The following is a 54,824-nucleotide window of genomic DNA, read 5'->3' on the forward strand; positions in this document are numbered from 1 at the left end:
TCATGCCTGCCACCCTACGAGCGTCCGGCGAGGCGCTGCACCGCGGCGACCGGGATCGACAGCCACTCCGGCCGGTTGCGCGCCTCGTAGATCGCCTCGTAGACGGCCTTGTCGAGCTCGAACGCGTCGAGCACCGCCCGGTGCGCGGTGACCGCGTCGCCCGCTTGCTCGGCGTAGCCCTCGAGGAACGCGGCACGGCTCGCCGCCGCCCACGCCGCCCTCGAGGCGCCCGGCTCGGCCTGCTCGTGCGCACCCGCCGCGTAGTCGAAGGAGCGCAGCATCCCCGCCACGTCGCGCAGCGCCACGTCGGGAAGACGGCGCTCGTGCATGGGCCGCAGCGGCTCGCCCTCGAAGTCGAGGAGCACCCAGCCGCGATCGGGCACGGACAGGACCTGCCCGAGGTGGTAGTCGCCGTGGATGCGCTGGAGCCTCGGCCACGGCGCGGTCTCGGCGGCGCGGAACACGGCCTCGATCGCCTCCGAGTCCTCGGCGATCACGGGGACCTCGGCCGAGGCGATGCGCAGGCGACGGCGCATGGCCGCGACCATCCGCTCGACGACCTCGGACGTGGTGTCCTCGGTCGGCATGACCTCCGCCAGCGTCGCGTGCACCTCGGCGGTGGCGCGGCCCAGCTCGCGGGCGGGTCCGGTGAAGTCGGAGTCGGCGGCGACCGCCTCGAGGGCGACGCGCCACGCGTCCTGGACCCCGGGGAGGAACTCCTGTGCGAAGGCGAGGTGCCCGAAGGCGCGGCCCGTCTCCTCGCCCTCGTCGTCCCACTCGCCGGTCACGTTGCCGAGCACGGGCGGGACGAGGGCGCTCCCGGCGGCGTTGAGCGCCGACTGCACCGTCACGTCCGGGTTGTCGCCGTGGTGGAGGGCGCGGAAGACCTTGACGATCACCGGGGTCGCGTCGGATCCGTCGTCGGCGGTGGTGCGGACGATCACCGAGGTGTTCGACTGCTCGCCGCTGAGCACCTTCGAGGACGCGAACGCCCCGATCGCGGCACCCGGCTGCCGGTGGCCCTCGGCGCGGGCGCCGCCCTGGGCGCCGTCCTCGTCGGAGCGGCCGCCGTCGGCGATCATGCCGAGCAGGGCGCGGGCGAACACCGGGTCCCGTGGAGCGTCGTACACGAAGTGCACGTCGTCGGAGTAGACGAGGGCGTCCTCGAGCCCGGGCACCGGAGCCGCGTGGACGGTCACCGGCACCTGGTACAGCACCGGGCTCGTGCCTGCCCGGTCGATGAAGAGGTGGTCCACCACCTCCGCCTCGCCGGGGTGCAGCGACCAGGCGCCGCGGACCTCCAGCTCGGGGCGCCGCCCCTTGCTCGCGTACCACCTCTGGTCCGCCACCCATGCGGCGATGCGTTCGATCGACAGGCCTGCGCTCATGCTCTTCCCTCCGTCGGCACCCCGAACCCTACTGGCCGCGGACGACGGGCGGAGGGGCTTGCGGCGGGGCGCTCAGGCCAGCTCGAGCACGTCCAGCGTCCAGGCGTACTCGAACGCGATCTCGCGCCAGCGCTCGTAGCGTCCGCTCACCCCGCCGTGTCCCGCGGTCATCTCGGTGCGCAGCAGCGCGGGAGCGCCGACCTCGCGGAGCCTGGCCACCCACTTCGCCGGCTCCACGTAGAGCACCCGGGTGTCGTTGAGGCTCGTCGTCGCGAGGATCCGGGGGTACTGCACGTCCTCGCGGACGTTCTCGTAGGGCGAGTACGACTTCATGTAGGCGTAGACCTCGGCGTCGTGCAGCGGGTCGCCCCACTCGTCCCACTCGATCACCGTGAGCGGGAGCGACGGGTCGAGGATCGAGGTGAGCGCGTCGACGAACGGGACCTGCGCGAGGACGCCGGCGAACGCCTCCGGGGCGAGGTTCGCGACCGCGCCCATCAGCAGGCCGCCGGCCGACCCTCCCTGCGCGACCAGGCGGTCCGGAGTGGTGAAGCCCGCGTCGACCAGGTGCCGCGCCGCGGAGACGAAGTCGGTGAAGGTGGTCCGCTTCGCCAGCGTCTTCCCGTTCTCGTACCAGGAGCGGCCCATCTCCCCGCCGCCGCGGACGTGCGCGACGGCGAAGACGACGCCGCGGTCGAGCAGCGAGAGGCGCGCGATCGAGAAGCCAGGGTCGATGCTCGCCTCGTACGAGCCGTAGCCGTAGAGGAGGAGCGGCGCGGGGGCCGAGTCCGGATCGGCGGCGTCGCGGCGCCAGACGAGCGAGAGCGGCACCCGCGTGCCGTCCTCCGCCACGGCCCACTCCCTCCTCTGCACGTACAGCGCGGGGTCGTAGTCGCCGAGCACCGGCTGCTGCTTGAGCACCGTGCGCTCGCCCGTCGCGACGTCGAGCGCGAGCACGGTCGAGGGGGTGACGAACGAGGTGTAGGCGAGGCGGAGGGAGGGCTGCTCCCACTCCGGGTTCCCCGCCAGGCCCGCGTCGTAGAGCGGCTCGTCGAAGACGATCTCCTCGAGCCGCGCTCCGGCGCCGTCCTCGCGGAGCAGCCCGAGCCGGGTGGCTCCGTCGGCGCGGTACGAGACGACGACGTGCCCGGCGAAGGCGTCGACGCCCTCGATCCGGCGACCCTCGCGGTGCGGCACCACCACGCGGCGCTCGCGGGCCCGGGCGTCGGCGTCGAGCGACAGGTCGGCCGGCTCCTCGACGATCTCGAAGTCGAGGGCGCCGTCGTTGTGCACGATCAGCAGGCGGTCGCGCCCGTCGACGACGGCGTGCTCGACCTCGTACTCCACGCCCTCGCGGCGCGGCCACACCGAGCGGAAGGAGCCGGTCGGGTCGGACGCGTCCAGCAGCAGGCACTCGCTCGTGATCTTGCTCCCGATCTCGATGACGAGGAAGCGGCGGCTGCGGGTGAGGCCCACGCCGATCCAGTAGCGCTCGTCGGGCTCGGCGAAGACGACCTCGTCCGGGGTCCCGGCGCCGACCTCGTGCCGCCAGATCGTGTCGGGGCGCCAGGACTCGTCGACGGTCGGGTAGAAGACGAAGCGCGCGTCGGCGCCGAAGGTCGCTCCGCCGCCGGTGCCCTCGATGACGTCCGGCAGGTCCTCGCCGGTCTCGAGGTCGCGGATGCGGAGGGTGTAGCGCTCGTCGCCCTCGACGTCGGTGCCGAAGAGCAGCCGTCGGCCGTCCGCCGAGACGTCGAAGCTGCCGAGCGAGAAGAAGTCGTGTCCCTCCGCCTCCGCGTTGCCGTCCAGGACGACCTGCTCGCCCTCGAGTGGACCGCCCTCGGCGATCGACGGCGGCGTCCAGTCGTCCGGCCCGCTGATCGGCGCCCGGCAGTGCACGGCGTACTGGCGGCCCTCGTAGGAGCGCGAGAAGTACCACCAGGAGCCCTCCCGGACGGGGACCGAGAGGTCGGTCTCCTTCGTCCGCGAGCGGATCTCCTCGAACAGGCGCTCGCGCAGCGGAGCGAGAGGAGCCAGCACCGCCTCGGTGTACGCGTTCTCGGCCTCGAGGTGCGCGATCACCTCGGGGCTCTCCTTCTCGCGCAGCCACTCGTAGTGGTCGACCACCACGTCGCCGTGGTGGCGGCGCTCGAGGGGGACGCGGCGGGCGACGGGCGGAACGGGCGCGGTCATCGCTCCAGCCTAGGGCGAGGGCGCCCCTGGCCGCCCCGGGGTGCCGCAGCGGCGCCGGGCGTGATCACAATGGAGCATGGCCAGCGGTGCGGAGAACGAGTCGGCGACGTCCCGGGCGGGCGGTGCGCGGAGAGTGCAGACCGAGGTCGAGCGCAAGTACGACGTCGACGCGGGCACCCGGCTGCCCGACCTGTCCGGCACCGGGAGCGTCGCGAGCGTCCGCACGGAGGAGCCGGTGACCCTCCGCGCCGAGTACTTCGACACCGCCGAGCGCGCTCTGTCCCGGGCGCGGATCACGCTGCGCCGCCGCGAGGGCGGATCCGACCAGGGCTGGCACGTCAAGCTGCCCGGCTCCTCCGGCCGCACCGAGATCCACGCGGAGCTCACGGCCTCGCGCACGGTCCCGTCCGCCGTCCGCGAGCCGGTGCTCGGGCAGGTGGGGCGCGCGCCGCTCGAGCCGCTGGCGCTGCTCGAGACGGTCCGCTCGATCACCCGCGCCCTCGACTCCCACGGGCGGGAGCTCGCCGAGATCGCCGACGACCTGGTGACCGCTCGCGACCAGCGCACCGGCCGCGAGCGGCGCTGGAGGGAGTGGGAGGTCGAGCTCGTCGACGTCCCGGGGGACGAGGGCGAGCGGGTCCTCGACGCGATCGAGCAGCGCCTCCTCGCCGCGGGCGCCCGTCCGGCCGCCAGCGCCTCCAAGCTCGCCCGGGCCACCGGCGGCCCGATCGAGGAGACGGTCCCGGATCCCCGCAACGGCGGGGAGGCGGCGCTCGCCGCGGTCCGCTCGCTCCTGCGCGAGCTGCGCGCCGTCGACCCGCGGGTGCGCCTCGAGGCCGACGACGCCCTGCACCGGATGCGCGTGCTCGCGCGCCGGCTCCGGTCCGTCCTCGCCGCTTCCCGCTCCGTGCTCGACCGTGCGGCGACCGACCCCGTGCGGGACGAGCTGCGCTGGCTGGGAGGGGTCCTCGGCGCGGCCCGCGACCAGGAGGTGCTCGCCGAGCGGTTCCGCGCCTCCCTGGCGGCCGTCGAGGGCGCCCCGAGCACCCCCACCGCCCTGCTGGAGGAGATCGAGCACCGGCACGCCTCGGCGCTGCGCCGCGTCGACCGCACTCTGCGCGGCGGCCGCTACCTCGCGCTCCTCGCCTCGCTCGACGCCCTGCTCGCGGATCCGCCCCGCACCGCGCGGGCGGGCTCGAGCGCGACGGCGCTGGTGCGCCGCTCCGTCGCGAAGGACCTCGCGCGCATCTCCGCGGCGGGCTCCGCGGCGGCCGGCGGCTCGCTCGAGGCTCGTCACGACCTGCGGAAGGCGGCGAAGCGGCTCCGCTACACCGTGGAGGCGTGGCGGGCGGTCGTCCCCGAGGCCGTCGGCGCCCGGCGCCGCTCGCTCGCCGAGGCGGGCGAGGACCTCGCCGACGCCCTGGGGGAGGAGCGCGACGCGCTCGCCGCCCGTGCGCTGATCCTGGAGGAGGCCGATCGCAGCGAGGAGGGAGCCTTCGCGCTGGGGGTCGTCGCCGCCGAGGAGCGGCACCGCGCCAGGCGGGCCGCGAAGGCCGCGGAGAAGGCGGGGGACCGTCTGGGGTCGCTCTCGCGCTGACCGTGCGGCCCCGCGGTCGCTGTCAAGCCGACGGCCCGGTCACACGGACGAAATCCACGGCGGATAATGTGAATCATGCCTTCCGTCCGTGCTCTTCCGTCACCGCTCCTGCGCCCGCGCCACTTCGACCGCGACGACGTCGTGGTCCATGCCGGCCTGTTCTCGCTGGTGAACTCGAGTACGACGCCCCGCGCGGCCTGGACCGAGGACCTGATCGCCATCGGCGAGGTCCTCGACGCCGCCGAATTCCCCTACCGCCTCATCCGCGGCACCGACGGCTCGCCCTTCCTCGCGGTGGACCGCGTGCTCGGCGCCGAGCTGGCGACGCTGCTGGCGCGCGCCTTCGCGACCGAGCCCTTCTACGCCAAGACGGTCGACAAGCGGGGCACCCCGCCGCAGCTCCTGGCCGAGGGCGTGCTCGCGCCGTATCCGCGCGCCTCCGTCTTCAAGCTCTTCCGCCCGCGCGTCTCCTCGACGGGATCGCTGCGCTACGGCGCCCGCAGCGGCGTCCGCCTTGAGCTGTGGAAGGTGGGCGAGGAGGAGATCATCACTCCCGCCGAGAACGCGCTCATGCGCAACAGCCTCCCCGTCGCCGAAGCCATCGACGCCCACGTCGAGGCGTACGGCCGCACCTGGCCGACGTTCGAGGGCATGTTCGAGCCGCTCGTCAGCGACATCCGCTTCGAGGTCGACATCGTCTTCTCGTGGGTCGACGGCACCGACCTGGAGTTCCAGCGCGCCCGTGCGGCCCGCATGGCGAGCTACGTGGTGGGCGAGGGCGACGACGCTCCGGCGCGCTTCCGCCAGATCGACGAGCTCAAGTACGCCCTGCGCAGCGTCTACATGTACGCGCCGTGGATCCGGCACATCTACATCGTCACTGACTCCCCGCGCCCGCGCTGGCTGGACGAGCACCCGGACGTCACCCTCGTGCGCAGCGAGGACCACTTCCGCGACCTCTCGGTGCTGCCGACGCACAACTCCCACGCGGTCGAGAGCCAGCTGCACCGCATCCCGGGGCTGGCGGAGCACTTCCTCTACTCCAACGACGACATGTTCTTCGGGCGCCCGGTCGACCCGTCGATCTTCTTCTCGCCCGGGGGCATCACGAAGTTCATCGAGGCGACGACGCGCATCGGCATGGGCGACTCCAACGCCTCCCGCAGCGGCTTCGAGAACGCGGCCCGCGTCAACCGGCGCCTGCTCCGCGAGCGCTTCGGCGCGATGACGACCCGTCACCTCGAGCACGCCGCCACGCCGCTCCGCAAGACCGTGATGGCCGAGCTCGAGGCCGAGTTCGAGCCGGAGTTCACCGCGACCGCCGCGAGCCGCTTCCGCTCCGCGAGCGACGTCTCCGTCACCAACTCGCTCTACCACTACTACGCGCTGATGACCGGCCGCGCGGTCGTGCAGGAGAACGCCTCGGTGAAGTACGTCGACACGACGATGCACCAGGGGCTGAAGGACATGCGCAAGCTCCTCAAGAACCGCGGAGTCGACTTCTTCTGCCTCAACGACGGCAGCTTCCCCGAGATCTCGGCGGAGGCGCGCACCAAGGCCGTCATCGGGTTCCTCGAGGAGTACTACCCGATCCCGGCTCCGTGGGAGCGCGAGGACTGACCGTGGGCTGGGCCGTCGGGGGAGCGGTTGCCGGGCTGCTTCTCGGCCTGGCGAGCTCGCTCGTGTTCCCGGGCATCGGAGTGGGAGCGGGCGTCGGCGTGGGCGTCGCGCTGGCCGCGGCGCTGGCGTTCGCCGGATGGCTGTTCGCGCGGGACCGCGCCGGCGGGCGCTGATACCGCCGGCCGTGTCCGAGGACGCGGTCGACGCGGCGCCCGGAGGCGTCGGGGCGACCCCGACGCCCCGTCGCGTCGCTACGCGCTGACGCCCACCCGCTCCACGAGCGGCGGGTAGAGCTCCTCGTCCCGGGCGACGGGGGCCGCCGTCGCCGCGGCGATCTCGACGCCGTGGTCCGCGAGGATCCGCTGCGTCTCGTTCGCCGAGACGTAGGACACCTCGGTCGAGGCGCCGATCGGCACCACCGAGTGCAGCACCGTGCCGTCGTAGACGTGGATCAGGTTGAACGCCTGGGCGCCGTTGCGGGCGCGTGTCGCGCCGACCGGCACGTTGAGGTCCTGGGTGTAGCAGGTGGCCGACGCGACCGAGACCGGGATGCCGGCGAACATCGCCGTCGACGAGTAGTGCAGGTGGCCCGCGATGATGCTGCGGACGTCGGAGCCCTCGAGCACCTCCGCGAGGGCGGGCTGGTCGCGCAGCTCCACGAGGACCGAGAGGTCGAGCACGCTCGGCACCGGCGGGTGGTGCAGCGCGAGGATCGTGCCGTGCGGGGCCGGGCTGGAGAGCTCCTCCGCCAGCCAGTCGAGCTGCGCGTCCGAGATCTCGCCGTAGTGGGCGCCGGGCACGGTGGAGTCCAGCGCGATGATCCGGAGCCCGTTGACGTCGTGCACGCGGTCGACCGGCTGCGTGGTCGGGAGCTGGTCGAGCAGCCCCGAGCGGAACGCGCCGCGGTCGTCGTGGTTGCCCATCACCCAGATCACCTCGGCGCCGAGGCGTGCGGCCGCGGGCTCGACGACGGCGCGCAGCTTCGCGTACGCCTCCGGCTCGCCCTTGTCGGCGAGATCACCCGTGATGACGACGGCCTCCGGACGTCCGCCGGACGCCTCCAGCTCGTCGAACAGGAGCCGCAGCTGGGCCTCGCTGTCGACGTCGGAGCCGTACAGGCCGCCGTCTCCGGCGATGAAGTGGGTGTCGCTCAGGTGAAGGATGAAGTGGTTGGGCCGGGGGTACTCGGCCTGGCGGAGGGACATGATCCTCGGGTTCCACGATCGGCGGGAGCCGGATCACGCGACCCGGCGTCGGCACTTGCGCACTGCTCCAGCGGAGGCGACCCCGCTGCGATCAGTCCATCATCGCGGGGTGAACTCCGGGCCAACACCGGTCGGCGCGTCATCGAACGGTTCTCCCAGGTTGTGCCAGGGACGCCGCTCCGATGTCCTCCTCCGACCCGGCGGTCCCGACGCCGGGCTCAGAGCCGCGCGAGCAGGCGCGCGTAGAAGGCGATCGCGCGCTCGAACTGGTCGGCCTCGACCGACTCGTCGACCCCGTGGATCCCGAGCTGCTGCCGCGGGCTGATCTCGAACGGGATGAAGCGGTAGACGTGGTCGCTGATCGCGTGGAAGTGCCGCGCGTCGCTGCCGCCGGTCTGCACGTACGGAGCGACGACCGCCTCCGGGAACGACTCCTGCACGACCGCGCGGAGCAGGTCGTACGGCCCGCCGTCGCCGCGCTCGCCGGTGGGGGAGACGGGGGAGGGCTCGTGGGCGACCTTCACCTCGACCTCGACCTCCGGGTCGTCGATGACGGCGCGGATGCGCTCGACCACGCCCGCCACGGTGCCGCCCGGGTTGATCCGCACGTTCGCGGTGGCGCTGGCGCTGGAGGCGAGGACGTTCGCTCCGGTGCTGCCGCGCAGCTCGGTGATCGCGACCGTCGTCCGCAGCATCGCGGCCGAGCGGTTGGAGTGGGCGGCGAGCGCGCCGACGACGGCGTCCGGGTGCTCGTGCGGGCGGGCGTACCAGACGGCGTGGGCCGCGTCCGCGTGGTCGGCCGCCGCGCGCACCAGCTGGGCGATCGGCTCCGGGAGGGTCGAGGGGAACGGGTTCTCGGTCAGGCGGTGGATCGCCCTCGCGAGCCGCTGGGTGGCGAGCAGCCCGGGCGGGGGCGGCGGAGCGGAGGCGTGGCCGCCGACGTCGCGGCAGGTCAGCTCGAGGTTCATGATCCCGCGCTCGGTGACCCCGATCACGGCGAGGGGGGTCGTGACTCCGGGCAGGATGCCGCGCCGCACGTTCCCGCCCTCGTCGAGCACGAGGCGCGGGCGGACCCCGCGCGCGCCGAGCAGGGCGACGACCGAGGGGGCGCCGTCGCCCGCCGTCTCCTCGTTGTGCGTGGAGAGGAGGTACACGTCGTGCCGGGGCCGCTCGCCCCGCAGGACGGCCGCCTCGACCGCCTCGAGGAGGGCGACGAGGGAGCCCTTGTCGTCGAGGGCGCCGCGCGCCACGACGGAGGTGCGGCCGTCCGCGGCGACGACCGTCTCGGCCGCGAACGGGTCGTGCGACCATTCCGCCGCCGTCACGCTGACCACGTCGTAGTGGGCCATCAGCACGGCCGGCTCGCCCGGCTCCTCACCGCGCCAGCGCCAGAGGAGGGAGTGGCCGGCGACGGTCTCGGACTCCAGCGCCGCGTGCAGCGCCGGGTAGAGCTCGGCGACGAGCTCCCGGAAGGCGTGGAAGCGGCTCCAGTCGGTCGCCGACTCGTCCGAGTGGGACACGGTGTCGACGCGCAGCAGGGCCTGGAAGCGCTCGAGCGCGGTCGTCGTCACCGGGCTAGCCTACGACGGCGGTGCCGGGCTCCCGGCCCGTCGGAGCGGAGGTGCGCGGTGGGGCTGCCCGAGGTCTGCGTCGTCTACGTCCTCCGCGACGGCCCGCGGGGCGCGGAGGTGCTCCTCGGCTGCAAGCGCAGGGGCCTCGGCGAGGGCCGCGTGGTCGCCCCCGGCGGCAAGCTCGAGCCCGGGGAGTCGCCCGTCGACGCGGCCGTCCGCGAGCTGGAGGAGGAGGCGGGGCTGGTCGCCCTCCCGGCCGACCTGGAGCCGCGCGGCGTGCTCGACTACTCCTTCCCCCACCGGCCGGCGTGGAGTCAGCGCTCGCACGTCTTCCTCTGCCGCCGGGTCGCCGGCGAGGTCACCGAGTCGAGCGAGCTAGCCGCCGCGTTCGTCCCGGTCGAGGAGGTGCCGTTCGAGCGGATGTGGGATGACGCCCGCCTCTGGCTGCCGGGCGTGCTGCGCGGGGGCGCGCCCGTGCGCCTCCGGGTCGAGTTCGGCGCCGACCTCGCGAGCGTGGCCTCGTGGGGGCCGGCCGACGCTCAGACGAACGTTCCCGCCACCAGCAGCGCCAGCAGCGAGATCACCGAGGCGATCGAGAGCGTCAGCGAGTAGGCGGTGAACGTGCCCCGCACGGTGAGGCCGAGCACGGACTTGAAGAGCCAGAACGCGTTGGCGTTGACCATCCCGAGGAAGAGCGCGCCGGAGCCGGCGGCCAGGGCGATCAGCGCCGGGTTCACGTCGAGCACGGGGATCAGCGGGGCGACGATGCCGACCGCGGTGATCGCGGCCGTCGAGACCGAGCCGATCGCCGCGTGCAGCACGGCCGCGACGACCCAGGTGAGCAGGATCGGCGAGAGGGCCCGCCCGTCGAAGGCGCCGGCGAGCGCGTCGCCGACCCCGGTTCCTCCGACCACGGCGGCGAGGCTGCCGCTGACCCCGGTCAGGACGACGATCGGGCCGCTGCGGGTCAGTGCTCCGCCCAGTGCCGTGGCCACGGCGCCCTTCGGGAGCGTCCGCAGTGCCGTCGCGTAGGCCAGCACCAAGCCGGCCAGCAGCGCGATGTGCGCGTCGCCGAGGAACCGCAGGAGGGGGACGTCGAGCTCGGCCAGCTGGGTGAGCGAGTTCGCGGCGATCAGCACGATGGTGAGGGCGATCGGAGCGACGGCCAGCGCGAGCGGCACCCGCCGCGTCGCGAGCGCCGTGCCTCCCGTGGCCGCGCCCGCCTCGGGCTCGAGAGCGGGCCCCGGGACCGCCCCGCCCTCGAGGTCGCGCTCGTCCCGCCAGCCGCCGCGCTTCACCAGGGCGCTGTACACCAGCACGGTCAGCACGATGGTGACGATGCCCAGCGGGGCGCCGATGGCGACCATCGACGGCAGGGGAGCGCCCGCGATGCCTGCCGTGGCCAGCGCGGCGGCTCCGGGGACGACGAAGACCACGCCCACGATCATCCCGACGATGGAGGAGCCGGCCAGCAGCCCGTAGCCACCGGCACCGAGCCCCCGCGAGGCCAGACGAGTCAGCGGTGCGCTCATCACGACCAGCACGTCGGAGTAGATCGAGGGGAAGGCGACGCCCAGGGTCAGCGCGTAGGCGACCGGGAGCGCGCGCCGACCGAAGCGCTTCACGAGCCAGCGGGCGAGCAGCGGGGCCACGCCCAGCGCCTCCAGGAGCGATCCGAGCAGCAGGCCGAGCGCGATCAGCAGGCCGATGTCGCCGAGGACCGCGCCGAATCCGGACGTCATCGCGGTCACCGTCCCCTCGCCGCCCTGCCCCGAGACGAGGCCGAGCCCGAGGGCCGAGACGAGGAGGGCGATCACCGGCTCGACCTTCAGCACGACGATCAGGACCACGACGGCCACGATCGTGAGCAGGATGAGGAGCGCGGGCCAGTAGTCGGTCATGGGCGGTCCTTCTGTCGAGGAGCGGGAGGGCCCGGAGACCGGGTCGCCGCGAGCCGTCCAGCCCCGGCCGTGGTGCGCCGCCAGACGGACGATCGCGCGGATCCGCGGAGCCGGGAGAACGCCGCGGAGATGCGGCGCGTCAGCGGAACATACCGATCCCCGACCCTGCTCCCCGACGTCGACGACTTCTTTCGTCATGCAGCGTCGCGAACACGAAGGGGCCGGATGCGCACCGTGCTACTTTCACCGGGCAGACGTCCTCGGGGGGAGGACGCAGCCGCATCTCTCCTCCGTGGTCACCCGCATCCGGACGGCCTCCGCCGTCCGACCCGCCAGGCGCCCTCCGTGGGGCGCCGCCGTCAGCGGGCCACACGACAGCGACGCGATCCGGCCCCGCCCGGACGCGCCCGAGCGCAGCAGGAGCACTACCCATGACGGCACAGATCATCGACGCGACCGATCTCGACGAGCTCCGGCGCGTCGGGCAGGAGCTCCGCGAGGGCGCGACCGTCATCGCGCAGACCGACACGAACTACGGCGTGTTCGCCAGCCCCTTCTCGCGCAGCGCCTGCTTCCGCCTCTACGACATGAAGAAGCGGGACGGCGCGAAGCCGCTCACCCTCTTCGTCTCCGCGCCCCGCGACTGGGCGACCTGGGCCTTCGCCCCGGAGACGGCCGACATGGACGCGCTCGTCGCAGCGTTCTGGCCGGGGCCGCTGAACGTCATCCTGCGCCGCAAGCCCGTCGTCCCGGACTGGGTCACCTCGGGCCAGGACACGGTGTCGGTCGTGCACAACCTCAGCGCCCCGATCAACCTGCTCTCGATATTCGCGGGCCTGCCGCTCGCGGCCACCTCCGCCAACATCAGCGGCACGGTGTCGACCGGACTCGTCGACTTCGACCTCGCCGCGGAGCACCTCGGCGGCGACAGCGACTACCTGATCCGCAGCACCACCGCCCCCGACTCCACGATGAGCAGCACGATCGTCTCCCTCGTGGGCGGCGCGTCGATCGTCCGTCAGGGCGACGTGGGCGCCGACGCACTGCGCGTCGTCGTGCCCTCCCTTGTCTGACCTCGGGCGCGGGGACGCCCCGCGCGGCCGCAGCGCCGCCGGGCTGATCACGGTCTACCGGATCGTCTCGCGCGCCTACTTCCACCTGCCCGTGGTCGCGGTGTTCCTGCTGGCGCGGGGCTACCCGATCCTGGCCGTGGCGCTGCTGCTGGCGCTCTACGGAGTGGTGGCGGCGCTCGCCGACGGCCCGCTCTCGCCGCTCACACGCCGCCTGTCCTCGGCGGGCGCGCTCGTCGTCGGCGAGGGCGTGAAGGCACTGGGCCTCGTCGTGATCGTGCTGGACGCGGATCCGGTCGCCGTCGTGATCAGCCAGCTGCTCGCCGGCTGCGGCTTCTCGCTGACGGCCGGGCGGGACGCCGCGCTGGCCTCCTCGCTGCGCGCCGGAGCCGATGCTCGCCGCCAGGAGACGCGGGTGCAGAGCGGAATGTTCCTCGCCTCCTTCGGCGCGGGAGTGCTCGGGGCCGCCTCGCTCGCGCTCTGGGACCGGCTGCCGTTCCTCCTCAGCGCGCTCGTGTCGTGCGCCGCGCTGGCCGTGGTGCTCCTTGCCCGCCTGCCGCTCGGCGCGAGCGCCGCCTCGGGAGTGGCGGCGCGCGCCGTGCGGCCGGCCGTCCTGCCCGCCGCGGTGCGCTTCTGGTCCCTCTACTACTCCGTGAACCGCGCCGTCCTGCTCGCCGCTTACACCTTCGTGATCCCGCTGCTGCTGTTCCAGGAGCTGCGTCTGACGCTGCCCGCGTTCGGCCTGGTGCTCGGCCTCTACACGCTCGCCGGCCTGGCCGCCGCCCGGCTCTCGCCGCTCATCGCCGGCACGCCCCTGGTCTTCCGGCTGACGGCGCTCACCCAGGTGCTGGGCCTCGCCCTGACCACCCTCGGGGTGCTCGGCGCCGCGATCGCCGGCCTGGCCCTGCTCGGGATCGCGGGCGGCTTCGTGCGGCCCGCGACGATGATCGCCCTGGCGCCGGCGATGAACGGGCTCGAGGACGGCGCCCGGGTCGCGGTGATGCGCGGACTGGAGCGCAACCAGGGGATCCTCCAGGCCGTCCTGCTCGTCGGCGCCGGGATACTCGTCCCCCTCACGGGAGGGACCGCGCCGACCCTCATCGTCCTCGTCGTCCTCGCGGTCCTCGCGCAGACGATCGGGGCCGTCTCGATGCGACGACAGGAGAGGAGGGCCGTCACCGCGGAAGCGGAGTGACAGAGGAAGTCCGGGACGAGCCCGGCGGCGGCGTCCCTCATCCACGTGCAAGGAGTGAAGCAATGCAGCCCATCTACACGTTCTCCGATTCCGACAGATCGACCCTCCAGCAGTCGCTGCTGGCGGTCGCCATCGACCCCTACAAGGACTACGACCGCTTCCGCGACGCGATCGCCGCGCTGATCGACAGCGGCGACGTCCCGCAGGGCTTCGTCGACGCGCTCGCCCGCATCCGGCGCGAGCGCGACGAGAAGATCACCTACGCGCACCTGATCTCGAACAACCCGGTCGACGACGAGATCCCCTGGCTCGACCAGGACGACGCGCTCGAGGACAAGTACCGCAAGAAGCTGACGTTCGTCGGCGAGGGCCTGCTCGAGCTGCAGTCGCAGTACCTCGGCTCGCCGCTGCTCGCGTACGCCACCCGCAACAACGGCGACTTCTTCCAGGACGTCTACGCCGACAACCGCTTCTCGAACACCCAGACGCAGAAGACCGACGGCGAGCTGTACTGGCACAACGAGCGGACCGCGCACCCGGTGCGCGCCGACTTCATCTCGCTCCTGGGACTGCGCACGCCCGAGACCGACCTCGTCTACACGAAGTACGTCGACGGCCGCGAGATCCTGCGCTTCATCTCACCCGAGAACCAGGCGCTCCTGCGCGAGGCGGTCTACATCACCCCGTTCGACGAGCTCTCGCGCGCCCAGAACAAGAACCAGATCGTGTCGGACCAGCACGCTCTGCTCGAGAACGAGCACAGCTTCCGCTACTACGACACCCGGACGGTGCCGGCCGACCCGGACGACCTGCCGCACCTGTGGGCGCTCTGGCAGTTCCGCGATGCGCTCTCGAAGGTCAGCGAGCAGTACCACCGGATCCGCGACGCGGACCTGCTGATCATCGCGAACCAGGACGGCCTGCACAGCCGTCAGCTCGTCGACGTCCAGGACCGCGACAAGACCCGCTTCCGCTGGCTGCTGAAGACGTACTCGTTCCGCGACGCGGCGACCGCGGACCGCCACTCCGACTACTGGCTCGACGGCGTCCGCGGCCGAGTCACCGACTGAGAGAGAAGGAGAACGACATGACCGATCTGACCAGGAGCACGCCCCCGCACCCGCTCGACTTCCTGCCCGCGACGGCGCCCCTGGAGGTGTCCAGCGACGACGTGACCGACGGCGAGCGGCTCGCCGAGGCCCAGGGGAGCGGCGACACCAGCCCGTCCCTGCGCTGGAGCGCCGGCCCCGAGGGCACGCAGTCGTACGCCGTGACCGTGTTCGACCCCGATGCGCCGACCCTCGGCGGCATCCACCACTGGGTCCTGGTCGACATCCCGAAGGAGGTCACCGAGCTGGCCGCCGGCTCGACGGAAGTGGGGCGCCCGGCGCTCAACGACCTCGGGTCGCTCGCCTACGCCGGTGCGGCCCCGCCGCCCGGTGACCGCCCGCACCGCTACCTCTTCACGGTGCACGCGCTCGGAGTGCCGACGCTGCCGGTCGACGAGTCGACTCCGGCCTCGCTGGTCGGCTTCCATCTGACCGTCAACACGCTCGCGCGAGGCTCGCTCACGGCCCTCGCCTGAGCCGTCCCGTCGGCGCGCGCGGCGCGGACGGGCGCGCACCGGGCACCGGAGTCGATCCGGAGCCCGGTGCGCGTCCGTTCGCGGCATCACCGCCGCGGACGACGGGAGGCGATCCGCTAGGCTTCCGCTCGGCCGGGGCCCCGCCCATGGCGTCTCTGGACACCACGAAAGGGAAAGAATGACCAGCACGACGGTGATCGAATGGCGTGAGCAGGCTCCTGCGGAAGCGGTGGACGCGCTCTACGCCCCCGGTGGACTGGTCGTCTGCGCGACCAAGGTCGGCTACATCCTGATGACGACCGACGGAGCGGGCCTCGAGCGCAAGTTCTCGGCCAAGCAGCGCAACCGCAACAAGCCGGGCGTCGTGCTCTGCTCCAGCATCGAGCAGCTCACCGAGCTCGCCGAGCTCAACGAGGAGGTCCTCGCCTTCTACCAGAAGCACTGGGACCAGGACGTCCTGCTCGGCTGCATCCTCCCGTGGAAGGCCGAGGCCGTCGACCTGATCGACGAGGACGCCCGCGAGCTGGTCCGCGACGGACGGGGCACCAGCTGCTTCGTCATCCGCTTCGGCCGCCCGGCCGAGCAGCTGGTCGCCACCATGTGGGAGCGCGACCGCACCCTCACCTTCGCCAGCTCGGCCAACCCCTCGGGCGTGGGCAACCGCGGCCGCGTCGCGAACATCGGCGAGCGGATCGAGAACGAGGCCGACGTCATCGTCTCGGCCGACTCCTACGTCTCCTCGATCCAGCCGGACAAGGACGAGGACTCCCGCCACGAGCAGGGCGTCATGGTCTCGATGGTGGACGCCTCGGGCGCCCTCATCCCCGTGCAGGGCGGCGAGCGCTCGATCACCCCGGGCCCCGTGCTGATCCGCCGCGGCCTCGACTACGAGCGCATCATGCTGAACCTCGCCGAGCAGTTCAACTCCTGGGACTACCGCCAGGGCGAGTACTACTGATCCGCTAGCGGATCGCGACGACGGCCGGGCCGGGGCTCGCCCCCGACCCGGCCGTCGTCGTCCCCGGCGTCAGAGCTCGAGCACGTCGCCGGGCTCGAGCGCGTGGTACTCCCCGCCCCCCTCGCGCACGGCCCAGCCGAGCCGGTCGTGGCCGAGCGCGCGTCCCGCCTCCGAGAGGACCTGCTCGTGGGTCGCGAAGGCGTGCCGCGGCGCGATCTCGAGCACGTAGTCCATCGCCTCGGCGATCTTCATCCACGGCGCGCCCGACGGGGCCGCGAGGACCTCGACGTCGACGCCCTCGGGGACGGTGAAGGAGTCGCCGGCGTAGTAGACGCGGCCGTCGACGAGGACGCCGACGTTGTCGATGACGGGGATGCTCCGGTGGATCACCGCGTGGCGGGCGCCGAAGAAGCGCAGCTCGAACGGGCCGACCGTCACCAGGTCGCCGTCGGCGACCGTCTCGACGTCGAAGCCCTCGGCGGCGGCGGCGACCCCGGCCGGGCCGAGGATCCGCAGCGACGGGGCCGCGTCGCGCAGGCGCTGCAGCTGCTCCGGGGTCCAGTGGTCGGCGTGCTCGTGGGTGAGCACCACGGCGACGGTGTCGGTCGTCCCCTCGACGGGCCGGGTGAAGGACCCCGGATCGATCACCAGCCGGGCGCCGTCCTCCTCGATCAGGACGGCGGCGTGCTCGAGTTTCGTCAGTCTCATGCCCCGAGCCAACCGCCTCGGCGGGCGGCGGGCAAGGCCGGGGCCGAGCGGAGACCGGATGGGCCGGGCGCTCGATTTGCGTCGATGCGGATCCGTGTGCAACACTCTTCGAGTTGCAAAAACGCGGCCCCATCGTTTAGCGGCCTAGGACGTCGCCCTCTCACGGCGGTAACGCGGGTTCAAATCCCGCTGGGGTCACCACGGCAACACGAGAAGAACCCCCGGTCTGACCGGGGGTTCTTCTCGTTTAACACCCGGGTGCTCGCCACGCGGCACCCGCTCGACGCATCGCGCCGATCGCCTCGTTCCCGCTCCGCCTCCCCGGGGCCGCATCCCGCCGGATCGGCGCTAGGATCGCATCCGCGAAGGGGAGTATCCCGCCTTTCCGCTCCCGTCAGTACGCACCGCCCCTGCGCGGCGCCGGGGGCGGGACGGGTGACGCGGACCGGCACGGCCGTCCGCTCCCCGGGGAGAGACTTTCGGCCCCCACCCACTCGGAAGGCCCTCATGCTCGATCTGCCCGTCTGGTTCGTGATCGGCTCGTTCGTCGTCCTGAGCCTGATCCTCGCCGCCGACCTGCTGCTGGTCTACAAGCGCCCGCACGTGCCGAGCCTGAAGGAGTCGGGGCTGTGGGTCGGCTTCTACGTGTCGCTGGCGCTCGTGTTCGCGCTGCTGATGCTGATCCTCGGCGGCGGCGAGCTGGCCGGCCAGTTCGTCGCAGGCTGGCTGACCGAGTACAGCCTCTCGGTCGACAACCTGTTCGTCTTCGTCATCATCATGGGCCGCTTCGCGGTGCCGGCGAAGCTCCAGCAGGAGGTGCTGATGGTGGGCATCATCATCGCGCTGGTCTTCCGCGGCGTCTTCATCCTGCTCGGCGCGCAGCTCATCGAGAGCTTCAGCTGGATCTTCTACCTCTTCGGCGCGTTCCTGGTCTACACGGCCTGGAACCAGGCGTTCGGCGCGGAGGACGAGGACGAGGGCACCGACAACCTGCTCATCCGGCTCCTGCGCCGCCGCGTCAAGATCTCGGACTCGTTCGACGGCTCCAGGATTCGCACCACGATCGACGGCACGCGCCACTTCACGCCGATGCTGATCGTGTTCCTCGCGATCGGCTCGACCGACCTGCTCTTCGCGCTCGACTCGATCCCGGCGATCTTCGGCATCACCGAGAGCCCCTTCATCGTGTTCACCGCGAACGTCTTCGCGCTGATGGGGCTCCGCCAGCTCTACTTCCTGCTCGGCGGGCTGATCGACAAGCTCGAGTACCTCAAGTACGGGATCGCGTTCATCCTCGCCTTCATCGGCGTGAAGCTCGTCCTGCACGCCCTGCACGAGAACGACCTGCCCTTCCTCAACGGGGGCGAGCCGGTGCCGGTGTGGGACATCGACACGATCACCTCGCTCGTGGTCATCGTGCTGAGCATGACCGTGGCGACGCTGGCGAGCCTGGCGAAGATGCGCCGCGAGCACCGCCACATCCAGCTGCACGACGGGCACCCCGAGGTCGTCGCGGACGACGCCCGGTCCTCCGCCGAGGAGAAGTGATCCCGCGATGACGACGACCACGGTCGACCTGCCCCAGGGGGCGCTGCGGCTCGCCGTCAGCAGCAGCACCGACGTCGGCGCCGTCCGCCGCGTCAACGAGGACGCCCTCCTCGCCGACGAGCTGCTCCTGGCAGTCGCGGACGGGATGGGCGGGCACGCACGAGGGGACCTCGCGAGCGCAGCCGCCGTCGAGGCGCTGCGCGAGAACCGGCCGACGAGCCTGGGTCCGGTGGACGCGGTGTTCGACCTGGTGGAGGGCGCCAACACGGCCGTGCGCGCGCTCGACGTGGGCGGTGCGCTCTGCGGCACGACGCTGACCGGGCTGATGCTCGTGCTCCCCGAGCCCGCGGGCCCGGCCCGCTGGGCGCTGTTCAACGTCGGGGACTCCCGCGTCTACCGCTGGGACGGTGCCGAACTCCAGCAGCTGACGGTGGACCACTCCGCCGTGCAGGAGCTCGTCTCGGCCGGCCTGCTCACCCCCGAGTCGGCGGAGTCGCATCCCGACCGCAACATCGTCACCCGCGCCCTCGGCGCCGACGAGGAGGTCGAGACGGACGTCTGGACGCTGCCCGTCGTGCCGCGCGCCAGCTACCTGCTCTGCTCCGACGGGCTGACGAAGGAGCTCTCCGACCAGCGGATCGCCGCCCTGTTCGCCCGCCGCGACTCCGGCGACCCTGCCGACCTCGCTCAGGCGCTCGTGCGTGCGGCGGTCGAGGCCGGCGGACGGGACAACGTCACCGTCGTCGTCGTCGACGCCGTGCTCGACGCCCGCGCCTGAGCCGGGCGACTCCGTGCCGCGCCCGCCCGGGAGGCGGGGGAGCGCGGTGCTATTCTCGGTCCATGCTGAGTGGCCCGCACCTCCTTCCGTGCCGCGACGAGACCTCGAACTGACGGCCTCCCTCGTCGCGGTGCCTCGCCCGGCCGAGCAGCGACTCCAGGAGGAGAAGGAACCGTCATGATCGAGACCACACCCGGCACAGCCGCGCCCGCGTCGAGTGGAGCAGGGACCGGCAGGAGAGCCGAGAAGCCGCGCACCCTCGCCGAGAAGGTCTGGGACGACCACGTCGTCGTCGCGGGCGAGAACGGCGCTCCCGACCTGCTCTACATCGACCTGCACCTGCTGCACGAGGTGACCAGCCCGCAGCCGTTCGACGGCCTGCGTGCCGCGGGGCGCCCGCTGCGCCGGCCGGACCTCACCATCGCCACCGAGGACCACAACACGCCGACCCTCGAGATCGGACGCCCCATCGAGGATCCGATCAGCCGCACCCAGATCGACGCGCTGCGCCGCAACGCCGGCGAGTTCGGCGTCCGCCTGCACTCCCTGGGCGACGTCGAGCAGGGCATCGTGCATGTCGTCGGCCCCCAGTTGGGCCTGACGATGCCCGGCGTCACGGTGGTCTGCGGCGACTCGCACACCTCCACGCACGGCGCGTTCGGCGCGATCGCCTTCGGCATCGGCACGAGCGAGGTCGAGCACGTGATGGCGACGCAGACGCTGCCGCTGCAACCCTTCAAGACGATGGCGATCACGGTCGAGGGCACGCTGAAGGAGGGGGTGACGGCCAAGGACATCATCCTCGCGGTCATCGCCCGCATCGGCACCGGCGGCGGCCAGGGCTACATCCTCGAGTACCGCGGCTCCGCGATCCGCGCGCTCTCGATGGAGGGCCGGATGACGATCTGCAACATGTCGATCGAGGCGGGTGCGCGGGCCGGCATGGTCGCGCCGGACGAGACGACCTTCGCCTACCTGCACGGCCGCCCGCACGCTCCGGCGGGCGAGGACTGGGACGCCGCGGTCGCCTACTGGCGGACGCTGCCGAGCGACGAGGGCGCCGTGTTCGACGCCGAGGTCGTGATCGACGCCGACGCGCTCGAGCCGTTCGTCACCTGGGGCACGAACCCCGGCCAGGGCGTCTCGCTCTCGCAGGCGGTACCGGACCCTGACGTCCTCGACGATCCGAACGAGCGCGCCAGCGCTCTGCGAGCGCTGGAGTACATGGCGCTGGAGCCCGGCACGCCGATGAAGGAGATCCCGGTCGACGTGGTCTTCATGGGCTCCTGCACCAACTCGCGGATCGAGGACCTGCGGGCCTTCGCTGCCGTCGTCGAGGGGCGCACCAAGGCCCCCGGCGTCCGCGTGATGGTCGTCCCCGGCTCCGCCCGGGTGCGGCTCGAGGCCGAGGCCGAGGGGATCGACCGGATCGTCACCGCGTTCGGCGCGGAGTGGCGCTTCGCCGGCTGCTCGATGTGCCTCGGGATGAACACCGACCAGCTCGTCCTGGGGGAGCGCGTGGCCTCCACGTCCAACCGCAACTTCGAGGGTCGTCAGGGCAAGGGGGCGAAGACCCACCTCGTCTCGCCCCTCGTCGCCGCGGCCACGGCCGTGCGCGGCACCCTCTCCAGTCCCTCCGATCTGGAGCCGGTCCGCGAGAGAGCAGGAGTCTGACCGTGCAGAAGTTCGAGACCGTCACCGCGATCGCCGCGCCCCTGAAGCGCGCCAACGTCGACACCGACCAGATCCTCCCCGGCATCTACCTCCGCCGCATCACGAAGACCGGCTTCGAGGACGCGCTCTTCCACGGCTGGCGGCAGGACGCGGACTTCGTCCTCAACCAGGAGCGCTACCGCGGCGCCGGCATCCTCGTCGCCGGCCCCGACTTCGCCATCGGCTCCAGCCGCGAGCACGCCGTCTGGGCGCTGCGCGACTTCGGCTTCCGGGTCGTCATCTCCCCCCGCTTCGGCGACATCTTCCGGGGCAACGCCGGCAAGCAGGGACTGCTCGCGGCCGTCGTCTCGGAGCCCGACGTCGAGCGGCTGTGGGAGATCATCGAGGGCACCCCGGGAATAGAACCGACGGTGGATCTGGTTGCGCGTACGGTCACCGCCGGTGGCGAGACCTTCGACTTCGAGATCGACGACTACACTCGATGGCGCCTGATCGAGGGCCTGGACGACATCGGCCTGACCCTGCGCGACGAAGCGCTCATTTCCGAATTCGAGACCCGCCGCGAGAGCTGGCGGCCCAAGACATTGCCGGTGAAATAGCGTGAACACACTTCTTCAGGACGCCAAGGCCCTGCAGGACGCCAAGGCGTCGGGAGCACGGGTGGGAATGACGACCGAGCGGATCACCATCAACGGCGGGCGACCGCTGGTGGGCCGGATCGAGCTCAAGGGGGCCAAGAACCTGGTCACCAAGGCGATGGTCGCGGCGCTGCTCGGCGAGACCGCCTCCACCCTCCGCGACGTGCCCGACATCAGCGACGTCCGCGTCGTGAAGGGCCTGCTCGAAGTCCACGGCGTCAAGGTGAAGCAGGGCGCCGAGGTGGGCGAGCTGATCCTCGACCCCTCCAACGTCGAGTCCGCGCACTTCGCCGACATCGACGCGCACGCCGGCTCCAGCCGCATCCCGATCCTCTTCTGCGGCCCGCTGCTGCACCGCCTGGGCGAGGCGTTCATCCCCGACCTCGGCGGCTGCCGCATCGGCGACCGCCCGATCGACTACCACCTCGAGGTGCTGCGCAACTTCGGCGCCGTCGTCGAGAAGCTGCCCTCGGGCATCCGGATGTCGGCACCCGAGGGCCTGCACGGCGCCAAGGTGTCGCTGCCGTACCCGAGCGTCGGCGCGACCGAGCAGGTCCTCCTCACGGCGGTCCGCGCCTCCGGGATCACCGAGCTCTCGGGCGCGGCGATCGAGCCCGAGATCATGGACCTGATCAACATCCTGCAGAAGATGGGCGCCATCATCTCGGTCGACACCGACCGCGTGATCCGCATCGAGGGCGTGGACCGGCTCACCGGCTACTCCCACCGCGCGCTCTTCGACCGCAACGAGGCGGCCTCCTGGGCGGCCGCGGCCCTCGCGACCGACGGCGACATCTTCGTCGGCGGCGCCCGCCAGCAGGAGATGACCACCTTCCTCAACGTCTTCCGCAAGGTCGGCGGCGCGTTCGAGATCGCCGAGGACGGCATCCGCTTCTACCACCCGGGCGGCGAGCTCAAGCCGGTCATCATCGAGACCGACGTGCACCCCGGCTTCATGACCGACTGGCAGCAGCCGCTGGTCGTGGCGCTCACGAAGGCCAAGGGCGTCTCGATCGTGCACGAGACCGTCTACGAGCAGCGCTTCGGCTTCGTCGACGCGCTCGTCGAGATGGGCGCGACCATCCAGATCCACCGCGAGTGCCTCGGCGGGCAGGCCTGCCGCTTCGGGCAGCGCAACTTCATGCACTCGGCCGTGATCTCGGGACCCTCGAAGCTGCACGGCGCCGACATCGTCGTGCCGGATCTGCGCGGCGGCTTCTCGCACCTGATCGCGGCGCTCTCGGCCGAGGGCACCTCGACGGTCTCGAACGTCGGCATCATCAGCCGCGGCTACGAGAACTTCCTCACCAAGCTCGAGCTGCTGGGCGCCGACTTCTCGCTCGACGCGTAGCCGCCCACCGGGACCCCGGTGCCGCTGAGGACGACCGTCCTCAGCGGCCCGGGGTCCTGTCGCGCCCGGGCGCGCCCCACGCGGGCGGTTCCGCGTCCTCCTCCAGGCGTCCCCGGATCCGCTTCTCGAGGAGCGCGAGCGTCGTCTCCGGCGCGGGCCGGAGGCTCAGCGGTCCGGGCGACTCGACCAGGACCAGCGTGAGGCGTCCGCGCCGCGTGCCGGCCAGGACGACCTCGAGGGCCTCGCGCGGACGCAGGCCCACCAGCACCCACCGCCGCTCCAGCCGCGCGATCCGCGCCCAGGGCACGACGACGCCCCAGTCGCCGAAGGAGACGGTCAGTCCCCGGCGGCGCGGCACGACCACCGCGTAGGGCCGCAGCGTCGGCAGCGGGAACCGCGGCTCGACACGACGGAGGCCCGCTCCGAGCCGGCCGCGTCCGAGGACCGCGACGCCGCCGGTCGCCTCCGCCTCGACGTGGGCGAGCGGTGCCACCGCCACGCGCCAGAGGGCGTCGACCCCGCCGATCACGAGGGCGACGGCCGCCGAGCCGCCGACGAGGACCGCGAGCGTCAGCAGGAGGCCGTCGCCGAGCGCGGCCGCGTCGCGTCCGGCCTGCGTGGCGAGCAGCACGACTCCCCACACGAGCAGGAGCACCAGGCCGGACTGCGCAATCGGCGAGGCGGCCGAGCGCTCGGCCGACGGCGTCCCACGGCGACGGGCGGCGACGCGGACGGGGCGTGCCGGTACCGTACCCGGCGGCCGGGCCGCTCCTCCCACCGCGGGGCCCCGCTGCTCCAGGGCGTGGGGACGCGGCCCCTCCGATGCGGGATGCGAGGATGGGCGGGTGTCTGAGCGAAGCCGTCCGTCCATCTTCTGGTTCCTCGCGGCGGCGGTGATCCCCGTGATGACCGCCTCGGTCGACCTGCGGATCCGGAACGGCGACAAGATCCCGAGCACCGGAGCCTTCGTGTTCGCGCCGAACCACTACAGCGAGATCGACCCGATCATCACGGGCTGGACCCTGTGGCGCGCCGGCCGCGCACCGCGCTTCCTCGCCAAGGCCTCGCTGTTCTCGGTGCCCGTGCTCGGCTCGATCCTGCGCGGCTCCGGGCAGATCCCCGTCGAGCGCTCGGGCTCGGTCCGCGGCAGCGAGCCGCTGAAGACCGCCAAGGCTCTCGTGGACGAGGGCCGCTCGGTCATCATCTACCCCGAGGGCACCCTCACCCGCGACCCCGAGCTCTGGCCGATGCGCGGCAAGACGGGAGCGGTGCGGATGGCGCTGCAGTACGGCCTGCCTGTCGTCCCGGTCGCGCACTGGGGCGCGCAGCAGCTGATGGGCCGCTACTCCAAGCGGATCACCCTCTTCCGCCGCAAGCGCGTCGACGTGATCGTCGGCGACCCCGTCGACCTGTCCGCCTTCCGCGGACGCAGCCTCGACTCCGCCACACTCAACGAGGCCTCCGCGGTCGTGATGGCGGCGATCACCGCCCTGCTCGAGGAGCTGCGCGGCGAGGCGGCGCCCGAGAAGCGCTGGAACCCCTCCGAGCACAACCAGAAGGGCACGGGTCGCTTTGAGTCCGAGCAGTAGGAAGGCGCCCATCCCCGTGCCCCGCCGCGTCGCCGTCCTCGGCGCCGGCAGCTGGGGCACCACGTTCGCGAAGATCCTCGCCGACGGCGGCTCCGACGTCGTGATGTGGGCGCGCCGCGCCGAGCTGGCCCGCGAGATCACCGAGGCCAAGCGCAACAGCGACTACCTCCCCGGCATCAACCTCCCGCGCAACATCCGGGCCACGCCGCGCATCGAGGAGGCGCTGGAGGGCGCGGACCACGTCTACCTCTCCATCCCGTCGCAGTCGCTGCGGAGCAACCTCGAGGCGATCACGCCGTTCCTCACCGAGCGCACGGTGCTGGTGAGCCTGATGAAGGGCGTCGAGAAGGGCACCGGCCAGCGGATGAGCGAGGTGATCGCGCAGATGCTGCCGGTCTCTCTCGACCGGATCGCCGTCGCCTCCGGGCCCAACCTCGCCCTCGAGATCGCCAAGGAGCAGCCGACCGCGGCGGTCATCGCCTCCGAGAGCCTCGTCACCGCGCAGGAGGTGGCTCTCGCGGCGACCAACCGCTACTTCCGCTCCTACGTCAACACCGACGTGATCGGCACCGAGTTCGGCGGCGTGCTGAAGAACCTCATCGCCGTGGCGATCGGCATCGTCGACGGCGTCGGCTACGGCGAGAACACGAAGGCATCGATCATCACGCGCGGTCTCGCCGAGATGACCGACTTCGCGGTCGCGTACGGCGGACGGGCCGAGACGATGGCCGGACTCGCTGGGCTCGGCGACCTCATCGCGACGTCGAGCTCGTCCCTCTCGCGCAACAACACGGCCGGGCGCCTGCTCGGCCAGGGCTACAGCTTCACCGACGTGGTGAAGTCGATGCAGCAGACGGCGGAGGGGCTCGCCTCCGTCGCGCCGGTCCTCGAGCTGGCGCGCGCCAGGGGAGTCGACATGCCCATCGTCGAGCAGGTGTCGCAGGTGCTCGCCGGTACGCTCGATCCGAAGGACATCGCGCCGCACCTGACCACGGATTCGGACGAGCCACAGGGTGAGAGGAACCTCGATGACCAGCAAGCTCCGCGTGGCCGTTCTGTTCGGGGGGCGCTCCAGCGAGCACTCGATCAGCTGCGCAACGGCGGCCGGGGTGCTGCGGGCGATCGACCGTGACCGCTTCGAGGTGATCCCCGTCGGGATCACCTCCGACGGCGCCTTCGTGCTCGAGGAGGACCGTCCTGAGAAGTTCGCTCTCGATGCCGCGTCGCTGCCCCGCGTCGAGGACGACGGCTCCCGTGTGCGCTGGCCGGAGTCGGCCCTCTCGCGTGAGCTCACCGTGACGACCGAGGACGGCGCGACGCGCTCGCTCGGCGAGGTCGACGTGGTGCTGCCGATCCTGCACGGCCCGTGGGGCGAGGACGGCACCGTCCAGGGGATGCTCGAGCTCGTCGGGCTGCCCTACGTCGGCTCGGGCGTGCTCGCGTCGGCGCTCGGCATGGACAAGCACTTCACCAAGACGGTGCTGCGGGCCGCGGGCCTCGCGGTGGCGCCCTGGTACCTCGTGACCGAGGCGGAGTGGCGCGCCGACCCGGGCGACGCCTCCTCGGCCCTCGACGAGCTGGGCCTGCCCGCGTTCGTGAAGCCGGCGCGGGCCGGCTCGAGCGTGGGCGTCAGCCGGATCGACGAGCGCGAGCAGCTCGAGGCCGCGCTGGAGGAGGCGTTCGCGCACGACTCGCGGGTGCTGATCGAGTCGGGCATCGTCGGCCGCGAGGTAGAGATCGGCGTGCTCGGCGGCCGCCGCGGTGCTCCGGCCCGCGCCTCCGTCGCCGGCGAGGTGGTCGTCACCGGCCGCGGCTTCTACGACTTCGAGGCGAAGTACCTCGGGGCGTCCGGCATCGAGCTGGTCTGCCCGGCCGATCTCACCGACGGCGAGCTCTCCGAGATGCGGTCCCTCGCGATCCGCGCCTTCGACGCGATCGGAGCCGAGGGCCTCGCCCGGGTCGACTTCTTCCTCACCGCCGACGGCTTCGTCGTCAACGAGATCAACACCATGCCCGGCTTCACGCCGGTCTCGATGTTCCCGCGCATGTGGGGCGCGAGCGGCGTGGACTACCCGGACCTGATCAGCGAGCTGCTCGACTCGGCGCTCGACCGCGTCCCGGTCGCCGCCCGATGACGTCGGCGCTCGCGCTCCGCGTCGAGGCGGGCGCGGCCGCGGCGCCCTTCGAGCAGATCCGTGAGCAGATCACCGCTCTGATCGCCGCGGGCGAGCTGCCGGTCGGCACGCGGCTGCCGCCGGTGCGCGCGCTGGCCGAGACGCTGGGCGTCGCCGCGGGGACGGTCGCCCGCTCCTACCGGGAGCTGGAGTCGGCGGGCCTGGTCGAGACGCGCGGCCGGGCGGGCACGGTCGTCGCGGGAGGCGTGGACGCGCTGGAGCGCGAGCTGCAGGCCGCGGCCGCCGTGTTCGCGTCCCGCGCGCGCGAGCTGGGGGCGACCTCCGATGGTGCGCTCACCGCAGCGAGTCGAGCCCTCGGCGTCTGACGCTGAAGCTCAGCCGGTGGGCGTGTCCGTCGGATCGAGGGTGTCGGCGTCCGAGACGTCGGTGCACTCGCGCGTCTGCGGGACGTAGGAGACGGCGTTCGCCAGGTCGAGCGCGGCGGAGGATCCGGACGCGCGGCTCTGGTCGACGGTGATCTCCACCGCGGGATCGCGACCGTAGGTGGTCAGCGTGTAAATGTCCTCGTCCTTCTGCGTCTCGTCGATGATCCAGTCGACTCCGCTGACGTTCACGCAGAGGTCCGTCGTCGGGCCGGGCACCTCGACTCCGCAGTGGAGGATGACGGCGGCCGGGGTGCCCCAGGCGGCGGTGCCCTGAGCGTTCGTCTCGCGCTCGGGCTGCTCCGCGACCACGTCGGGCAGGCGCACCGAGACCTCCGCGCAGCCGGTGCTCGTCGCATCGGCGGCGGGCTCGAGGGCGACGCTGGCCGAGCAGCCCGAGAGCAGCAGGACGGCGGCGGCGGCGAGAAGGGGGGAGCGGAGTCGGCGGGGGGACATCGCCGTCAACGCTAGCGTGTGAACCATGGCAGAGGATCGGAGTCCCACCCTGGCCGAGCTCAGCGAGGGCGAGGTGCTCGCGAGGGTGCTGGCCCGGCTCGGCGGCCCGGGCGCGGAGACCCTGGTCGGACCCGGCGACGACTGCGCGGTGCTGCGCGCTCCCGACGGCCGCTTCGTGGTGACCACGGACATGATGGTGCACGGCCCCGACTTCCGGCTGGCCTGGTCGCGCCCGGCGGACCTGGGCTGGAAGGCGGCGGCCTCGAACCTCGCCGACGTCGCGGCGATGGGGGCCCGTCCCACCGGGCTCGTCGTCGCGCTCGCGGCACCCCAGTCGCTGGGCGTCGACGTGCTGGAGGGGATCGCGGGCGGCCTCGCCGCCGGCTGCGCCGCGATGGCGCCGGGATGCGGAGTCGTCGGGGGAGACCTGTCCGCCTCCGCGACGCTGACGCTCTCGATCACGGCGTTCGGCTCGCTCGACGGACGACCGGCGGTGCTCCGCAGCGGTGCGAGGCCGGGGGACGTGCTCGCCGTGGCCGGTCCGCTGGGACGAGCGGGGCTCGGGCTGCGCCTGCTGTTCGAGCAGGCGCGGCGGGACGGGGAGCCGTCGGCCGACCTCGCCGCCCGGCTCCGCGAGCGGCATCCGTCCCTCCTCGAGGCGCAGCTGCGCCCGACCGCGCCGATCTCCGCGGGCGAGGCCGCGGGCGGGACCGCCACCGCGATGATGGACGTCTCGGACGGCGTGGTGCTCGACGCCCGTCGGATGGCGCGTGCGAGCGGAGTGGCGATCGACCTCGATGCCGCGGCGGTCGACGTGCACGCGCGCGGGCTCACGGGCGTGGAGGGCGTGGACCTCGACCTGGCGAGGGCGTTGGTGCTGGGAGGCGGCGAGGACCACGCGATGCTCGCGTGCTTCCCGCCCGCCGCGGCGCTGCCGGAGGGCTTCGTCCCGCTCGGGGTCGTCCGCGAGGGGGACCCGGAGGTGCGCCTGGGCGGGGTCGCGCTCGAGGGGCGCGGGGGCTGGGACCCGTACCTCGGCTGGGACGGCGCGGCGGGCTGAGGCCGGTCAGCCGGCCGCGGAGGAAGCGGGCGAGACGGGCGACGCCGGTGAAGCCCACCAGATCGTGGTCTCGCCGTAGTCCTTCCTCCGCTCCCGCTCCAGACCCGCGGGCCAGCGCGGCTCCGGGCTGCGGGAGCTCCGCTCCACGACGACCACCGCGTCCTCGCGCAGCAGCGGCAGCACGCCGGCGAGATCGGCGGCGAGGTCGTCCTCGCCGAGGTCGTAGGGCGGGTCGAGGAACACCGTGTCCGTGTTGAGGGCCGGGGACCCGTCGAGGAAGGAGCGGACCGAGCCGGTCACCACCTCGATCCGCGGGGCGGGCCGCTTGTTCTTGGCAGCCGCGGTCACGATCGCCCGTGCGTTCTCGCCCGCGGTCCGGGCGGCCTTCGGGTCGCGCTCGACCAGGACGACCGCGCTCGCTCCGCGGCTGGCCGACTCGAGCCCGAGGGCGCCGGAGCCCGCGTAGAGGTCGACCACCGTCGCGCCGTCGAGGGCGTCCCGGGCCTCGAGGGCCGAGAAGACGGCCTCGCGCACGCGGTCGCTGGTGGGGCGGGTGCCCGCGCGCGGGACCCGGAGGGTGAGCGAGCCGGCGAATCCGGCGATGATCCTGGTCACCGGATCGAGCATAGGGCGGCACCCTGCCCACGGCGTCCGGCGGCCGCCGCGCGCTCCCGCCTGGCGGCACACTGCGAACTCTCGGAACCTGGACCCTTTTCCCGTCAGGACTGCGAGAATCCCTAGCTATGACGTCGCTCGAAGACACCCGCTCCGCTGTCGGCCGCCGAGCGGCTCCCGAGACGCCCCTGACCCGCGAGGAGTTCACGGCGCACTGCGGCGCCGTCCTCGGGAACCTCACCCGCGTGATCGACGGCAAGTCGGCCGAGGTCTCGATGGCGCTGACGGTGTTCCTCGCCGGTGGGCACCTCCTGATGGAGGACGTCCCCGGCACCGGCAAGACGGTCCTGGCGAAGTCGCTGGCGGCCTCGGTCGGCGGCAGCGTCGCGCGCATCCAGTTCACGCCCGACCTGCTCCCCTCCGACGTCACGGGGGTCTCGGTCTACAACCAGGCGACCCGCGACTTCGAGTTCAAGCCGGGCCCGGTCTTCGCGAACATCCTGATCGGCGACGAGATCAACCGGGCCTCGCCCAAGACGCAGTCGGCGCTGCTGGAGTGCATGGAGGAGCGCCAGGTCTCGGTCGACGGCACCACCCACCTCCTCCCGCGCCCCTTCGCCGTGATCGCGACGCAGAACCCGGTCGAGATGGAGGGCACCTACTCGCTGCCCGAGGCCCAGCGCGACCGCTTCATGGCCCGCCTCTCGCTCGGCTACCCCGATGAGCGCGCCGAGCTCGAGATGATCCGCACCCGCGACTCGGCCAGCCCGCTCGAGGAGCTGCGGCCCGTCGTGGGCCTCGCCGAGCTCGAGCGGATGATGGCCTACGTGCGCTCCGTGTACGTCGCACCACCCGTGCAGGAGTACGTGGTGGCGATCATGCAGGCCACGCGGGTCGACCCCGAGCTGCGGCTCGGGGGGAGCCCGCGCGCCACGCTCCAGCTGATCGCCGCCGCGAAGGCTCTCGCCGCCCTCAGCGACCGCGACTTCGTGGTGCCGGACGACGTCGACGCGCTCGCCGTCCCCGTGCTCGGCCACCGCCTCCTGCCCGCCACGCGCCTCCCCGGCCGCTCCGGCGCCGGATCCTCGCACTCGGTCACCGAGATCGTGCAGCGCATCGTCGCGGCCACCCCCGTCCCCTTCGGCAACCGTGGCGACTGAGGCCCGCGCCGCCGAGACGCCGTCGTCCCGTCTCGGCGGTCTGCCCGCGCTCCGCGGGGTCGCGCTGACGCTGCGCGGCTGGGCGCTCGTTCTGCTGGGCGTCGCGGGAGTGGTGATCGCGCCGCTGACAGAGTTCCGCGAGCTGCTGTTCGTCGGCCTGGTGCTGCTGGGCCTGCCCCTGGGCGCGCTCGTCTCCCTGCTCCTGGCGCCGGCGTCGTTCCGAGTGCAGCGCCGCTTCGCTCCCCAGACCGTCGCGGCCGGCGACGTGGTGGAGGTCGACGTGCTGCTCGAGAACCGCGGCCGCGCCGTCCGCAGCGGGGCGCGCGCCCACGACCGGCTCGAGCGCGTGGAGCGCGGGGTCGTCGTCGGCCGGCCGGTCGCCGAGGGCGTCTTCGGGCTGCCGGGCGTCCCGTCGGGCGGCCGCGTGCGCGCCCGCTACCGTCTGCCCGCCGAGCGGCGCGGGATCCACCGCATCGGCCCGCTGCGCCTGGTGCGCGGCGACGGCCTCGGGCTCGCGCTCCGCGAGAGCGTCGTGGGGGCTGCGCAGCCGTTCGTCGTGACTCCGCGGGTCGTGCCGCTCCAGAGCGACGTCCTGGACGCGCACGGAGCAGGCGGATCGAGCCCGGTCGCGCACGCGACGGCCGGCGCCGGCACGGACGACGTGATCCCGCGCGACTACCGCCCGGGGGACGCCATGCGCCGGGTGCACTGGCGGGCGAGCGCCCGCTCCGGTGAGCTCATGGTCCGCCAGGACGAGCAGAACACCGATCCGCACGCGTGGATCCTCCTCGAGACCCGGGCCGAGCGCGTGCTCGAGCGGCGCGGCGACGACCGGCTCGAGTGGGCGGTGTCGATGACGGCCTCCCTCGCCGTGCACCTGCTCGACCGCGGCTTCGAGACCCACCTCGTCGAGACGGGTGCGGACGGCGAGCCGGAGCACTCGGAGGACGAGCGCGAGGTGGCGCACGACGTGCTGCTGCGCCTGGCCGAGCTGGCGCCCTCCCGCGAGTCGGTCGACGCGGTGACCCGGATCTCGGCCGACATGCGCGACACCGGGGGAGTGCGACCGGTCTTCGCCGTCCTCACCCGACTCCTCGAGTCGGACCTCGACGCCCTCGGCTCCCTGGCCGCGCAGTCGCGCCCCGCGATCGCCTTCGTCGTCGCCGGCACCGCTGAGGAGGAGGCGGCTCTCGCCTCGCTCGGCTGGTACGCGGTGTCCGTCGACCCGAGTGCCTCCGTCGAGGAGGCGTGGGCGCAGGCTCTCGCTCTGCGGGTGGTGGCGTGAGCCGCCGCGTCGAGAGCGATCCGCGCGCCGGGTCGGCTCCTCTGAGCGGTCTGCTCTTCCTCGCGATCACGGCCGCCGCCGCCGGGATCGGGCGGCTCCTCGTCGGCGTCGACTGGCTGGTGCTCCTCGCGAGCGCGGTCGCCGTGGTGCTCGGCGTCCCGGCCGCCGCCCGGGCTCTGCGCGTGCACCCCGTCGTCCCGCCGATCCTCGGCACGCTGACGATGGTCGGCGTGCTGACCGCGATGTTCGTGCCCGGTCGGGCCCTGCTGTTCGTGATCCCCACGCCCGGCGCCGTCGCGCAGGCGGAGGCGCTCGCGCAGGGCGGCTTCCAGTCCATCGCCCAGCAGGGGCTCCCGGCCATCGCCGACGACGGCATCTCGTTCCTCCTGATCGGCGGGGTGGTCGTGCTCGCCTGGGCGGCCGACCTGTTCGCCTTCTCCGTCCGCCTCCCCGCCCTGGCCGGTCTGTTCCCTGCGGCGCTGCTCGCGGTGCCGGCGATCGTGGACCCCTCCGAGGTGTCCTGGGCGAGCCTCGTCGTCACTGCGCTCGCCTACGCGGGCGTGCTCGCCGCCACGGCCGCCCCTCGCCGCCCGAGCGGCCCGAGCGCGGCCGCGGCCGTGCTGCCCGCCTTCGCGGCCGTGACCGCCGTCGTCCTGGGCGCGGGAGTCGTCGCCGGGTCGGCGGCAGGCTACGCGCGCACCACCGCCCCCTCGGGCGTCTCCGGCAGCCTCTTCAACGGCGCGATCGACCCGGTGGTCGCTCTCGGCGCGGACCTGCGCCGCCCGAACCCCGTGACCGTGCTGCGCTACGCCACCGACTCCGACCTGCCCGTCTACCTCCGCGTGCTGACCGTCTCGGACTTCGACGGTGACGACTGGGCGCCGAGCGAGACGGAGCAGACCGCTCCGATCGAGGCGCCGATCGCGCCCGAGGGGCTCTCCGAGAGCGTGCCGCGCGAGGCGGAGGAGGTCGACGTCTCGGTGGAGACGCTGCGGAGCCAGTGGCTCCCCGTGCCGTATCCGGTCTCGTCGCTGACGGGCGTCGGCGACGGCTGGCTCCAGGACGTGCAGGACGGCTCGATCCGCGGCGACGCGACGACCCGCTCCGGAGACGACTACCAGGTGCAGGCGCTGCGGCTCGAGCCCGACCCGCAGCAGCTGCTCGCCGCGCCCGCGCCGTCCGGCGTCGACCGGTACCTCTCGCTCCCCGACGACGTGCCCGAGATCGTCCGCACCACCGCCGAGGAGGTCACGGCGGAGGCTCCGACCGCCTACGACCGGGCGCGCGCGCTGCAGACGTACTTCCGCTCGTCCGAGTTCCGCTACTCCGAGGACACCCCCGCGGAGGAGGGCTACGACGGCGACGGAGTCGGCGTGCTCTCGGCGTTCCTGACGACGAAGGAGGGCTACTGCGTCCACTTCGCCTCGGCGATGGCGGTGATGGCGCGCGAGCTCGGGATCCCGTCGCGGCTCGCCATCGGCTACCAGCCCGGCTCCGTCGTGCCCTCCGGCGGCAGCGACCTGACCACCTACCGCGTCCTCTCCTCCGACCTGCACGCCTGGCCCGAGCTGTACTTCGAGGGGGTCGGCTGGCTGCCCTTCGAGCCGACGCCCAGCCGCGGCGCTCCGGCCTCGTACACCCTGCCGAGCGCGACGGCGTCCTCGGGCCCCACCGCCCCGGGCTCGACCGCGACCACCGCGCCCGGTGCGACCAGCGCTCCCGCCGCGACACCCACTCCGACGGCCGCGTCGGCGACGCCGACCCCCGGTGCCGTCGGCGCCTCGAGCACCACAGCGGCTCCCGCGGCCACGCTCTGGGTGCTGCTCCTGCTGCTCGTGCTCGTCCCCTGGCTGATGCGCGCCGTCCAGCGCGCGCTGCGGCGCCGGTCCGCGCGCTCCGGCTCCGTCGAGGCCGCGTGGGCCGAGCTGCTGGCGACCGCCCGCGACCTGGGCGTCCCCGTGGAGGACACGGAGTCTCCGCGCGCGCAGGAGGCCCGCATGGCTCCCGCCCTCGACCCCGGAGCGGCGGCACGTCTGCAGGGGCTCCGGGAGCGCGTCGAGCGCCGGCGCTACTCGCCGTCCGCGAGCGAGTCGGAGGCGTGGGACGACGCGACCGCCGTGGCCGCCGCGCTCCGCGGCTCCGCGAGTGCCGGTCGTCGGGTGCTCGCGTCGGTCGTGCCCCGCTCGGCGCTGGACCCGGTCGCCCGGCTCGCGCGTCCGAGGTCCGACCTATGATCGCTAGGTGATCCCGGACCCCCTCGACGCCTCGCTCGCGCCGCTGATCGGGCCGCGCACGGCGAGCGCGGTCGAGAAGGCCTTCGGGTACCGCACGGTCGGCGAGCTCCTGGGCCACTACCCGCGCCGCTACGCGAAGCGGGGCGAGCTGACGGCGCTCTCGCGTCTCCCCGTGGGAGAGAGCGTGACGATCGTGGCGGAGGTGCGCGAGGTGCGCGAGCGGCCGATGCGCAACCGGCGCGGCACCCTGCTCGAGGTCGTCATCTCGGACGGCTCAGGCACGCTCTCGCTGACGTTCTTCGGACAGCCCTGGCGCGCGGCGAAGCTCCACCGCGGCGTGCGCGGAATCTTCGCGGGTACGGTCTCGATGTTCCGCGACACCCCGCAGCTCACGCATCCCGACTACCGCTTGTTCGACGACGAGGAGGCCGCCGCGACGGAGACGGGAGGCGGTGAGCTCGCGAAGGACTGGGCCGAGCGGCCGATCCCGATCTACCCGGCGACCAGCGCGATCTCGAGCTGGCAGCTCCAGGCCGCGATCGGCGTGCTGCTGGACGGCTTGCGCGACGTGCCCGACCCGATGCCCGAGCAGGTGCGCGCCGGCCGCTCGCTGCTGGGCCTCGGCGAGGCGCTGGAGCTGATCCACCGCCCGCAGCGGGAGGGCGAGGAGGCGCAGGCGCGCGAGACGCTGCGCTTCCACGAGGCGTTCCTCCTGCAGCTCGCCCTGCTCGAGCGCCGGGCCTCGGCGCGCAGCAGCCCCGCGACCGCCCGCGTGCCCGGCCCCGGCGGGCTGCTCGAGCGCTTCGACGCCGCGCTGCCCTTCGCCCTCACCGGCGACCAGACCGCGGTGGGGCACGAGATCGCCGCCGATCTGGCTGCCGAGAGCCCGATGACCCGGCTGGTGCAGGGCGAGGTCGGCTCCGGCAAGACCCTCGTCGCGCTCCGGGCGATGCTCGCCACGGCCGAGAGCGGCGGTCAGGCGGCTCTGCTCGCTCCCACCGAGGTGCTCGCGGGGCAGCACCTCCGCTCGATCGCGAGGACCCTCGGCCCGGAGCTCGCGGCCGAGCTGGTGCCGACCCTCCTCACCGGCGGGCTGGGGGCGGCGCAGCGCCGTGCGGCCCTCCTCCGGATCGTGTCGGGCACGGCGAAGATCGTCGTCGGCACGCACGCCCTCCTCGGCGACGCGGTCTCCTTCTACGACCTGGGCCTCGTCGTGATCGACGAGCAGCACCGCTTCGGCGTGGACCAGCGGGACGCTCTGCGCCGGAAGGGCGCCACCCCGCCGCACGTGCTGGTGCTGACCGCCACGCCCATCCCGCGGACCGTCGCCATGACGGTCTTCGGCGATCTCGACACCTCGACCATCCGCGAGCTGCCCGCCGGTCGCCCCGGCATCACGAGCCACGTGGTCCCGCTCGCCGACCACCCCGCGTGGATCGCGCGGGCCTGGGAGCGCGCCGAGGAGGAGATCCGCTCGGGCCACCAGGTCTACCTCGTCTGCCCGGCGATCGAGCCGGGGGAGCCCGCCGAGGGCGCGCAGCCGCCCGAGGAGGACGCCGCCGCGCCGCTCACGACCGTCGCGGCGACGCTGGAGGGCGTGCGCGCGCATCCGCTGCTCGGGAAGCGCCGGTCGGCCGCGCTGCACGGGCGGATGACGACGGAGGAGAAGGACGCCGTGATGCGCTCCTTCGCCGCGGGGGAGATCGACGTCCTGGTGTCGACGACGGTCATCGAGGTCGGCGTGGACGTGCCGAACGCCTCGATGATGGTCGTGCTCGACGCGGAGCGGTTCGGAGTGTCGCAGCTGCACCAGCTCCGCGGGCGCATCGGGCGCGGCGGCGTCGCGGGGGTGTGCCTGTTCGTGACGGCGGCGGAGGCGGGGACGGTCGCGCGCGAGCGGGTGGAGGCGGTCGCCGCGACGCTCGACGGCTTCGCGCTCGCCGAGGTCGACCTCGAGCTGCGCCGCGAGGGCGACGTGCTGGGCGACTCGCAGTCCGGCGGGCGCTCGTCGCTCCGCCTGCTGCGGGTGGTGCAGGACGCCGACGTGATCGTGGAGGCGCGGGCGCTGGCCGAACGGCTCCTCGCGGAGGATCCGTCGCTCGCCGCGCACGACCGGCTCCGTGCTGCGCTCGAGCGCCGCGTGCAGGACCGCGACCGGGAGTTCCTCGCCAAGAGCTAGGCGGTGCCCGCCCGCTACTCTGTCGGCATGGCCCGCATCGCCGTCGTCCCCGGCTCCTTCGACCCCGTGACCCTCGGTCATCTCGACGTGATCGAGCGGGCCGCGCGCCTGGTCGACGAGCTGCACGTCGTGGTGGTGCACAACCCCGCCAAGACCGCGCTGCTGCCGATCGCCCAGCGCGTCTCGCTCATCGAGCAGTCGATCGCGGAGGCGGGCGTCGAGGGACGGATCGTCGTCGCCTCGTGGAGCATGGGCCTGCTCGTCGACTACTGCACCGACGTCGGCGCGAGCATCCTGGTGAAGGGCATCCGCTCGCAGGTCGATGTGGCTTACGAGACCCCCATGGCGATCGTGAACCGCAACCTCGCGCACGTCGAGACGGTGTTCCTGCTGCCCGATCCCGCGCACGCCCATGTGTCGAGCTCGCTGGTGCGGCAGGTCTCCTCCCTCGGCGGCGACGTCGCCCCCTACGTGCCGCCCGCGGTCGCCGCGTACCTCGCCGCCGGCTGAGGCGCCGCCGATCGTCCACTCGGGTGATCTCGGGCCGTGGACCCGTGCGCCCGCGGCAGCCGGGAGAATGGACCGGTGAGCGAGACGCGCGTGCAGGCCTGGGCCCTCGACGGCATCCCGGAGGTGACTCCCGGTGACGACCTGCTCGAGCTGATCCTCGAGGCCGTCGCCGCCGCCGCCGAGGAGGACCGGCCCGCGGACGGCGACATCCTCGTGGTCACGAGCAAGATCGTCTCGAAGGCGGAGGGGCGCGTCGTCGCCGCGACCGACCGCGAGGACGCGATCACGGCCGAGACCGTCCGCGTCGTCGCCACCCGGGCGCACGGCTCCGGCGTCACCCGCATCGTCGAGAACCGCCTCGGGATCGTCCAGGCGGCGGCCGGAGTCGACGCCAGCAACGTCGCGGAGGGGACGGTCCTCCTCCTCCCCCTCGACCCGGACGCCTCGGCGCGGGCCCTCTGCGCGGGCCTCCGGGAGCGGCTCGGCGTGGAGGTGGGCGTGCTCGTCAGCGACACCCTGGGCCGCGCGTGGCGGGTCGGGCAGACCGACGCGGCCATCGGGGCCTCCGGCGTCCTCGTGATCGACGACCTCCGCGGCGGAGTCGACGCCCTGGGGCGCACGCTGGGAGTGACCATGCCGGCCGTCGCGGACGAGATCGCCGCGCTCGGCGACCTGGTGAAGGGCAAGGCGAGCGGACGCCCCGTCGCCGTCGTCCGCGGGCTCGCCCGCCTGGTGACGAGGGTCGAGAGCCCGGGTGCCCGCACGCTGACCCGCACGGGCCCCGACGACATGTTCCGCCTCGGCGCCGACGAGGCCTTCGCCGAGGGCTTCGCGGCCGGAGCAGCCTCGCGCGAGGAGCGCGCGTGACCGGCTGGAGCGCGGTCGTCGTGTTCAAGGGCCGCGGCGGCTCGAAGACGCGCCTCGACGTGCCGGGCCGCGCGGCGCTGGCGGAGGCGTTCCTCCTGGACACGCTCGCCGCCGTGGCCGCCGCGGAGCCGGTGGCGAGCCTTCTCCTGGTCACCTCCGACGCCGGTGCGGCCGACCGCGCACGGGCGGAGCACCCGCAGCTGGTGGTGGTGCCCGACCCGGGGACCCTCGACGCCGCCGTGTCCGGGGGGGCCGAGGCCGCCCTCCACCGCCGGCCGGGCGCCCCGGTGATCGTGCTGACCGGGGACCTGCCCGCCCTGCTGCCGTCGGACCTCTCCGAGGCGCTCGCGACGCGGTCGCTCCCGGCCGTCGTCCCGGACCGCGAGGGGAGCGGCACCACGGCGCTCCTGCTGGCGGCCGGAGCCCTCGTCGCTCCGGCGTTCGGCCCGGGCTCGCTGGCCCGGCACCGCGACGCGGGCTGCGCCGTCGTCGTGCTGCCCGGCTCGTCGACGCTGAGGCTGGACGTCGACACGCTCGCCGATCTCGGAGACGCGGAGGAGGCCGGCGTCGGCCCGCACACCTCCCGCGCGCTGGCCGCAGCGGCCTGACGCGCAGGGAGTCCGAGCCGCGGACACGGTCAGCCGGCGAGCAGCCCCGCCTCGAACGCCGCCGTCAGGCTCGCGTCGATCGCGAGCGGTGCGCCGTCGACCGAGCGGACGGGGATCGCCCGCCGGGTGCTCGACACCAGCCACGCCGCATCGGCACCGGTGAGCGCCGTGACCGGCAGCTCGCGGCGCGACGACGCGAGCCCGCGGCGCTCGCCCAGCGCGAGAACCCGCTCGACCGTCGTGCCGGCGAGCACGCTGCTCGAGAGCGGCGTCGCGAGCACCCCGTCGCCGAGGAGCACCAGGCTCGACGTCGCCCCCTCGAGGAGAAGCCCGTCGCTCGTGCGCCAGACCACGTCGTCCGCGCCCCGGGACGCCGCCTCGCGCAGCGCCGCCCGGGTGACGGCGCCCGAGGTGGTCTTGACGCCGGGGAGCAGCCACGGCGCGAGCGGACCGCTCGCGTACCCGCGGTCCAGCACGACGACGGCCGCGCCCTTCTCCCGGAGCGCGCTCGAGTCGGGAGTCGGAGCCGCGCGCACGGTGCACCGGGCGGAGTCGCCCGACCCGTGGGCGGCGATGAAGCGGACCGTCAGGTCGTCGACCCGGTCGTGCTCCGCCACGGCGAGGTCGACCGCTCGGGACCAGAGGGGCGCCTCCGGGATCGTCAGCCCGACGGCCCGGGCCGATCCGGCCAGCCGCGCGAGGTGCTCGCCGAGCGCGCGGGGACGTCCGTCGAGGACCGCGACGGTCTCGAAGACCCCGTCGCCGCGGAGGTAGCCCGCCTCGTCGACGCGGACGAGCGGACCCTCCGGGTCGCGGAGGACGACGGCGCCGGAGGTGATCTCGACCAGGACGGGGGTGCTCATCCGCCCATCCTGCCCCCGGCGGAGCCTCAGCGGGGGAGGAGGCCGCTCGCCACGTCGGACGGCTCGACGATCTCGCGCCACGGCTCCGGCCGGAGTCCTGCCGAGCCGAGCACGTCGGCCCCGGCGAGGAGGTCCACGTCGAGACCTGTCAGCTCGCCGATCGCGGCGACCGGCAGCTGGAACGTCCTGAAGCCGCCGAGCGGCACCAGGCCCTCGCGCACGCGCTCCACGAGCTCGCTCTGGTCGAGCAGGTACGCGCTCGTCGCGAGCGTCGATCCGTCCGGGCTCCAGCCCGCGATCTTCCAGAAGCGGCGGGGGATGCCCGTACCGCGGTAGACCGGGTCGTCGTCCGCGAGCACGGGCCCGGTGAAGACGCTCAGGCGCGTGCGCCAGGTCTGCGCGTACTCGAGCACCAGCGTCTCGAGCCCGAGCCACAGCTCCTGCGACTGGTTGAAGCCGCTCGCCTGGGGCGCGGCGTTCGTGTAGCAGAAGCTGTCGCGGTTGGCCGCGGCGGCCTCGTCCCGTTCGCCCCAGACGGGGTCGCGGCGGCGGACCAGGTGGCCGCGGTCGAGGTCGTTGCGGGCGTACACCTCCGGCCCGGTCTGCTCGGAGGCGGGGATGCGGTCGTCGAGGTGCCAGTCGTCGCCTCGGCCGAGCTCGACCAGGCGCGCGCCGTCGATGTTCACGGCCGTCGAGACGGCCAGGCGCCGCTCCGGATCCAGCAGCACCTCGAAGTGCGTGTACGGCAGGAGCCGCACCGGGCGCTCGACCCTCAGGCGCGGCGCCGCCGCGGGGACGCCGAGGAAGTCCGCGTCGAAGCTCACTCCTCGACCTCCGCCGTCGGAGTCGCCGTGGCTGTCGCTGTCGGGGTCGCCGTGGGCGTCGCCGGGGGAGCCTCTGTCGCGGGGACTCCCGTGCCGGTCGGAGCCGGAGCCGGTGCCTGGGTGGCGGGAGCCGGGACCTGCGACCCGTTGCTGATCAGCAGGGCGATGTCGGAGTAGCGCGCGACGGTCGTGCCCGCGGCCGGGTCGGTGCCCGCCACCACGCCGGCCGGGAGCGACGAGTCGATGGTCGCCCCCTCCTCGACGTCGAAGCCGAGGTCCTCCAGCGCCTCCGTGGCGTCGTCGACCGAGCGGCCGGAGACGGTCGGCACGGCGATCTGGCGGCCGTTCAGCAGGGCGCTGCTGGGCTCCTCGAAGTCGTCTCCGCCGTACTTCTGGTCGGCGCGGGTCATCACCGAGTTCCAGATGTAGTGGCGGATGTTGGAGGCGTACGGGCGGCTCTCGAGCTCCGAGTTCGGGAAGCGGACCTCGCGCATCGAGGTGTGGCCGTCGATGTTGCCCACCCAGACCACGGTCGCGACGCGCGAGCTCGCGCCGTCCATCCAGGTCGACTCCGCGTTGTCGGTGGTGCCCGTCTTGCCGATGTGCTCGATGCCGTCGTCCGGGTCGGACTGGGCGGCCGTGCCGCCGGTGACGACGCGCTGCAGGGCGTAGTTCGCGACCGCCGTCAGCTCGGGGCTGAGGGCCTGGTTGCAGGTGGAGGTCGGCGGCTGGACGGCGGCGCCGGTCGCGTCGGTGATCGAGTCGATGGCGATCGCGGAGCAGGCGGTGCCGTTGTTGGCGAAGCCGGCGAAGGCGGTGACCATCGAGAGGGGGGAGATGAGCGTGTCCGAGCCGAGGACGGCGGACGGCTTGTAGTCGACCTCGCCGCCGTCGGCCGCCTTCACGCCGAAGCCGACCGCGCGGTCGCGGATCGCGCAGAGGTCGAGCTGCTGCGCCATCGAGACGTAGACGGTGTTGATCGACTGCATCGTGCCGGTCAGCACGCTGTAGCTGCCGTTCTCGCTGTCGTCGTTGTTGACCTCGTAGGAGGTGTCGAGCTCGCCGCCCGGTGCGCAGCTGGCGGGGAAGCCCGAGAAGGTGCGCTCGCGGCCGTTGATCGTCTCGTTCAGGGTGCGTCCGCTCGCGAGCCACTGCGCGAGCGTGAACACCTTGTAGGTCGATCCGACCTGGAACCCGGCGGAGCCGCCGTAGGCCGTGTCGGTGTTGAAGTTGACGGCGGAGAAGTTCGCGCCGTTGACGGCGCCGGCCGCGTCGTAGTCCTTGTTCTGCACCATCGCCAGGATCCGGCCGGTGCCGACCTCCATCGAGACGGTCGCGCTGCCGATGTTGGTGTCGAGGGTGGGGACCTTGGGGACGGCGTTGTTCGTCGCGTTGGCCGCGGTGTCCTGCAGGTCGCGGTCGAGCGTCGTGTAGATCTTGTAGCCGCCGCGCTGGAAGTTCGCGAGGCGGGTGTCCGCGTCGTCGCCGAACGCCGGGTCGTTCTGGACGACGCGGGTGATGTAGTCGCAGAAGAAGGCCGCGTTGCCGGCGGTCTGGCAGCCGGTGGGCGTCTGCGTGATCGCGGGGACGACCTCCTCGGCGACGGCGGCGTCGTGGTCGGCCTGCGAGATCTTCCCCTCCTGCAGCATCTGGTCGAGGACGTAGTCGCGGCGGACCTTGTTGTCCGGGATGTTCTCGGGCTGGTCGATCCTGAGGCCGTTGGGGTTGTTGACCGTGGCGATCAGGCTGGCGGCCTGCGCGAGGCTCAGGTCGGCCGCGCTGGTCGAGAAGTAGTACTCGGCCGCCGCCTGGATGCCGTAGACCTGGCCGCCGAAGCCCGCGATGTTGAGGTAGCCGAGGAGGATGTCGTCCTTGCTGTACTTCTTCTCGAGGTCGACGGCGAGCTTCATCTCCTTGAGCTTGCGGCTCGGAGTGGTCGCGGTCGCCTCCTCGTAGGCGGCCTCGGAGGCCGCCTCGTCGGTCGCGCTCAGCGACTCCGCCTTCTGCACGAGGACGTTCTTGACGTACTGCTGAGTGATGGAGGATCCGCCCTGGAGGTCCCCGCCGACGATGTTGCTGAGCACCGCGCGGATCGTGCCCTGCAGGTCGACGCCGCCGTGGTCGTAGAAGCGCGGGTCCTCGGTCGAGACCGCCGCGTCCTTCACGGACTGGCTGACCTGGTCGAAGGCCACCTCCTCGCGGTTCTGCGCGTAGAAGGAGGCGAGCAGCTCGTCCGAGCCGTCGGTGCGCTTCGCGTAGATCTCGGTCTTCTGGGCCAGCTGGCCGAGCTCGAGGTACTCGGGCACCGTCTCGAACAGCCCGATCGGGTTGTTCTCGGCGAGACCGGTGACGGCGAGGGCGGGAGTGACCCCGACCGTGATCAGCAGGCCCCCGGCGAGGCTGGCTCCGACGATCCCGAGGACCCGGGCGAGCACGCCGCCGCGGGCGGTTCCTTGCGCAGACATGGCTACGAGAGTAGGCGACGAGTCTGGATCCGTCGTGCGGCCGCGCTCGCGGGCCCGGATGCCCGCCCTCCCGGCCCCGGGAACGGCGGCCGCCGGTACGGTGAGCGGGTGACCAGAGCCCGAGCATGACCGCCTCCGCCGACCCCGCCGAGACGCGCCGCCGCGCGGTGCTCGTGGTGGCCGTCCTCGCCTCCTTCGTCGCCTTCCTCGACGGCACCGTCGTCAACGTCGCCCTGCCCGCCATCACCCGCGAGCTCGGCGGCGGGCTCGCGGTGCAGCAGTGGGTGGTCGACGGGTACCTGATCACGCTCGGCGCGCTGATCCTCGTGGCCGGCTCGCTCGCCGACCGCATCGGCCGGGCCCGCAGCATGACCATCGGCCTGATCGGCTTCGGCGTCACCTCGCTGCTGTGCGCGCTGGCCCCCACCGCCGAGGTCCTCATCGTGGCGCGGATGCTCCAGGGCGCCGCCGGCGCGATCCTCGTGCCCAGCTCGCTCGCCCTCATCATCGCGACCGTCCACGGCGCCGCGCAGGCCCGGACGATCGGCGCGTGGACGGCCTGGACCGGCACGGCGACGATCGCCGGCCCCGTGCTCGGCGGCCTGCTGGTGGACGCGGGCTCGTGGCGGTACGTCTTCGCGCTCAACCTGCTGCCGATCGCGGTGACGCTGGTCCTGCTGCGCAGGCTCGGCGCGGTCGACTCGGGGACCCGGGTGCCGATCGACGGCGTCGGCGCGGTGCTCGGGGTGATCGGCCTGGGAGGGCCGGTGTTCGCGCTGATCGAGCAGGAGCGGCTCGGGATCCAGCATCCGCTCGTGCTGACCGCCCTGATCGGGGGAGTCGCCGCCCTCGTCGCGTTCGTCGTGTGGGAGCGGCGCGCGGCGCATCCGATGCTGCCGCTGTCGCTCTTCGCGTCGCGGAACTTCACCGTCGGCAACGTCTCGACGGCGTTCGTCTACGGCGCGCTCTCCTTCGGCTTCTTCGCGCTGGGCCTGTTCCTCCAGCAGACCCTGGGCTTCTCGGCGACCCTGGCCGGGCTCGCGACGCTCCCGCCGACGATCCTGCTGCTCCTGCTCTCGCAGGTCTCCGGGTCGCTGTCGGCGCGATTCGGCCCGCGGCTCTTCATGGGCGTCGGACCGCTGATCGCCGCGGCCGGGTTCCTCCTGCTCTCCTTCGTCGACGAGGGCGCCGACTACGCCACGCAGCTGCTGCCGGGGATCCTCCTCTTCGGCTTCGGCCTCGCGGTGACGGTCGCCCCGCTGACCTCGACGATCCTCGGCGCGGTCGAGGACGGGCACAGCGGAGTCGGCTCCGCCGTGAACAACGCCGTCTCGCGCATCGCGGGGCTGGTCGCCATCGCCGCGACCTCGCTCGTGGTCGGCGACTCGCTCGACGTCGAGGGCTTCTCCCGTGCCGCCGTCGCGACCTCCGCCCTCCTGGTCGCCGGCGGCGTCGTCTCCCTCCTCGGCATCCGCAACCCGGCTCCCGCCGACCGCTGACGACCGCTCCGGGGAGCGGCACCGACCCCCGTCCGGGGTGCGGCGCCCCGTGTTCACGCGGTGTCCGCCGATCCTTCGACGGAACGTGGATGAAATAGTTGTCGCTACATGGAATACTGATCGACGTCGATGCGCTTGCATACATCGGACGGGGACGCTCTCCCCGCGACGACCGTCACACTCGAGGAGAAACCATGACCGACACCGTCACCATCCCCGGCTACAAGGCCGGCACCTGGGTCATCGACCCCACCCACAGCGAGGTCGCGTTCAGCGTCCGCCACCTGATGATCAGCAAGGTCAAGGGCAAGTTCGAGCGCTTCACCGCCACGTTCACCACCGGCGAGAACCCGCTCGACTCCAAGGTCGAGGCCACCGCCGAGGTCGCCTCCGTCAACACCAACGAGCCCAACCGCGACGGCCACCTCCGCACCGGCGACTTCTTCGAGGCCGAGAAGTACCCGGAGATCCACTTCGTCTCGACCGCCGTCCGCCCGAACGGCGACGACTTCCTCGTCGACGGCGAGCTCACCATCAAGGGCACCACCAAGCCCGTCACCTTCGAGGTGGAGTTCGGCGGCTTCGGCACCGACCCCTACGGCAACTACAAGGCCGGCCTCACCGCCAAGGCCACCATCGACCGCACCGACTTCGGTCTGACCTACAACGCGGCCCTCGAGACCGGTGGCGTGCTCATCGGCGAGAAGGTCACCATCACCCTCGACCTGCAGGCCGCCCACCAGGCGTAGTCCGAGCCGATCGACCGGAGCCGTCCCTCCCCCCGGGGAGCGGACGGCTCCGTCGTTCCCGGAGCCGGTGCGGGATCAGAGGATGCCGAGCTCCGTCAGCTGCTCGGAGATGCCGGCGCCGTCGGGCGCGAAGACCCAGGTCGTGCCGCTGGTCAGAGAGCGGTCCTCGCCCTTGGAGCGGCCTCCCGCGAGCACCGCCTCGCCTGTGGAGAGCTGGCGGATCGCGATCGCCGCGACCTTGTCGGGGTGCTCGTCCGCGAAGTCGGAGTAGATCTCCTCGTCGTGCTGCCCGTCGTCGCCGACCAGCAGCCAGCGCACGTCCGGGAACTCGGCCGCGAGTCGGCGGAGGTTCATCTCCTTGTGCTGCTTGCCGCTGCGGAACCAGCGGTCGTGCGTCGGGCCCCAGTCGGTCAGGAGGAGCGCTCCGGCCGGGTACAGGTGCCGCGACAGGAAGCGGGTGAGCGCCGGGGCGACGTTCCACGCGCCGGTGGAGAGGTAGATGACCGGGGAGCCCTCGTACTGCCGGGCGAAGCGGTCGAGGAAGACCGCCATGCCGGGCGTGGGCATCCGGGCGTGCTCGTCGAGCACGAAGGTGTTCCAGGCGGCGACGAAGGGGCGGGGGAGCGCGGTGACCATCACTGTGTCGTCCACGTCCGACACGACGCCCAGCCGCGCCTCCGGACGCACGATGAAGACGGGCGCCTCGACGGGCTTCGAGCCCGCGGTCGAGAAGGTGATGGTGTGCCAGCCGGGCTCGAGCGTGATCGGGAGGTCCGCGTCGACGACTCCGCCGCGGTCGGCCGTCACCCGGTGGGTCTGCCCGTCGGCCTCGACGGTCACGACGGCCCCGCTCACGAAGACGCTGGTGAAGCTCCGCCAGCCGCGCACGCCCTCGACGGGGCGGACCTCCTCGACCCCGGGAGGGGTCGGCCGCGTGTAGAGGACGCGGGCCAGGACGCGCAGCTGCGTCGTCGAGCCGTAGCCGGTGTAGGGGATGACCCTAGGGACGTAGCCCTTGCGCTTCACGCGCCTCATCCGGAAGGAGTGGAGTCGGTCCTCGAGGCGGGCGGCGCGGTGCATGACCTCCGCCTTGCCTGCGCTCAGGGGCTTGCTCTCGGGCGTCAGCGGCATCCGCCCAGTCTGTCAGACCGGATGCCGGACCGCGGATCGCGCTCTCACGCGATCGTCAGGCTCCGGTGGGCTCGATCAGCTCGGGGCCGTTCGCCGAGACGGAGCCCACGGCTGCACCGACGCCGTGCACCTCGAGCTCCTCGGCCAGCTCGGCCGCACCCTCGGCGGCCGCGCGCAGCAGCTCGCCGTCCCCGGGGGGCGCCGGGTCCAGCCAGTCCTCGATCAGCTCCGGCTGCAGCAGCACGGGCATCCGCTCGTGCACCTCGGCGAGCGGCCCGGCGGAGGGGCGGGTGAGGACCGTCGCCGAGAGCAGCCACGGAGAGCCCGGCTGGGCCGAGCGCCACCACTCGTAGAGACCGGCGAACAGGAGGAGCGAGCCCTCGCCCGGCGAGACGTAGACGGGTGCCTTCGCCCCGTCCGCGCCGACCCGCCACTCGTACCAGCCCGAGGCGGGCACGATCGCGCGCCGGGAGGCGTAGGACTCGCGGAACGACGGCTTCTCGGCGACGGACTCGATCCGCGCGTTGAACAGCGGCGGCCCCGCGGACGGGTCGGCGGCGGAGCGGGGCACCAGGCCCCAGCGGGCTCCGGCGAGCCGGCGCCGCGGCGGGCTGCCCTCCTCGACCCCCTTCATCGACTCCGCGACGACGGCGATCCGCTGGGTCGGCGCGATGTTCCAGGACGGCTCCGGAAGGTCGGCGCCCGGCTCGTCGATGTCGAAGAGCGCCACCAGGTCGGCGGTGGTCTGCGAGAGGACGAAGCGTCCGCACATGGTTTCTCCCGGGTGTATCGGACCCGCGGAGCCGTCGCCCTTCCGGGGGCGCGAAACACGAGGGACTTTCGATGAGACGACCCCGACCGGCGGTCGCCGTGCGTACGATTGTAGGAACCACGACCGAAGGAGCCCGCCGTGCCTCTTGGAAACCTCGTCGATCGACCGTTCGGTGAATCGTCCCAGGTCCGCAACGAGCCGGTGCAGGTGCGCAGCGCCGCCCGTCTCGCCTCGCTGCTCGACGCGGCGGCCGCCGTCGTCGACGAGGTCGGCTTCGACCGCCTGACCACGGCGATGGTCGCCGAGCGCGCGGGAGCCGCGATCGGCACGGTCTACCGCTACTTCCCGGACCGCATCGCCGTCCTCCAGGCGCTGCGCGAGCGGGCCCTCGAGCGCTTCCGCCGCCGCGTCATCACCGAGATCCGCGACACCCACCCGGGCAACTGGTGGGGCGCGGTCGACTGCGCGATCGACGCCTTCTGCGAGATGCACCGCAACGAGCCGGGCTTCCGCTCCATCCGCTTCGTCGACACGATCCACGCCCCCGAGGTCGCGGGCGAGGCGTTCGAGGCCGGCTTCTTCGCCCGCCGCTTCGCCGAGATCCTCGCGTCCGAGTACGGCCTCCCGGGCGGCGCGCAGCTGTCCTTCCGCCTCGAGGTGACCATCGAGGTCGCGGACGCGCTGCTCACGCGGGCGTTCCTCATCGACCCCAACGGCGACCAGCGCTTCATCGACGAGAGCCGCTCGCTGCTGCGCCACTACATGACCTCGCACTACGGAGCCGTCGAGGAGTCCTGACCGGCTAGGACTGTCAAGGCCCTAGTCGCTCCCGGAACATCCCGCAACACTTCGCGGTCCGGGTTGGCAGGCGGCTGCTATTGGTGTTTTCCTTGCCGCCTGGCCCCGTTCGGGGCCGCGGGCCGTGCAACGGCCGGACGCGCGGAGCGAGAGCGGGCACAGTCGTGGACCAGGGACAGATCGGCGCGCACACCGCCGGACGGCGGGCGGCCTCGTGATCGAGTTCCGCAACGTCAGCAAGCAGTACCCGGACGGCACGCGGGCGGTCGACGACTTCTCACTCGTGCTGCCCTCCCGGCAGACGACCGTCTTCGTCGGCTCCTCGGGCTGCGGGAAGACCACGATCCTCCGCATGATCAACCGGATGATCGAGCCGACCTCCGGCACCATCGAGATCGACGGCGAGGACATCTCGTCCCTGCCCGCCGTCGCGCTCCGCCGCCGCATCGGCTACGTGATGCAGAACTCCGGCCTCCTGCCGCACCGCAAGGTCATCGACAACATCGCGACCGTGCCGAGGCTGAACGGGGTCGCCAAGAAGCAGGCGCACGCCCGCGCGCTCGAGCTGATGGACACGGTCGGACTGGACCGTGCGCTCGCCGCCCGGTACCCCAGCCAGCTCTCCGGCGGCCAGCAGCAGCGCGTCGGGGTGGCGCGGGGCCTGGCGGTCGACCCGAACATCCTGCTGATGGACGAGCCGTTCGGCGCGGTCGACCCTCTCGTGCGCGCCGACCTGCAGCGCGAGACCCTGCGGCTCCAGGACGAGCTCGACAAGACCGTGGTCTTCGTCACCCACGACATCGACGAGGCGTTCCTCCTCGGCGACCAGGTCGTCATCCTCGAGAAGGGCGGCCGGATCGCGCAGAAGGGCTCGCCCGCCGAGATCCTGGCGAACCCCGCGAGCGAGTTCGTCGCCGGCTTCGTCGGTGCCGACCGCGGCAAGCGCTCGCTCCGGATCGAGGAGCGCGACGGCGCCCGCATCGTGGTCGACGGCGACGGGCGCCCGACCGGAGTGCTGCGCGCGCAGGACGGCCCCGCCGCGTGAACTGGGTCGTCAACAACACGGACGCGATCGTCGCGAACCTGCTGGCGCACCTGGCCCTGTCGGTCCCGCCGATCCTGCTCAGCTTCCTCGTCTCGCTGCCGTTCGGCTGGTTCGCGAACCGCTACCGCTGGAGCCGCGGCACCCTGCTGACAGGGCTCGGCGTGCTCTACGCCATTCCCTCGCTGGCCATGTTCATCCTGCTGCCGGTCCTGCTGGGCATCCCGCTCCGCTCGACCGCCAACGTGATCACGGGCCTCACCCTCTACGGCGTCGCGCTGATGGTCCGCACCACCTCGGACGCACTGGGCGCGGTGTCGGACGACGTCCGCCAGTCGGCGACCGCGATGGGCTACTCCGGCTGGGCGCGCTTCTGGCGGGTCGAGTTCCCGCTGGCCGGTCCGGTCCTGCTCTCGGGCCTGCGCGTGGTCACGGTCAGCACGGTCAGCCTGGTGACGGTCGGCGCGGTGCTCGGGATCCAGAGCCTCGGCCTGCTCTTCACCGACGGCTTCCAGCGCGGCATCACCGGTGAGATCGTCACGGGCATCGTCCTCACGATCGTCCTCGCGCTGGTACTCGACGGACTGCTGGTGCTGATCGGCCGTCTCCTCATGCCCTGGACGGCTCTGGACCGCACGCGCCGCTCGCGCAGACCGGTCGCGGTCGAGAGGGCGGTGACGTCGTGAACCTCATCGCCGAGGCCTTCGCCTGGATCGCCGACCCCGCGCACTGGACCGGGGTCTACGCGATCCCGACCCGTATCGCCCAGCACGTCGGCATCAGCCTGCTGGTGCTCGTGATCGCGGCCGCGATCGCGATCCCGATCGGCTACCTGATCGGGCACACCGGGCGCGGCAAGGGCATCGCCGTGCCGGTCGCAGGCGGTCTGCGCGCTCTGCCGACGCTGGGCGTGCTCGTCCTCGCGGCGATGAGCCTGGGGCTCGGCCTCGGCGCTCCGGTGATCGCCCTCGTCGTGCTCGCGATCCCGTCGGTGCTCGCCGGCGCGTACTCCGGGCTCGAGGCGGTCGACCGCCGCACGGTCGACGCGGCGCGCTCGATGGGCATGACCGAGTGGCAGATCCTGACGAAGGTCGAGATCCCGCTGGGGCTGCCGCTGCTGATCGGCGGGCTCCGCTCGGCGGCGCTGCAGATCATCGCGACCGCCACGCTCGCCGACTACATCGGCGCCGGCGGCCTCGGGCAGTACATCTTCCGCGGAGTGAAGTCGGGGGACTACCCGCAGATGCTCGCCGGCTCGATCCTGGTGATCGTGCTGACGCTCCTCAGCGAGGTCCTCTTCGCCCTCCTCCAGCGGCTCGCCGTGCCGCGCGGAGTCGTGCTCGGCCTGGCCGGCACCGCCGGCCGCACAGGTTCCCGCGCTTCGTCGCCCCGACGACGCGCGGTGATGGGAATCCCCATCGAAGAAGGGAAATAGCAATGTTCACAGCACATTTCACGAAGGGCCGTGTCGCGCTCAGCGCACTCGCGGTCGGTGCCGTCGTGGCACTGGCAGGGTGTTCCTCGAGCGATCCGCTCGATGAGGGATCGGGTGCGACTGCGGGCAGCGAGACCATCGTGGTCGGCTCGCAGGACTACTACTCGAACGAGATCCTCGCCGAGATCTACGCGCAGGCGCTGGAGAACGACGGCTTCACCGTCGACCGCCAGCTGCGCATCGGCCAGCGCGAGATCTACCTGCCCGAGATCGAGAGCGGATCCATCGACGTCTTCCCGGAGTACGACGGCAGCCTCCTGCAGGCGCTCGAGCCCGACGCGACGGCCACCACCGCCGACGACGTGTACTCCGCGCTCGGCGACGCGCTGCCCGACGGCCTCCGCGCCCTCGACGCCGCCGAGGCCAGCGACCAGAACTCGTACACCGTCACCCAGGCCTTCGCCGACAAGTGGGACCTGACCGACATCGCGTCGCTCAAGAACGTCACCGACCCGATCGTGGTCGGCGGCAACTCCGAGCTGCAGACGCGGCCCTACGGGCCCGACACCCTGCAGTCGAAGTACGGCATCACGACCACCTTCCAGGCGATCGAGGACAGCGGCGGATCGACCACCGTCGACGCGCTCACCAGCGACCAGATCCAGCTGGCGAACGTCTACACGGCCGACCCGAACATCCAGAAGAACGACCTCGTCGCTCTCGAGGACCCGGACGGACTGTTCGTGGCCGACAACGTCGTGCCGATCGTCTCGAGCAAGATCACGGACGACGCGGCCGAGGTGCTGAACGCGGTCAGCGCGAAGCTCACGGCGGACGACCTCGTCGCCCTCAACTCCGAGAGCGTCAACGAGCAGAAGTCCGCGTCCGCGATCGCGGGCGAGTGGCTGAAGTCGGCGGGTCTCGTCGACTGATCCTCCCCGGATCCACGCCCGGAGGCGCGTCACTCGTCGAGGTGACGCGCCTCCGCTCTGTTCAGGAGCTTCTTCCCGAGGAGCACGAGCAGGGCGAAGACGACGATGACGCCCACGAAGACGTAGCCGGCGCCGTGCAGGCTCTCCGAGAGCTCCCGGTAGCTGCCGGCCGCGGCCGCGCCGACGCCGACGTAGGCGGACGACCAGAGCACGCACGCCGGGATCGTCCAGGCCATGAAGGTCCGGTAGCGCATCCCGCTCATCCCCACCGTCAGCGGGATCAGCGAGTGCAGCACCGGCAGGAATCGCGAGAGGAACACGGCGAACCCGCCGCGCCGCGCGAGGTAGCGCTCGGCCTTCAGCCAGTTCTTCTCGCCGAGCCGGCGTCCCAGGCGCGACGCGCGGATCCGCGGCCCGAACCAGCGGCCGAGGTAGAAGCCGACGGACTCGCCGCAGAGGGCGCCGATGACGACCGTGACGGCCAGCGCCGCGAACTGCAGCGGGCTGGTCACGCCGGTCGCGCTGACGATCACGATCGTGTCGCCGGGGACGACGAGGCCCGCCAGGATCGTGGTCTCGAAGAAGATCGCGAGTCCGGCGAGGAGCGTCCGCCAGACCGGGGGGACGCTGACGACGAAGTCCAGGATCCCGGTGAAGGTGTCGTTCACCGGGCGCCCCTGCCCGCCGGGGACTCGATCGGGGGCTGGGGCCGACGGCGGCTCCGGATGCTCGGCATGGCTCGATCGTAGGGGCGCACGGCTGGGCGGCGGCAGGGCTGCGCCCGGGAGGCCGGTGGACGCCGGGCGGTCAGGGGACGGCGACGAGCGCGGAGGCCGCCGGGCCGGTGCCGTTCGCCGTGACCGCCTGCACCGAGAGGGTGTAGCTGCGGCCCGGGACCAGCTTCGTGAAGGTCTGCGAGCGCTTGGTTGCGGCGACCACGGCGCTCCAGGCTCCGGCTCCGCTCGTGTCGGACCCGTCGCGCGACACCCGGTAGCCGGTGACCGCCGAGCCACCGGTCCCCGCGGGGGGCGACCACGCGAGCGTCGCCGTGCCGTCCGAACCCGCCGTGGCGGTGACGGCGGTCGGAGCGCCGGGGAGCCCGGCGGCGACGAGGGTCGCCGTCAGCGTGGTGCTGCTCCCGGGAGTGACGACGCTGTGCGAGGCGGCGCCGCCGTCCGACCAGGACGAGAACCGGTAGGCCGTGCCCGACGCGTCGGTCTGGTCCGGGACCTCCAGCTGGAGGGCCGAGCCCGCCCACGAGACGACGGTCGTGCCTCCGGCGACCTCGGTGCCGTTGACGACGACCGCCCGGCCGGCGGGAGCGGTGGCCAGGGTGACGGAGACCTTCTGCGGGGAGAACGTCCGCGTCGCCGTCGTCGACACTCCGCTCGAGTCCGTCGCCGTGACGCTGATCAGGAGGTCGCTGTCCGCGGCGGCGGCGAGGTCCTCCGGGCCGGGGGCGACGAAGGAGAGGTCGTTCCCCGTCAGCGGCCCGAGGAAGGGATGCGTGTGCTGAGCGTGGCGGCGCTGGACGGTCCAGGTGAGCGCCGAGGCGGGCAGGACGCCGTCCTCGGCGTCGGTCGCCGTGGCGCGGAGGCCGTAGCTCCGGCCCGTCACGAACACCCCTCCGTCGGCGGGTGCGGTGATGCTCACCGTCGGGGCACTGCCGCCCGAGGTGATCCTCGTCGTCGCGGGTGCGGAGACGGCTCCCTTCGGATCGCGGACGCGGAGGGACGCGGTCCAGCTGCCGGCGGCGTAGCTGTGGGTGAAGGTCGGGCCGGTCGTGATGCGGTCGGGGGTGCCGTCGCCGAACGACCACAGGTAGGTCAGGGCACCGCCCTCCGGGTCGCTGCTGCCCGAGCCGTTCAGCCGCGCGGCGAGAGGAGCCGCGCCGGAGGAGGGGGCGGCGGTGAGGGTCGCGGTCGGGGCGCGGTTCGCCGCGGCGGTGTAGGCGAGGCGCCGGACCTCGCCGCCGTTCGCGTAGCTGGTGTAGAAGAGGTCCTGGGTCCCGCGCGAGGGACCGAAGGCCATGGCGACGGCGCTGCTGCCGCCGAGGCCGGTCACGAGGTCGCCGGCCGCGCCGGTGCGGCCGAGGGTCCGGATCTTCCCGCACACGTAGTCGCCGAAGAGGTACGCGCCGTCGTAGGCGGCCGGCCAGACGCCGCGGGGGACGTAGGCGCCGCCCGTGATCGAGGCGCAGCCGCTGCTGTGCGCGTAGTCGTGGACCGGGTCGGTGAGCCCGGCGGGCGCCACGGCTCCGCAGTTCGAGGCCGAGCCGGTCTTCGCGCAGTGGCCCTCACGGGTGTTCCAGCCGTAGTCGGCGCCGGCGACGCCCTGGTCGATCTCCTCCCAGGCGTCCTGGCCCACGTCGTTGATGCGGAAGACGGTGCCGGTCGCGTTCGGGTCGAAGGCCATCCGGAACGGATTGCGCAGGCCGCTCGCGAAGGTCTCGCGGCAGCGCACGCCCGCGGCGGCCGGGGCGAGCCGGCAGGAGGCGGTCCCGGTGCCCAGGTAGGGGTTGCCGGCCGGGACGCCCCCGGTGAGGGTGATCCGGAGGATCTTGCCGTTCAGGATGTTCGGGTCGCGGGCGGCGTCGTTCCGGCCGCCGCAGCCGCTGCCGCCCGGCGAGCCGACTCCGCCGCGGTAGTCGCAGCCGCCGTCGCCGACGCTGACGTAGAGCAGGCCGTCCTTCCCGATGGCGAGGTCGCCGCCGTTGTGGTTGCTCGCGGGGGAGTAGATGCCGTCGAGGAGGACGCGCTCGGAGGCCGGGTCGATGCGGTCGTCGGTGCCGAGCTGGAACGAGGAGACGCGGTTGCGCGGGGCTCCCGCGGGGTTCACCGTGCCGCCGGCGTTGGTCGGGCAGGAGGAGTCGGAGCCCTTCGCGGTGTAGTAGACGACGACGGTGCGCGATCCCGGTGCCGGGTCGACCGCGAGGCCGAGCACGCCGCGCTCGCCGTTGGCGCAGACCTTCGAGCGCAGGTCGAGGGCCGGGGTGGCGACCAGGCCGCCGGCGCGGATCACCCGGATCGCGCCGGTCTGCGAGGAGACGAGGGTGCGCCCGTCGGTCGTGAAGGCGAGGGCGGTCGGCGCGGGGACGGCCGCCACCCGCGAGTCGGTGAAGCCGGCGGGCACGACGGGAGCGGCGGACGCCGGACCCGCGGGCCCGGCGACGAGCGCGGCGGCCGTGATCGCCAGGACGGTGAGCAGGGCGAGACCACGGGGGCGGATCCTCGAGCGGGGCATCGGTGACTCCGAGACGGTCGGCGCTGCTGAGCGAGCGGCGGTCTGCGGCGGTGCAGAGGGCGCTGTCGGCGATGACGCGGGGCCAGGATAGGCGCGCGCGACGGAGGGGCCGTGTCCCCCTTCAGGGTCAACACTGGGGGCTCCGGGCGCGGTGTCCCCGGGCCGCTCACGTCGCGCGGGGCTGCTGTGCGGCGGCCCGCCGGCTCACTCCAGAGCGGGCAGGACCACCGCGCGGACCGCCTCCGAGAACCGGGCGTAGCCGGCCTCGTCGAAGTGCAGGCCGTCGTCGACGAAGAGGGAGGGGTCGACAGAGCCGTCGGAGGTGACGAGCGCGTCGGCGGTGGGGACGAAGGTGACGCGGCCGTCCGTCTCGGCGTAGGCGCTGACCGCGGTGTTGGCGGCGCGGACCTCGGCGCCGACGGAGGCGCGGGCGGGCGTCTCCGCGATCTCGACGTAGAACAGCTCGGCGTCGGGGGCGACCTCCTCCACGCGCTGGAGGTACTCGACGACGGCGCCGGCGGTCTGGGCGCCGGTGCGCGAGCCCTCCTCGCCGCTGATGTCGTTCGCTCCCACGTACACGATCACGGCGCGGGGATCGAAGGGGGCGACCATGCGGTCCAGCCACGCGAGGTGATCGGCGACGGTCGTGCCGCCGATCCCGATGTTGTAGGTCTCGAGCGGGCGCAGGTCCTCCTTGGAGGTCGTCCAGCGGCCGATCGTGGAGCTGCCCGTGAGGACGATGCTGTGCTGCGGGAACCCGGCGGCGAAGCGCTTCTCGAGACCGGCGACGCGCTCGGCCATGTCGACGGAGGAGGTCGGGCCGGGGTCGGGGGAGCTCGCGGCCGGAGCGCCCGCGCCTCCGCTCCGCGAGGCGAGCGAGAGGGCGATGCCCGCGCCGGCGAGGACCAGCGCGAGCACCAGCAGCGCGACCAGGAGGCGGAGGCGGATGCGGCGGGGGTCGGGGGCGGAGC

At 73.0% G+C, this 54,824-nt stretch carries 51 protein-coding genes and 1 tRNA gene (1 of these 52 cut by a window edge); 34 read left to right on the plus strand and 18 right to left on the minus strand.

Annotation, left to right across the window (positions count from 1 at the left end; genetic code table 11):
* The 3 genes from C5C56_RS17715 to C5C56_RS03760 all read right to left on the minus strand — a co-directional run.
* A protein-coding gene (locus C5C56_RS17715; RefSeq protein WP_159914626.1) for a hypothetical protein crosses the window boundary here: on the minus strand, nt 1–4 show its beginning. It extends 140 nt beyond the left edge of the window; the window shows 4 of its 144 coding nt (coding positions 1–4); it begins with the start codon at nt 2–4; the stop codon falls past the left edge of the window.
* Between the two features lie 10 nt (nt 5–14).
* Nucleotides 15–1,388, minus strand: coding sequence for a phosphotransferase (locus tag C5C56_RS03755; RefSeq protein ID WP_104319130.1), 1,374 nt, complete (start codon nt 1,386–1,388; stop codon nt 15–17).
* Between the two features lie 72 nt (nt 1,389–1,460).
* Nucleotides 1,461–3,581: a S9 family peptidase gene (locus C5C56_RS03760; protein WP_104309734.1), complete on the minus strand. Its 2,121-nt coding sequence runs from the start codon at nt 3,579–3,581 to the stop codon at nt 1,461–1,463.
* Nucleotides 3,582–3,657: 76 nt separating this feature from the next.
* Between C5C56_RS03760 and C5C56_RS03765 the strand changes: the two genes are divergently transcribed.
* The 3 genes from C5C56_RS03765 (at nt 3,658) to C5C56_RS17720 (ending at nt 6,971) form a co-directional block, all read left to right on the plus strand.
* On the plus strand, nt 3,658–5,178 hold the full coding sequence (locus tag C5C56_RS03765; protein WP_104319131.1) for a CYTH and CHAD domain-containing protein: 1,521 nt from the start codon (nt 3,658–3,660) through the stop codon (nt 5,176–5,178).
* A gap of 75 nt (nt 5,179–5,253) precedes the next feature.
* Nucleotides 5,254–6,798 (plus strand): stealth family protein, encoded by a 1,545-nt coding sequence (locus tag C5C56_RS03770; RefSeq protein WP_104233778.1) that lies wholly within the window; start codon nt 5,254–5,256, stop codon nt 6,796–6,798.
* A 2-nt stretch (nt 6,799–6,800) separates the two neighbouring features.
* Entirely contained in the window at nt 6,801–6,971 is a 171-nt protein-coding gene (locus C5C56_RS17720) for a hypothetical protein (RefSeq protein WP_159939285.1), read from the plus strand.
* Nucleotides 6,972–7,049: 78 nt separating this feature from the next.
* Here the strand turns inward: C5C56_RS17720 and C5C56_RS03775 are convergent, their stop codons facing one another.
* Nucleotides 7,050–8,003, minus strand: coding sequence for a phosphodiesterase (locus C5C56_RS03775; protein WP_104237890.1), 954 nt, complete (start codon nt 8,001–8,003; stop codon nt 7,050–7,052).
* 218 nt (nt 8,004–8,221) lie between these two features.
* Nucleotides 8,222–9,574, minus strand: coding sequence for a M20/M25/M40 family metallo-hydrolase (locus C5C56_RS03780; RefSeq protein ID WP_104309736.1), 1,353 nt, complete (start codon nt 9,572–9,574; stop codon nt 8,222–8,224).
* Nucleotides 9,575–9,631: 57 nt separating this feature from the next.
* Here C5C56_RS03780 and C5C56_RS03785 point away from each other — a divergent pair, with 57 nt between their 5' ends.
* The gene (locus C5C56_RS03785) at nt 9,632–10,186 is read left to right on the plus strand and encodes an 8-oxo-dGTP diphosphatase (protein WP_181137553.1); all 555 of its coding nucleotides are present in this window, start codon (nt 9,632–9,634) and stop codon (nt 10,184–10,186) included.
* Here C5C56_RS03785 and C5C56_RS03790 read toward each other — a convergent pair.
* On the minus strand, nt 10,114–11,475 hold the full coding sequence (locus C5C56_RS03790; protein WP_104225615.1) for a GntP family permease: 1,362 nt from the start codon (nt 11,473–11,475) through the stop codon (nt 10,114–10,116). The two genes, C5C56_RS03785 and C5C56_RS03790, sit on opposite strands and share 73 nt — an antisense overlap.
* Nucleotides 11,476–11,906: 431 nt before the next feature.
* Between C5C56_RS03790 and C5C56_RS03795 the strand changes: the two genes are divergently transcribed.
* The 5 genes from C5C56_RS03795 to C5C56_RS03815 all read left to right on the plus strand — a co-directional run bounded on the left by C5C56_RS03795 (nt 11,907) and on the right by C5C56_RS03815 (nt 16,283).
* A complete protein-coding gene (locus C5C56_RS03795; protein WP_104225616.1) occupies nt 11,907–12,548 on the plus strand; it encodes an L-threonylcarbamoyladenylate synthase in 642 nt (213 codons plus the stop codon).
* Nucleotides 12,541–13,740 carry a hypothetical protein gene (locus tag C5C56_RS03800; RefSeq protein WP_104225617.1) on the plus strand — a complete coding sequence of 400 codons (1,200 nt, stop codon included), beginning with the start codon at nt 12,541–12,543 and terminating at the stop codon, nt 13,738–13,740. Before C5C56_RS03795 ends, C5C56_RS03800 begins: the two co-directional genes overlap by 8 nt.
* A 62-nt stretch (nt 13,741–13,802) precedes the next feature.
* Nucleotides 13,803–14,810, plus strand: a complete 1,008-nt coding sequence (locus tag C5C56_RS03805; RefSeq protein ID WP_104223082.1) for a TauD/TfdA family dioxygenase — start codon at nt 13,803–13,805, stop codon at nt 14,808–14,810.
* 17 nt (nt 14,811–14,827) lie between these two features.
* Nucleotides 14,828–15,325 (plus strand): YbhB/YbcL family Raf kinase inhibitor-like protein, encoded by a 498-nt coding sequence (locus C5C56_RS03810; protein ID WP_104223083.1) that lies wholly within the window; start codon nt 14,828–14,830, stop codon nt 15,323–15,325.
* 178 nt (nt 15,326–15,503) lie between these two features.
* Nucleotides 15,504–16,283: an L-threonylcarbamoyladenylate synthase gene (locus C5C56_RS03815; RefSeq protein ID WP_104223084.1), complete on the plus strand. Its 780-nt coding sequence runs from the start codon at nt 15,504–15,506 to the stop codon at nt 16,281–16,283.
* A gap of 69 nt (nt 16,284–16,352) precedes the next feature.
* Here the strand turns inward: C5C56_RS03815 and C5C56_RS03820 are convergent, their stop codons facing one another.
* On the minus strand, nt 16,353–16,991 hold the full coding sequence (locus C5C56_RS03820) for an MBL fold metallo-hydrolase (RefSeq protein ID WP_104262526.1): 639 nt from the start codon (nt 16,989–16,991) through the stop codon (nt 16,353–16,355).
* A gap of 125 nt (nt 16,992–17,116) precedes the next feature.
* Here C5C56_RS03820 and C5C56_RS03825 point away from each other — a divergent pair.
* From C5C56_RS03825 to murA, 6 genes are all read left to right on the plus strand, one after another.
* A tRNA-Glu gene (locus C5C56_RS03825) sits at nt 17,117–17,192 on the plus strand.
* A gap of 306 nt (nt 17,193–17,498) precedes the next feature.
* Complete coding sequence (locus C5C56_RS03830) at nt 17,499–18,539, plus strand: TerC family protein (RefSeq protein ID WP_104223086.1); 1,041 nt, start codon at nt 17,499–17,501, stop codon at nt 18,537–18,539.
* Nucleotides 18,540–18,546: 7 nt separating this feature from the next.
* Nucleotides 18,547–19,317 (plus strand): PP2C family serine/threonine-protein phosphatase, encoded by a 771-nt coding sequence (locus C5C56_RS03835; protein WP_104223087.1) that lies wholly within the window; start codon nt 18,547–18,549, stop codon nt 19,315–19,317.
* Between the two features lie 177 nt (nt 19,318–19,494).
* Complete coding sequence (gene leuC / locus C5C56_RS03840; protein WP_104223088.1) at nt 19,495–20,991, plus strand: 3-isopropylmalate dehydratase large subunit; 1,497 nt, start codon at nt 19,495–19,497, stop codon at nt 20,989–20,991.
* A 2-nt stretch (nt 20,992–20,993) separates the two neighbouring features.
* The gene (gene leuD, locus C5C56_RS03845; protein WP_104223089.1) at nt 20,994–21,590 is read left to right on the plus strand and encodes a 3-isopropylmalate dehydratase small subunit; all 597 of its coding nucleotides are present in this window, start codon (nt 20,994–20,996) and stop codon (nt 21,588–21,590) included.
* A 67-nt stretch (nt 21,591–21,657) separates the two neighbouring features.
* Entirely contained in the window at nt 21,658–22,980 is a 1,323-nt protein-coding gene (gene murA / locus C5C56_RS03850; protein WP_181067970.1) for a UDP-N-acetylglucosamine 1-carboxyvinyltransferase, read from the plus strand.
* 40 nt (nt 22,981–23,020) lie between these two features.
* On the opposite strand, the gene C5C56_RS03855 is transcribed toward murA, so the two are convergent.
* Nucleotides 23,021–23,635 carry a hypothetical protein gene (locus tag C5C56_RS03855; protein WP_104233771.1) on the minus strand — a complete coding sequence of 205 codons (615 nt, stop codon included), beginning with the start codon at nt 23,633–23,635 and terminating at the stop codon, nt 23,021–23,023.
* A 190-nt stretch (nt 23,636–23,825) separates the two neighbouring features.
* Between C5C56_RS03855 and C5C56_RS03860 the strand changes: the two genes are divergently transcribed.
* From C5C56_RS03860 to C5C56_RS03875, 4 genes are read left to right on the plus strand one after another with little or no spacing between them, the layout of a single operon-like run.
* Nucleotides 23,826–24,569 (plus strand): 1-acyl-sn-glycerol-3-phosphate acyltransferase, encoded by a 744-nt coding sequence (locus C5C56_RS03860; RefSeq protein WP_244229445.1) that lies wholly within the window; start codon nt 23,826–23,828, stop codon nt 24,567–24,569.
* Between the two features lie 16 nt (nt 24,570–24,585).
* A complete protein-coding gene (locus C5C56_RS03865; RefSeq protein ID WP_181027083.1) occupies nt 24,586–25,701 on the plus strand; it encodes an NAD(P)H-dependent glycerol-3-phosphate dehydrogenase in 1,116 nt (371 codons plus the stop codon).
* Nucleotides 25,598–26,704, plus strand: coding sequence for a D-alanine--D-alanine ligase family protein (locus C5C56_RS03870; RefSeq protein WP_104223094.1), 1,107 nt, complete (start codon nt 25,598–25,600; stop codon nt 26,702–26,704). The genes C5C56_RS03865 and C5C56_RS03870 overlap by 104 nt, the downstream gene beginning before the upstream one ends.
* Nucleotides 26,701–27,069, plus strand: coding sequence for a GntR family transcriptional regulator (locus C5C56_RS03875; RefSeq protein ID WP_104223095.1), 369 nt, complete (start codon nt 26,701–26,703; stop codon nt 27,067–27,069). Before C5C56_RS03870 ends, C5C56_RS03875 begins: the two co-directional genes overlap by 4 nt.
* A 9-nt stretch (nt 27,070–27,078) precedes the next feature.
* Here C5C56_RS03875 and C5C56_RS03880 read toward each other — a convergent pair whose 3' ends face one another.
* Entirely contained in the window at nt 27,079–27,582 is a 504-nt protein-coding gene (locus tag C5C56_RS03880) for a DUF3515 family protein (RefSeq protein ID WP_104223096.1), read from the minus strand.
* Between the two features lie 25 nt (nt 27,583–27,607).
* Between C5C56_RS03880 and thiL the strand changes: the two genes are divergently transcribed.
* Entirely contained in the window at nt 27,608–28,642 is a 1,035-nt protein-coding gene (thiL, locus tag C5C56_RS03885) for a thiamine-phosphate kinase (RefSeq protein ID WP_104319133.1), read from the plus strand.
* 6 nt (nt 28,643–28,648) lie between these two features.
* On the opposite strand, the gene C5C56_RS03890 is transcribed toward thiL, so the two are convergent.
* The gene (locus tag C5C56_RS03890) at nt 28,649–29,257 is read right to left on the minus strand and encodes an RsmD family RNA methyltransferase (RefSeq protein WP_104223136.1); all 609 of its coding nucleotides are present in this window, start codon (nt 29,255–29,257) and stop codon (nt 28,649–28,651) included.
* Nucleotides 29,258–29,385: 128 nt separating this feature from the next.
* On the opposite strand from C5C56_RS03890, the gene C5C56_RS03895 reads away from it, so the two are divergent.
* The 7 genes from C5C56_RS03895 (at nt 29,386) to cofC (ending at nt 38,100) form a co-directional block, all read left to right on the plus strand.
* Nucleotides 29,386–30,417 (plus strand): MoxR family ATPase, encoded by a 1,032-nt coding sequence (locus tag C5C56_RS03895; RefSeq protein ID WP_104225624.1) that lies wholly within the window; start codon nt 29,386–29,388, stop codon nt 30,415–30,417.
* Nucleotides 30,407–31,702, plus strand: a complete 1,296-nt coding sequence (locus tag C5C56_RS03900) for a DUF58 domain-containing protein (RefSeq protein WP_104223099.1) — start codon at nt 30,407–30,409, stop codon at nt 31,700–31,702. The genes C5C56_RS03895 and C5C56_RS03900 overlap by 11 nt, the downstream gene beginning before the upstream one ends.
* Complete coding sequence (locus C5C56_RS03905) at nt 31,699–33,936, plus strand: DUF3488 and transglutaminase-like domain-containing protein (RefSeq protein ID WP_104319134.1); 2,238 nt, start codon at nt 31,699–31,701, stop codon at nt 33,934–33,936. Before C5C56_RS03900 ends, C5C56_RS03905 begins: the two co-directional genes overlap by 4 nt.
* Nucleotides 33,937–33,943: 7 nt before the next feature.
* Nucleotides 33,944–36,115 (plus strand): ATP-dependent DNA helicase RecG, encoded by a 2,172-nt coding sequence (locus tag C5C56_RS03910; RefSeq protein WP_374952905.1) that lies wholly within the window; start codon nt 33,944–33,946, stop codon nt 36,113–36,115.
* A 27-nt stretch (nt 36,116–36,142) separates the two neighbouring features.
* A complete protein-coding gene (coaD, locus tag C5C56_RS03915; protein ID WP_104223138.1) occupies nt 36,143–36,625 on the plus strand; it encodes a pantetheine-phosphate adenylyltransferase in 483 nt (160 codons plus the stop codon).
* A 75-nt stretch (nt 36,626–36,700) separates the two neighbouring features.
* Nucleotides 36,701–37,492, plus strand: coding sequence for a coenzyme F420-0:L-glutamate ligase (cofE, locus tag C5C56_RS03920; RefSeq protein WP_258065562.1), 792 nt, complete (start codon nt 36,701–36,703; stop codon nt 37,490–37,492).
* Complete coding sequence (gene cofC, locus C5C56_RS03925) at nt 37,489–38,100, plus strand: 2-phospho-L-lactate guanylyltransferase (RefSeq protein ID WP_104225626.1); 612 nt, start codon at nt 37,489–37,491, stop codon at nt 38,098–38,100. Before cofE ends, cofC begins: the two co-directional genes overlap by 4 nt.
* A gap of 29 nt (nt 38,101–38,129) precedes the next feature.
* Here the strand turns inward: cofC and C5C56_RS03930 are convergent, their stop codons facing one another.
* Genes C5C56_RS03930 through C5C56_RS03940 form a run of 3 tightly spaced genes read right to left on the minus strand, consistent with a single transcriptional unit; the run spans nt 38,130 to nt 42,252 of the window.
* The gene (locus C5C56_RS03930) at nt 38,130–38,963 is read right to left on the minus strand and encodes an aminotransferase class IV (RefSeq protein ID WP_104319135.1); all 834 of its coding nucleotides are present in this window, start codon (nt 38,961–38,963) and stop codon (nt 38,130–38,132) included.
* A 26-nt stretch (nt 38,964–38,989) separates the two neighbouring features.
* On the minus strand, nt 38,990–39,787 hold the full coding sequence (locus C5C56_RS03935) for a DNA/RNA non-specific endonuclease (RefSeq protein WP_258063152.1): 798 nt from the start codon (nt 39,785–39,787) through the stop codon (nt 38,990–38,992).
* Nucleotides 39,784–42,252, minus strand: a complete 2,469-nt coding sequence (locus C5C56_RS03940) for a transglycosylase domain-containing protein (protein ID WP_104319136.1) — start codon at nt 42,250–42,252, stop codon at nt 39,784–39,786. Before C5C56_RS03940 ends, C5C56_RS03935 begins: the two co-directional genes overlap by 4 nt.
* Before the next feature lie 125 nt (nt 42,253–42,377).
* Here C5C56_RS03940 and C5C56_RS03945 point away from each other — a divergent pair, with 125 nt between their 5' ends.
* Both C5C56_RS03945 and C5C56_RS03950 read left to right on the plus strand, forming a co-directional pair.
* Nucleotides 42,378–43,751 (plus strand): DHA2 family efflux MFS transporter permease subunit, encoded by a 1,374-nt coding sequence (locus tag C5C56_RS03945; RefSeq protein WP_104225629.1) that lies wholly within the window; start codon nt 42,378–42,380, stop codon nt 43,749–43,751.
* A 194-nt stretch (nt 43,752–43,945) separates the two neighbouring features.
* Nucleotides 43,946–44,500, plus strand: coding sequence for a YceI family protein (locus C5C56_RS03950; protein ID WP_104223105.1), 555 nt, complete (start codon nt 43,946–43,948; stop codon nt 44,498–44,500).
* A 75-nt stretch (nt 44,501–44,575) separates the two neighbouring features.
* On the opposite strand, the gene C5C56_RS03955 is transcribed toward C5C56_RS03950, so the two are convergent.
* Complete coding sequence (locus C5C56_RS03955; protein WP_258065563.1) at nt 44,576–45,631, minus strand: App1 family protein; 1,056 nt, start codon at nt 45,629–45,631, stop codon at nt 44,576–44,578.
* A 55-nt stretch (nt 45,632–45,686) separates the two neighbouring features.
* Entirely contained in the window at nt 45,687–46,403 is a 717-nt protein-coding gene (locus C5C56_RS03960) for an SOS response-associated peptidase (RefSeq protein WP_104255134.1), read from the minus strand.
* A gap of 138 nt (nt 46,404–46,541) precedes the next feature.
* On the opposite strand from C5C56_RS03960, the gene C5C56_RS03965 reads away from it, so the two are divergent.
* The 5 genes from C5C56_RS03965 (at nt 46,542) to C5C56_RS03985 (ending at nt 50,610) form a co-directional block, all read left to right on the plus strand.
* Nucleotides 46,542–47,201, plus strand: coding sequence for a TetR/AcrR family transcriptional regulator (locus C5C56_RS03965; protein ID WP_104223107.1), 660 nt, complete (start codon nt 46,542–46,544; stop codon nt 47,199–47,201).
* Between the two features lie 214 nt (nt 47,202–47,415).
* The gene (locus C5C56_RS03970; RefSeq protein WP_104225631.1) at nt 47,416–48,246 is read left to right on the plus strand and encodes an ABC transporter ATP-binding protein; all 831 of its coding nucleotides are present in this window, start codon (nt 47,416–47,418) and stop codon (nt 48,244–48,246) included.
* Nucleotides 48,243–48,929: an ABC transporter permease gene (locus tag C5C56_RS03975; RefSeq protein WP_104223109.1), complete on the plus strand. Its 687-nt coding sequence runs from the start codon at nt 48,243–48,245 to the stop codon at nt 48,927–48,929. Before C5C56_RS03970 ends, C5C56_RS03975 begins: the two co-directional genes overlap by 4 nt.
* Nucleotides 48,926–49,678, plus strand: a complete 753-nt coding sequence (locus C5C56_RS03980; protein ID WP_104319137.1) for an ABC transporter permease — start codon at nt 48,926–48,928, stop codon at nt 49,676–49,678. Before C5C56_RS03975 ends, C5C56_RS03980 begins: the two co-directional genes overlap by 4 nt.
* A 2-nt stretch (nt 49,679–49,680) precedes the next feature.
* The gene (locus C5C56_RS03985) at nt 49,681–50,610 is read left to right on the plus strand and encodes an ABC transporter substrate-binding protein (RefSeq protein WP_104223111.1); all 930 of its coding nucleotides are present in this window, start codon (nt 49,681–49,683) and stop codon (nt 50,608–50,610) included.
* A gap of 29 nt (nt 50,611–50,639) precedes the next feature.
* Here the strand turns inward: C5C56_RS03985 and C5C56_RS03990 are convergent, their stop codons facing one another.
* The 3 genes from C5C56_RS03990 to C5C56_RS04000 form a co-directional block, all read right to left on the minus strand.
* On the minus strand, nt 50,640–51,278 hold the full coding sequence (locus tag C5C56_RS03990; protein ID WP_104319138.1) for a DedA family protein: 639 nt from the start codon (nt 51,276–51,278) through the stop codon (nt 50,640–50,642).
* 139 nt (nt 51,279–51,417) lie between these two features.
* Complete coding sequence (locus C5C56_RS03995) at nt 51,418–53,853, minus strand: PQQ-dependent sugar dehydrogenase (RefSeq protein ID WP_104319139.1); 2,436 nt, start codon at nt 53,851–53,853, stop codon at nt 51,418–51,420.
* Nucleotides 53,854–54,057: 204 nt separating this feature from the next.
* On the minus strand, nt 54,058–54,824 hold a 767-nt coding region (locus C5C56_RS04000; RefSeq protein ID WP_104319140.1), incomplete at its 5' end, for a GDSL-type esterase/lipase family protein.

This window comes from Rathayibacter sp. AY1D1 (genome assembly GCF_002932635.1).
In the GTDB taxonomy this organism is placed as follows: Bacteria; Actinomycetota; Actinomycetes; order Actinomycetales; family Microbacteriaceae; genus Rathayibacter.

Excerpts from the sequence above, each read along its gene's own strand:
- C5C56_RS03995 (WP_104319139.1), bottom strand. The coding sequence starts at position 53,853 with ATGCCCCGCTCGAGGATCCGCCCCCGTGGTCTCGCCCTGCTCACCGTC.
- C5C56_RS03940 (WP_104319136.1), bottom strand. The coding sequence starts at position 42,252 with ATGTCTGCGCAAGGAACCGCCCGCGGCGGCGTGCTCGCCCGGGTCCTC.
- C5C56_RS03810 (WP_104223083.1), top strand. The coding sequence starts at position 14,828 with ATGACCGATCTGACCAGGAGCACGCCCCCGCACCCGCTCGACTTCCTG.
- C5C56_RS03775 (WP_104237890.1), bottom strand. The coding sequence starts at position 8,003 with ATGTCCCTCCGCCAGGCCGAGTACCCCCGGCCCAACCACTTCATCCTT.
- C5C56_RS03945 (WP_104225629.1), top strand. The coding sequence starts at position 42,378 with ATGACCGCCTCCGCCGACCCCGCCGAGACGCGCCGCCGCGCGGTGCTC.
- C5C56_RS03870 (WP_104223094.1), top strand. The coding sequence starts at position 25,598 with ATGACCAGCAAGCTCCGCGTGGCCGTTCTGTTCGGGGGGCGCTCCAGC.
- C5C56_RS03895 (WP_104225624.1), top strand. The coding sequence starts at position 29,386 with ATGACGTCGCTCGAAGACACCCGCTCCGCTGTCGGCCGCCGAGCGGCT.
- C5C56_RS03820 (WP_104262526.1), bottom strand. The coding sequence starts at position 16,991 with ATGAGACTGACGAAACTCGAGCACGCCGCCGTCCTGATCGAGGAGGAC.
- murA (WP_181067970.1), top strand. The coding sequence starts at position 21,658 with ATGACGACCGAGCGGATCACCATCAACGGCGGGCGACCGCTGGTGGGC.
- C5C56_RS03765 (WP_104319131.1), top strand. The coding sequence starts at position 3,658 with ATGGCCAGCGGTGCGGAGAACGAGTCGGCGACGTCCCGGGCGGGCGGT.
- C5C56_RS03950 (WP_104223105.1), top strand. The coding sequence starts at position 43,946 with ATGACCGACACCGTCACCATCCCCGGCTACAAGGCCGGCACCTGGGTC.
- leuC (WP_104223088.1), top strand. The coding sequence starts at position 19,495 with ATGATCGAGACCACACCCGGCACAGCCGCGCCCGCGTCGAGTGGAGCA.
- C5C56_RS03930 (WP_104319135.1), bottom strand. The coding sequence starts at position 38,963 with ATGAGCACCCCCGTCCTGGTCGAGATCACCTCCGGCGCCGTCGTCCTC.
- C5C56_RS03790 (WP_104225615.1), bottom strand. The coding sequence starts at position 11,475 with ATGACCGACTACTGGCCCGCGCTCCTCATCCTGCTCACGATCGTGGCC.
- C5C56_RS03985 (WP_104223111.1), top strand. The coding sequence starts at position 49,681 with ATGTTCACAGCACATTTCACGAAGGGCCGTGTCGCGCTCAGCGCACTC.
- C5C56_RS03830 (WP_104223086.1), top strand. The coding sequence starts at position 17,499 with ATGCTCGATCTGCCCGTCTGGTTCGTGATCGGCTCGTTCGTCGTCCTG.
- C5C56_RS03955 (WP_258065563.1), bottom strand. The coding sequence starts at position 45,631 with ATGCCGCTGACGCCCGAGAGCAAGCCCCTGAGCGCAGGCAAGGCGGAG.
- C5C56_RS03805 (WP_104223082.1), top strand. The coding sequence starts at position 13,803 with ATGCAGCCCATCTACACGTTCTCCGATTCCGACAGATCGACCCTCCAG.
- C5C56_RS03875 (WP_104223095.1), top strand. The coding sequence starts at position 26,701 with ATGACGTCGGCGCTCGCGCTCCGCGTCGAGGCGGGCGCGGCCGCGGCG.
- C5C56_RS03795 (WP_104225616.1), top strand. The coding sequence starts at position 11,907 with ATGACGGCACAGATCATCGACGCGACCGATCTCGACGAGCTCCGGCGC.
- C5C56_RS03960 (WP_104255134.1), bottom strand. The coding sequence starts at position 46,403 with ATGTGCGGACGCTTCGTCCTCTCGCAGACCACCGCCGACCTGGTGGCG.
- C5C56_RS03835 (WP_104223087.1), top strand. The coding sequence starts at position 18,547 with ATGACGACGACCACGGTCGACCTGCCCCAGGGGGCGCTGCGGCTCGCC.
- coaD (WP_104223138.1), top strand. The coding sequence starts at position 36,143 with ATGGCCCGCATCGCCGTCGTCCCCGGCTCCTTCGACCCCGTGACCCTC.
- thiL (WP_104319133.1), top strand. The coding sequence starts at position 27,608 with ATGGCAGAGGATCGGAGTCCCACCCTGGCCGAGCTCAGCGAGGGCGAG.
- C5C56_RS03880 (WP_104223096.1), bottom strand. The coding sequence starts at position 27,582 with ATGTCCCCCCGCCGACTCCGCTCCCCCCTTCTCGCCGCCGCCGCCGTC.
- C5C56_RS03760 (WP_104309734.1), bottom strand. The coding sequence starts at position 3,581 with ATGACCGCGCCCGTTCCGCCCGTCGCCCGCCGCGTCCCCCTCGAGCGC.
- C5C56_RS03755 (WP_104319130.1), bottom strand. The coding sequence starts at position 1,388 with ATGAGCGCAGGCCTGTCGATCGAACGCATCGCCGCATGGGTGGCGGAC.
- C5C56_RS03770 (WP_104233778.1), top strand. The coding sequence starts at position 5,254 with ATGCCTTCCGTCCGTGCTCTTCCGTCACCGCTCCTGCGCCCGCGCCAC.
- C5C56_RS03815 (WP_104223084.1), top strand. The coding sequence starts at position 15,504 with ATGACCAGCACGACGGTGATCGAATGGCGTGAGCAGGCTCCTGCGGAA.